General features: G+C 60.3%; 43 protein-coding genes and 1 pseudogene (2 of these 44 only partly in view). 12 read left to right on the top strand and 32 right to left on the bottom strand.

The window, feature by feature from the left end; translation table 11 throughout:
- A protein-coding gene (locus tag AC13Q5_RS16545; protein WP_488502427.1) for an O-linked N-acetylglucosamine transferase, SPINDLY family protein crosses the window boundary here: on the bottom strand, positions 1-1,389 show its 5' portion. 666 nt of this gene lie to the left of the window's left edge; only the first 1,389 of its 2,055 coding nucleotides appear in the window; its start codon is at positions 1,387-1,389; its stop codon lies beyond the left edge, outside the window.
- Between the two features lie 903 nt (positions 1,390-2,292).
- Here AC13Q5_RS16545 and AC13Q5_RS16540 point away from each other — a divergent pair.
- Together AC13Q5_RS16540 and AC13Q5_RS16535 are read left to right on the top strand one after the other, a co-directional pair.
- A pseudogene (locus AC13Q5_RS16540) lies at positions 2,293-3,396 on the top strand (beta strand repeat-containing protein); the annotation flags it as partial.
- 69 nt (positions 3,397-3,465) lie between these two features.
- Entirely contained in the window at positions 3,466-8,172 is a 4,707-nt protein-coding gene (locus AC13Q5_RS16535) for a beta strand repeat-containing protein (protein WP_488502453.1), read from the top strand.
- Between the two features lie 527 nt (positions 8,173-8,699).
- Here the strand turns inward: AC13Q5_RS16535 and AC13Q5_RS16530 are convergent.
- Positions 8,700-9,611, bottom strand: coding sequence for a LysR family transcriptional regulator (locus AC13Q5_RS16530; RefSeq protein WP_488502426.1), 912 nt, complete (start codon positions 9,609-9,611; stop codon positions 8,700-8,702).
- A gap of 69 nt (positions 9,612-9,680) precedes the next feature.
- On the opposite strand from AC13Q5_RS16530, the gene AC13Q5_RS16525 reads away from it, so the two are divergent.
- A complete protein-coding gene (locus AC13Q5_RS16525) occupies positions 9,681-10,652 on the top strand; it encodes a quinone oxidoreductase family protein (RefSeq protein ID WP_488502425.1) in 972 nt (323 codons plus the stop codon).
- A 361-nt stretch (positions 10,653-11,013) separates the two neighbouring features.
- Here AC13Q5_RS16525 and AC13Q5_RS16520 read toward each other — a convergent pair whose 3' ends face one another.
- Both AC13Q5_RS16520 and AC13Q5_RS16515 read right to left on the bottom strand, forming a co-directional pair.
- Positions 11,014-14,136 (bottom strand): multidrug efflux RND transporter permease subunit, encoded by a 3,123-nt coding sequence (locus tag AC13Q5_RS16520; RefSeq protein ID WP_488502424.1) that lies wholly within the window; start codon positions 14,134-14,136, stop codon positions 11,014-11,016.
- Positions 14,137-14,143: 7 nt separating this feature from the next.
- Positions 14,144-15,280, bottom strand: a complete 1,137-nt coding sequence (locus AC13Q5_RS16515) for an efflux RND transporter periplasmic adaptor subunit (protein WP_488502452.1) — start codon at positions 15,278-15,280, stop codon at positions 14,144-14,146.
- 284 nt (positions 15,281-15,564) lie between these two features.
- On the opposite strand from AC13Q5_RS16515, the gene AC13Q5_RS16510 reads away from it, so the two are divergent.
- Positions 15,565-16,257: a response regulator gene (locus tag AC13Q5_RS16510; RefSeq protein WP_075854860.1), complete on the top strand. Its 693-nt coding sequence runs from the start codon at positions 15,565-15,567 to the stop codon at positions 16,255-16,257.
- Positions 16,241-17,299 carry an ATP-binding protein gene (locus AC13Q5_RS16505; protein ID WP_488502423.1) on the top strand — a complete coding sequence of 353 codons (1,059 nt, stop codon included), beginning with the start codon at positions 16,241-16,243 and terminating at the stop codon, positions 17,297-17,299. The genes AC13Q5_RS16510 and AC13Q5_RS16505 overlap by 17 nt, the downstream gene beginning before the upstream one ends.
- 48 nt (positions 17,300-17,347) lie before the next feature.
- On the opposite strand, the gene AC13Q5_RS16500 is transcribed toward AC13Q5_RS16505, so the two are convergent.
- From AC13Q5_RS16500 to AC13Q5_RS16480, 5 genes are all read right to left on the bottom strand, one after another.
- Positions 17,348-18,220: an NmrA family NAD(P)-binding protein gene (locus tag AC13Q5_RS16500; protein ID WP_488502422.1), complete on the bottom strand. Its 873-nt coding sequence runs from the start codon at positions 18,218-18,220 to the stop codon at positions 17,348-17,350.
- 99 nt (positions 18,221-18,319) lie between these two features.
- Complete coding sequence (locus AC13Q5_RS16495) at positions 18,320-19,177, bottom strand: helix-turn-helix domain-containing protein (RefSeq protein WP_488502421.1); 858 nt, start codon at positions 19,175-19,177, stop codon at positions 18,320-18,322.
- Between the two features lie 161 nt (positions 19,178-19,338).
- Positions 19,339-19,614, bottom strand: a complete 276-nt coding sequence (locus AC13Q5_RS16490; protein WP_092713194.1) for a type II toxin-antitoxin system RelE/ParE family toxin — start codon at positions 19,612-19,614, stop codon at positions 19,339-19,341.
- Complete coding sequence (locus tag AC13Q5_RS16485; protein ID WP_488502451.1) at positions 19,614-19,925, bottom strand: CopG family ribbon-helix-helix protein; 312 nt, start codon at positions 19,923-19,925, stop codon at positions 19,614-19,616. Before AC13Q5_RS16485 ends, AC13Q5_RS16490 begins: the two co-directional genes overlap by 1 nt.
- Before the next feature lie 161 nt (positions 19,926-20,086).
- A complete protein-coding gene (locus tag AC13Q5_RS16480; RefSeq protein WP_488502420.1) occupies positions 20,087-21,181 on the bottom strand; it encodes a hypothetical protein in 1,095 nt (364 codons plus the stop codon).
- Positions 21,182-21,471: 290 nt separating this feature from the next.
- Here AC13Q5_RS16480 and AC13Q5_RS16475 point away from each other — a divergent pair, with 290 nt between their 5' ends.
- Positions 21,472-22,032 (top strand): DsbA family protein, encoded by a 561-nt coding sequence (locus tag AC13Q5_RS16475; protein ID WP_488502419.1) that lies wholly within the window; start codon positions 21,472-21,474, stop codon positions 22,030-22,032.
- 61 nt (positions 22,033-22,093) lie between these two features.
- On the opposite strand, the gene AC13Q5_RS16470 is transcribed toward AC13Q5_RS16475, so the two are convergent.
- A complete protein-coding gene (locus tag AC13Q5_RS16470) occupies positions 22,094-23,290 on the bottom strand; it encodes an MFS transporter (protein ID WP_488502418.1) in 1,197 nt (398 codons plus the stop codon).
- Positions 23,291-23,384: 94 nt separating this feature from the next.
- Here AC13Q5_RS16470 and AC13Q5_RS16465 point away from each other — a divergent pair, with 94 nt between their 5' ends.
- Positions 23,385-24,194 carry an AraC family transcriptional regulator gene (locus AC13Q5_RS16465; protein ID WP_488502417.1) on the top strand — a complete coding sequence of 270 codons (810 nt, stop codon included), beginning with the start codon at positions 23,385-23,387 and terminating at the stop codon, positions 24,192-24,194.
- 41 nt (positions 24,195-24,235) lie between these two features.
- Here the strand turns inward: AC13Q5_RS16465 and AC13Q5_RS16460 are convergent, their stop codons facing one another.
- The 8 genes from AC13Q5_RS16460 to gcl all read right to left on the bottom strand — a co-directional run bounded on the left by AC13Q5_RS16460 (position 24,236) and on the right by gcl (position 35,624).
- A complete protein-coding gene (locus AC13Q5_RS16460) occupies positions 24,236-25,864 on the bottom strand; it encodes an MFS transporter (protein ID WP_075854850.1) in 1,629 nt (542 codons plus the stop codon).
- A gap of 201 nt (positions 25,865-26,065) precedes the next feature.
- Positions 26,066-26,890, bottom strand: coding sequence for a signal peptidase I (lepB, locus tag AC13Q5_RS16455; RefSeq protein WP_488502416.1), 825 nt, complete (start codon positions 26,888-26,890; stop codon positions 26,066-26,068).
- A gap of 445 nt (positions 26,891-27,335) precedes the next feature.
- A complete protein-coding gene (locus AC13Q5_RS16450; protein ID WP_488502415.1) occupies positions 27,336-29,666 on the bottom strand; it encodes a putative bifunctional diguanylate cyclase/phosphodiesterase in 2,331 nt (776 codons plus the stop codon).
- A gap of 89 nt (positions 29,667-29,755) precedes the next feature.
- Complete coding sequence (locus tag AC13Q5_RS16445) at positions 29,756-30,223, bottom strand: putative pterin-binding protein (protein ID WP_075854847.1); 468 nt, start codon at positions 30,221-30,223, stop codon at positions 29,756-29,758.
- Between the two features lie 551 nt (positions 30,224-30,774).
- Complete coding sequence (locus AC13Q5_RS16440; RefSeq protein WP_457879988.1) at positions 30,775-32,043, bottom strand: glycerate kinase type-2 family protein; 1,269 nt, start codon at positions 32,041-32,043, stop codon at positions 30,775-30,777.
- A gap of 78 nt (positions 32,044-32,121) precedes the next feature.
- Entirely contained in the window at positions 32,122-33,006 is an 885-nt protein-coding gene (gene glxR, locus AC13Q5_RS16435) for a 2-hydroxy-3-oxopropionate reductase (RefSeq protein WP_075854845.1), read from the bottom strand.
- Between the two features lie 5 nt (positions 33,007-33,011).
- Entirely contained in the window at positions 33,012-33,827 is an 816-nt protein-coding gene (hyi, locus tag AC13Q5_RS16430) for a hydroxypyruvate isomerase (protein ID WP_488502414.1), read from the bottom strand.
- Between the two features lie 12 nt (positions 33,828-33,839).
- The gene (gcl, locus tag AC13Q5_RS16425; protein ID WP_488502413.1) at positions 33,840-35,624 is read right to left on the bottom strand and encodes a glyoxylate carboligase; all 1,785 of its coding nucleotides are present in this window, start codon (positions 35,622-35,624) and stop codon (positions 33,840-33,842) included.
- Between the two features lie 194 nt (positions 35,625-35,818).
- On the opposite strand from gcl, the gene bhcR reads away from it, so the two are divergent.
- Complete coding sequence (gene bhcR / locus AC13Q5_RS16420) at positions 35,819-36,646, top strand: HTH-type transcriptional regulator BhcR (protein WP_488502450.1); 828 nt, start codon at positions 35,819-35,821, stop codon at positions 36,644-36,646.
- Between the two features lie 61 nt (positions 36,647-36,707).
- Here the strand turns inward: bhcR and guaD are convergent, their stop codons facing one another.
- Together guaD and AC13Q5_RS16410 are read right to left on the bottom strand one after the other, a co-directional pair.
- Entirely contained in the window at positions 36,708-38,051 is a 1,344-nt protein-coding gene (gene guaD / locus AC13Q5_RS16415; protein WP_488502412.1) for a guanine deaminase, read from the bottom strand.
- On the bottom strand, positions 38,048-39,286 hold the full coding sequence (locus AC13Q5_RS16410; RefSeq protein WP_488502411.1) for a urate hydroxylase PuuD: 1,239 nt from the start codon (positions 39,284-39,286) through the stop codon (positions 38,048-38,050). The genes guaD and AC13Q5_RS16410 overlap by 4 nt, the downstream gene beginning before the upstream one ends.
- Before the next feature lie 142 nt (positions 39,287-39,428).
- Here AC13Q5_RS16410 and AC13Q5_RS16405 point away from each other — a divergent pair, with 142 nt between their 5' ends.
- Positions 39,429-40,373, top strand: a complete 945-nt coding sequence (locus tag AC13Q5_RS16405) for a LysR family transcriptional regulator (RefSeq protein ID WP_488502410.1) — start codon at positions 39,429-39,431, stop codon at positions 40,371-40,373.
- Here AC13Q5_RS16405 and xdhC read toward each other — a convergent pair.
- Genes xdhC through uraH form a run of 4 tightly spaced genes read right to left on the bottom strand, consistent with a single transcriptional unit; the run spans position 40,363 to position 45,427 of the window.
- On the bottom strand, positions 40,363-41,211 hold the full coding sequence (gene xdhC / locus AC13Q5_RS16400; protein ID WP_488502409.1) for a xanthine dehydrogenase accessory protein XdhC: 849 nt from the start codon (positions 41,209-41,211) through the stop codon (positions 40,363-40,365). The two genes, AC13Q5_RS16405 and xdhC, sit on opposite strands and share 11 nt — an antisense overlap.
- 4 nt (positions 41,212-41,215) lie before the next feature.
- Complete coding sequence (gene xdhB / locus AC13Q5_RS16395) at positions 41,216-43,570, bottom strand: xanthine dehydrogenase molybdopterin binding subunit (RefSeq protein WP_488502408.1); 2,355 nt, start codon at positions 43,568-43,570, stop codon at positions 41,216-41,218.
- A 3-nt stretch (positions 43,571-43,573) separates the two neighbouring features.
- Positions 43,574-45,058 (bottom strand): xanthine dehydrogenase small subunit, encoded by a 1,485-nt coding sequence (xdhA, locus tag AC13Q5_RS16390; protein WP_488502407.1) that lies wholly within the window; start codon positions 45,056-45,058, stop codon positions 43,574-43,576.
- Between the two features lie 3 nt (positions 45,059-45,061).
- A complete protein-coding gene (gene uraH / locus AC13Q5_RS16385) occupies positions 45,062-45,427 on the bottom strand; it encodes a hydroxyisourate hydrolase (protein ID WP_488502406.1) in 366 nt (121 codons plus the stop codon).
- A 548-nt stretch (positions 45,428-45,975) separates the two neighbouring features.
- On the opposite strand from uraH, the gene AC13Q5_RS16380 reads away from it, so the two are divergent.
- The gene (locus AC13Q5_RS16380; RefSeq protein WP_488502405.1) at positions 45,976-46,461 is read left to right on the top strand and encodes an ureidoglycolate lyase; all 486 of its coding nucleotides are present in this window, start codon (positions 45,976-45,978) and stop codon (positions 46,459-46,461) included.
- 153 nt (positions 46,462-46,614) lie between these two features.
- Here AC13Q5_RS16380 and AC13Q5_RS16375 read toward each other — a convergent pair whose 3' ends face one another.
- From AC13Q5_RS16375 to AC13Q5_RS16345, 7 genes are all read right to left on the bottom strand, one after another.
- Positions 46,615-47,907 carry an NCS2 family permease gene (locus tag AC13Q5_RS16375; RefSeq protein WP_075854834.1) on the bottom strand — a complete coding sequence of 431 codons (1,293 nt, stop codon included), beginning with the start codon at positions 47,905-47,907 and terminating at the stop codon, positions 46,615-46,617.
- Between the two features lie 446 nt (positions 47,908-48,353).
- A complete protein-coding gene (locus AC13Q5_RS16370) occupies positions 48,354-50,006 on the bottom strand; it encodes a GMC oxidoreductase (protein WP_488502404.1) in 1,653 nt (550 codons plus the stop codon).
- A 17-nt stretch (positions 50,007-50,023) separates the two neighbouring features.
- Positions 50,024-51,106, bottom strand: a complete 1,083-nt coding sequence (locus AC13Q5_RS16365; protein WP_075854832.1) for an ABC transporter ATP-binding protein — start codon at positions 51,104-51,106, stop codon at positions 50,024-50,026.
- A gap of 4 nt (positions 51,107-51,110) precedes the next feature.
- Positions 51,111-51,995, bottom strand: coding sequence for a carbohydrate ABC transporter permease (locus AC13Q5_RS16360; protein WP_488502403.1), 885 nt, complete (start codon positions 51,993-51,995; stop codon positions 51,111-51,113).
- On the bottom strand, positions 51,995-52,882 hold the full coding sequence (locus tag AC13Q5_RS16355; RefSeq protein WP_075854830.1) for a carbohydrate ABC transporter permease: 888 nt from the start codon (positions 52,880-52,882) through the stop codon (positions 51,995-51,997). The genes AC13Q5_RS16360 and AC13Q5_RS16355 overlap by 1 nt, the downstream gene beginning before the upstream one ends.
- 70 nt (positions 52,883-52,952) lie before the next feature.
- On the bottom strand, positions 52,953-54,185 hold the full coding sequence (locus tag AC13Q5_RS16350) for an ABC transporter substrate-binding protein (protein ID WP_488502402.1): 1,233 nt from the start codon (positions 54,183-54,185) through the stop codon (positions 52,953-52,955).
- A gap of 59 nt (positions 54,186-54,244) precedes the next feature.
- Positions 54,245-55,198: a sugar phosphate isomerase/epimerase family protein gene (locus AC13Q5_RS16345; protein WP_488502401.1), complete on the bottom strand. Its 954-nt coding sequence runs from the start codon at positions 55,196-55,198 to the stop codon at positions 54,245-54,247.
- Positions 55,199-55,418: 220 nt separating this feature from the next.
- On the opposite strand from AC13Q5_RS16345, the gene AC13Q5_RS16340 reads away from it, so the two are divergent.
- Complete coding sequence (locus tag AC13Q5_RS16340; RefSeq protein WP_488502400.1) at positions 55,419-56,525, top strand: LacI family DNA-binding transcriptional regulator; 1,107 nt, start codon at positions 55,419-55,421, stop codon at positions 56,523-56,525.
- A 79-nt stretch (positions 56,526-56,604) separates the two neighbouring features.
- On the opposite strand, the gene AC13Q5_RS16335 is transcribed toward AC13Q5_RS16340, so the two are convergent.
- Complete coding sequence (locus AC13Q5_RS16335; RefSeq protein WP_488502399.1) at positions 56,605-57,498, bottom strand: helix-turn-helix domain-containing protein; 894 nt, start codon at positions 57,496-57,498, stop codon at positions 56,605-56,607.
- A gap of 109 nt (positions 57,499-57,607) precedes the next feature.
- Between AC13Q5_RS16335 and melA the strand changes: the two genes are divergently transcribed.
- A protein-coding gene (gene melA, locus AC13Q5_RS16330) for an alpha-galactosidase (RefSeq protein ID WP_488502398.1) crosses the window boundary here: on the top strand, positions 57,608-57,671 show its start. 1,253 nt of this gene lie beyond the right edge of the window; the window shows 64 of its 1,317 coding nt (coding positions 1-64); the start codon lies at positions 57,608-57,610; its stop codon lies beyond the right edge, outside the window.

Genomic DNA, 57,671 nt, shown 5'->3' with positions numbered 1-57,671 from the left:
CCAAAGAACACTATCTGGCACGGCGGCAAGAATTGTCATCCACCGAGCAAACGATGCTTTGGTGATCTTCTGCATGCCGTTGAAGCAGGCGAATACGAACGCCTCCTCCGGCAAGCCGGCGTCTGAGCGGCTGGACGCAGAACTGATCAGACGCTTGCGGTCGACCGGCTGATTGCAGCCGATCCGCAGTACTTTTTCCGTAAAATAGATTTCATTGCCGGGTGGGATGATATGTTCATCGGCGATGATATAGTGATGGTACGGGCTTCCCATGGAGCCGGGATAGCCGCAAAAATTGACGATGACCGGGGCAGGCCGGTAGGCGAAGATCTTGGTTCTTGCGTGCTTTGTATATCCATTGACATCGATGAGGATATCGATCTCGTCCGCGGCGATCAGTAAGGCTGCATCCATATCGCTTAAGTCGGCAATATCGCGCCAGGAATCGATGGCTGCCTTTATTCGTTCCTGTGTCGCATCGTTTGCTCGCGGCTCGCCACAGTAGTAAGCGAAAATCTCGACATTGCTTTTGTCGTGTAATTCAAAAACCTCGCTCAACGCAAAACCGACCGCATGATCGCGCAGATCCGAGGAGACATAGCCGACACGGAGCCGTCGTTCGGTTCCTGTCTTCATGCACGGCTGCTTGCGTGCGAAATTCGTCAGGTCGGGCTGGCCGACGAGTTGCTTGTTGTAGCGATAGGCTTTGGCAAGTTGAAAGAGTGGGTCGTCGGCGTGGCAGGAAAGTGTCAGGGGGGACATCGCATCGAGAAGCTGGCGCGCAGAAACGTGTTCTGACCCAACAAGCGTTGGCCATTTGCATTGGCGTTGCCGCAGCGCCGTCCAATGCTGGGCAGATTCAGGCTTGTCCGGCCGCAATTCGATAGCCTGCCACAACGCAGTCTCCGCCTCTTCAAAACGCCCGGCATTCTCCAGCACGCGGCCAACATGCTGCAACATCATCAAGCGATGGCCGGCCCGGTCCGCGGTGATATCGTTTGTTGCCTCCAGATAGCCGCGCCATTGCTGGACCGCCTGGCCTATGAGGCCATAATCTTCAAGCGCGCGGCCGAGATTGACATATGCTTGTCCGAAGCGCGGATCGATCTTGAGACAGGCGCGCAGCGCATTGATCGCGCCGGCGATATCCCCCAGCTGTCGAAGCGTGACCGAGTAGTTGAAGTAAATGATGTGCAGTAGGGCATGCGTGTCGTTGAACGCGATCCAGGTCTTGTAGAGCTCAGCCGCGCCGGCGGTCTGACCGGTCGCGCTAAGAGTCTCGGCGGTTTGCAAGAGTTCGTTCAGAGGCAGCTGTTGATTTCGAGCCTTGATGTTGATCTCTGCGAGTGAGGACAGGGTATCCAAGGTAACTGCATTGTCAAAAGGCATAGGCATCCCGCTGCGAATGATGTTTTGGTGGTCCTGAGGCTAAACATGACCGTCACCACTCGTTTATCGATGCTAGCTTGCTTTGGGCTTGTCAGTCTTCTGGGAGGCAAAAGTAATTTATTCAATTTCTGATAATCGTATTGCGGAGATAGTAGATACAAATGGTTGTTTGTCGGCGTTATTCAAAATAATTCTTGATAAGTTTACAAACAAAAAGTTGTAAAGATCGAAAATATCATATGTTTTATTTTCGGATGTCGATATGCGGCAAAATGCTGTTTTTAGGATACGCAGGTGATCGAGAAACGTGACGAAAATTTCGATTCCATCGGATGTATAAGATGCGACTTATGTACAGCTTATATAATTTGAGAACGCAACATTTGATTGAATACAAATAATAGTATGAATGATTTCTTTGATAAAGACATATATTCGCGCGTGTGCGATATATAAAATATATTTACAGTTGTTTTCCGAATTTTTTATTTGGAAATAATGCTTCGTTAACCTGAAATTAAAGAGGCGCCGTTTAGTCCTTTCGTTAAGACACGAGCTGATGGCGCAATATCAGCCTGTGCTGAAGTCCGGTTTTGATCGAGCGGCTCGATAACAGCGAGACGCTTGTAAGGCAGGCGTTGGAATCAGGGTCGTTGCGGACCCTGCATGCATGAAGCCCTCCCAACGCTTCGGCTCCTGAGAGCCATGTTTCTCTCACAACATTCTTTCCGTTCGGCGGGATGCCAAGTCGCATGGGCTGCAACAGCGCCCGGCCATGTCGGTGTCACGGTCTCGGCGCGTCGTGCGTCTGAAGCTGTGTCCAAGAGATGGTGCGCTCTTTTCATACTGTCGGCGTTTGAGAAATGACGTCTGCTATAGGTTAACATTAGGGGCCCCCGACCAATGACCTCAATCATTTCTTCCTTGACCGTCAATCAAATCAAATCCCTTTCCACCACCACCATCGCATCCTTGACGACCAATGACGTGGCCGCGTTGAGCACCACACAGATCAAGGCGCTCTCCTCCTCGCAGATCAAGGCACTCAGCACAGCTGATGTCGCTGCGCTGACGACGGATCAGATGAGCGCGGTGTCCGCAAGCGCGATGAAGGGTTTAAGCCTCGGCCAATTGGCTGTCCTCGACACGTCAAAAATAGAGAACTTGAGCACCGACCAGGTCGCTGCTCTCGGTGCGGATCAAATTGGTGGATTCGACTCTTCGCAAGCTGGTGCTTTGACGACGTCGCAGGTTCGCGTCCTCACGTCAGCCCAGATCGGCGCTTTGTCGACGGACGATATTGCCAGCTTCTCGACAGGCGATGTTTCCGCCATCACGACGGCAGCGCTCGCGGGCCTGTCTACGGCGAATGTCGCCGCACTTTCGTCCGATCAGGCAGCCGTGCTCACCACGGCTCAAATTGCTGCGCTGAAGACCGGGCAGGTCAACGCGCTGACCTCGACGCAAGTTGGCGCTCTCAGCGCCTCGCAGGTCGGCACACTCAGCTCGACACAGGTTGCGTCCCTCAGCACCGCAAACATTGCCGGTCTTTCGACAGGTCAGGTCGCAGCGCTCTCCGCCAAGTCGGTGGCCGGGTTAACTACAGCCCAGATCGGAGCGCTCGGCTCTGACAATATCGCTGCACTGACAACGGCCCAGGTCGGAGCTCTGAATTCCATCCAGATCGGTGCGCTCAGCAGTGCTGAGATTGCCGGTCTTTCCACGGCAGATATCGCTGCAATCAACACCACAGCTCTTGGAGGTCTTTCGACCGCAAATATCGCGATCCTGTCCTCCGATCAGACGGCTGCGCTGCGGAATGAGCAGATTGCCGCACTCAAGACGACCCAGATCCATGCGCTTTCGTCCACGCAGGTTGGTGCACTGAGCACTGCGCAGGTCGCAAGTCTCAATTCGACCCAGGTTGCCGCGTTGACCACCGACAATGTCGCGGGCCTTTCGACCGCGCAGATTGGCGCTCTTACATCGAAGTCCGTAACTGGCCTTTCGACCGCGCAGGTCGGTGCCTTGAGCTCCACCCAGGTCGAGGCGTTGAGCCCGGTCCTCATCAGCTCCTTGAACTCGGCGCAGATCGGCGCCCTGTCGAGCGATGACATTGCCAGCTTCTCAACCGCAGACATCGCCGCCATCACGACCACGGCGCTTGCTGGTCTCTCGACTGCGAACGTCGCGGCGCTGTCGTCCGATCAGGCCGCGGTCCTGACGACGGCACAGGTTGCCGCCCTGAAGACCACTCAGATCCATGCTCTCACCTCGACGCAAGTTGGCGCGTTGAGCGCCTCGCAGGTCGGCACCCTCAGCTCGGCCCAGGTCACTGCGTTGACGACCGATAGTGTCGCCAACCTCTCGACCACGCAAATTGGTGCCCTGACGTCGAAGTCCGTCGTCGGCCTCTCGACCGCGCAAGTCGGTGCGTTGAGCTCCACTCAGGTCGAGGCATTGAGCCCCGCTCTTGTCGGTGCATTGAACTCGGCGCAGATCGGCGCCCTGTCGAGCGATGACATCGCCAGCTTCTCGACCGCTGACATCGCCGCCATCACAACGACAGCATTGGCAGGCCTGTCGACGGCCAATGTCGCTGCGCTCTCGTCCGATCAGGCTGCCGCTCTGACGACAGGTCAGGTCGCTGCCTTGAAGACGACGCAGGTTCATGCACTCACCTCGACCCAGGTCGGTGCGCTGAATGCCTCGCAAGTCGGTACCCTGAGCGCGGCTCAGGTGACTGCGCTCACCACTGATAACGTCGCCGGCCTTTCGACCAGCCAGGTCGCCGCGCTCTCCGCCAAATCGGTCACCGGTCTCACCACTGCGCAGGTCGGTGCGCTGGGTTCTGGCAATGTCGCCGCGCTTTCGACCGCTCAGGTCGGCGCGTTGAACTCAACCCAGATCGGAGCCTTGAGCAGCGCAGAGATCGCCGGTCTGTCGACCGCCGATATAGCGGCCATCAACACGGCGGCTCTCGGTGGCCTGTCGACCGCCAATGTCGCAAACCTGTCGTCTGATCAGGCCGCCGCGTTGAGGACCGAGCAGGTGGCGGCGCTCAAGACCGGGCAGATCAATGCCCTTACATCCACGCAGCTTGGAGCTCTTAACACGGCTCAGGTCGGTGTACTCAGTGCGACGCAGGTGACCGCGCTGACGACCGACAATATCGCCGGTCTTTCAACCACTCAGGTTGCAGCGCTTTCCGCCAAATCGGTTACCGGCCTCACCACCGCGCAGGTTGGTGCGCTCGGTTCGGGCAATGTCGCGGCCCTTACCACAGCCCAGATCGGGGCGCTCAACTCCACTCAGATCGGCGCATTGAGCAGTTCTGAAGTTGCCGGTCTGTCGACCGCCGATATCGCGGCTATCAATACCGCCGCTCTTGCGGGCCTTTCGGAGGCAAATGTCGCGGCGCTCTCGTCTGATCAGGCCGCAGCGCTGACAACGGCTCAGGTCTCAGTCCTCAAGACCTCGCAGGTCCATGCACTCACCTCGACCCAGGTCGGCGCTTTGAGCACCTCTCAGGTTGGTGCGCTCAGTGCAGCTCAGCTGGGCTCGCTGACCACCGACAATGTCGCCGGACTGTCGACCACACAGGCGGCGGCACTGTCTGCCAAATCGGTTACCGGTCTTACCACGGCTCAGGTCGGCGTACTCGGTTCCGACAACGTCGCCGTGCTCACGACCGCTCAGGTCGGCGCGCTCAACTCAACGCAGATCGGTGCCCTGAACAGCGCGGAGATCGCCGGCCTCTCGACCGCCGACATCGCCGCCATCAACACGGCGGCCCTAGCGGGCCTTTCGACTGCAAACGTCGCGGCCCTGTCGTCGGATCAGGCCGCTGCACTCACCACGGCTCAGGTTGCGGCGCTCAAGACAACGCAGGTCCATTCGCTGACCTCGACACAGGTCGGTGCGCTGAATACCTCGCAAGTCGCTACTCTGAGCGCTGCTCAGGTTGCCTCGTTGACGACTGACAACGTCGCCGGCCTGTCGACAACGCAGATCGGCGCTCTGACATCGAAGGCGGTGGTGGGTCTATCGACGGCTCAGGTCGGGGCTCTGGGCTCGACGCAGGTCGCAGCCCTCAGCCCGGCCCTTGTCGGCGCGCTGAACTCGGCCCAGATCGGCGCCCTTTCGACGGCCGATATCGCCAGCTTCTCAACCGCCGATATCGCCGCGATCAGCACGGCAGCTCTTGCAGGTCTTTCGACCGCAAACGTTGCCGCGCTGTCGTCCGATCAGGCAGCAGCACTCACCACTGCCCAGGTTGGCGCTCTGAAAACGACGCAGGTCAATGCACTGACATCGACCCAGGTTAGCGCGCTCAATACGTCGCAGGTAGGTGCGCTGAGCGCGGCTCAGTTGGGTGCGATCACCACCGACAATGTCGCCGGCCTTTCAACCACTCAGGTCGCGGCGCTCTCGGCCAAATCGGTTACCGGTCTCACTTCGGCTCAGGTCGGTGCTCTTGGCTCGGACAACGTTGCGGCCCTTAACACGGCCCAGATCGGGGCGCTCAACTCCACTCAGATCGGTGCGCTGAGCAGCACGGAGCTTGCGGGTCTATCGACTGCCGATATCGCCGCGATCAATACGGCCGCTCTCGCAGGTCTCTCGGAGGCGAATGTCGCAGCGCTCTCGTCCGATCAAGCAGCCGCACTGACGACAAGTCAGGTCGCTGCCTTGAAGACGACGCAGGTCCATGCACTCACCTCGACCCAGGTTGGCGCTCTGAGCACCTCCCAGGTTGGTACGCTCAGTGCAGCTCAGCTGGGCTCGCTGACCACCGACAATGTCGCCGGACTGTCGACAACCCAGATTGGTGCGTTGACATCGAAGGCGGTGGTGGGTCTATCGACGGCTCAGGTCGGGGCTCTGGGCTCGGCGCAGGTCGCAGCCCTCAGCCCGGCCCTTGTCGGCGCGCTGAACTCGGCACAGGTCGGCGCCCTTTCGACGGCCGATATCGCCAGCTTCTCAACCGCCGATATCGCCGCGATCAGCACGGCGGCCCTGGCAGGGCTGTCAACGGCAAACGTCGCGGCGCTGTCGTCCGACCAGGCAGCAGCACTCACCACTGCCCAGGTCGGTGCTCTGAAAACGACGCAGGTCAATGCCCTTACATCCACGCAGCTTGGCGCTCTGAACACGGCTCAGGTCGGTGTGCTCAGTGCGACGCAGGTGACCGCGCTGACGACCGACAACGTGGCTGGTCTGTCGACCGCTCAGGTCGCAGCGCTTTCCGCCAAATCGGTTACCGGCCTCACCACGGCCCAGGTCGGCGCCCTCGGTTCTGACAATGTCGCAGCCCTTACCACCGCTCAGGTCGGGGCGCTCAACTCCACTCAGATCGGCGCCCTGAGCAGCTCTGAAGTTGCCGGTCTGTCGACCGCTGATATCGCGGCTATCAGCACGGCGGCACTTAGCGGGCTGTCGGAGGCAAATGTTGCGGCCCTGTCTTCGGACCAGGCCGCGGCTCTTACAACGGCTCAGGTCTCGGTCCTCAAGACCTCGCAGGTCCATGCACTCACCTCGACCCAGGTCGGCGCTCTGAGTGCCTCACAAGTGGGTACGCTCAGTGCAGCTCAGCTGGGATCGTTGACCACCGACAATGTCGCCGGTCTGTCGACCACACAGGCGGCGGCACTGTCTGCCAAGTCGATTACCGGTCTTACCACGGCGCAGGTTGGCGTGCTCGGTTCCGACAACGTCGCCGTGCTCACGACAGCTCAGGTCGGCAGCCTGAACTCCAGTCAAATCGGGGCCTTGAGCAGCGCCGAGATTGCTGGTCTGTCGACCGCTGATATCGCCGCCATCAACACGGCGGCCCTTGCGGGCCTTTCGACCGCAAACGTCGCGGCGCTATCGTCGGATCAAGCGGCTGCACTCACCACCGCTCAGGTCTCGGTCTTGAAGACCACGCAGGTCAACGCACTCACCTCGACACAGGTCGGTGCCTTGAACACTGCGCAGGTTGGGACGCTTAGCTCGGCTCAGCTTGGTGCGCTGTCGACCGATAACGTCGCCGGCCTCTCAAGCACCCAGGTTGCGGCATTGAGCACGAAGTCTCTCGCGGGCCTCACAACGGCTCAGGTCGGTGCTCTTGGGTCTGACAATGTCGCGGCACTCACGACGGCCCAGGTCGGTGGTTTGAACTCCACCCAGATAGGTGCCCTTAACAGTGCTGAAATAGCCGGTCTATCGACCGCCGATATCGCTGCGATCAACACGGCAGCACTCGGCGGCCTGTCTGAGACCAACGTTGTAGCCCTGTCATCCGACCAGGCTGCCGCCTTGACCACGGCGCAGGTGGCGAGCCTCAAGACCTCGCAGGTCCATGCTCTCACGTCGACCCAGGTCGGTGCACTGAGCACCTCGCAGGTGGGCACGCTGAGTGCAGCTCAGCTGGGTTCATTGACCACCGACAATGTCGCCGGCCTTTCGACCACCCAGATCGGCGCTCTTACGGCAAAGTCGGTTGCCGGTCTCACCACAGCCCAAGTCGGTGCTTTGAGCACGGATCAGGTTGGTGCGTTGACTTCCGCTCAAGCAGCGGCTTTGACCTCGAGCCAGGTCGGCGCCCTGTCAACGGCTGATATCGCGGCCTTCTCGACCGCCGATATTGCGGCGATCAGCACGACGGCTGTCGCCGGTCTCTCCACGGCAGACATCGGCAGCTTCTCGAGTGATCAGGTGCAAGCGGTCACGTCGAACCAGATCGCGGCAATGAACACTGATCAGGTGGCGGCCATCATTGCCGCTTATCACGCGAGCTAGTATCTGTCAGATGCCGCTCAAGATTGAGCTTCGAAAGTAACGAACTGTCCACGGCGCCCACAAGGCGCCGTGGACTTTTGTACGCAGTAGCACTCTTGCTCGGCATGTCCTCGGCCAGTTCGTCAAACGAGGTACCAAAGTCTACGCGCTAATCCGCGATCACTCGAAGGCCAAGTATGGCTTTTTTTCAGAACTGGGGTGTGAATCGGCGTCGCCGAATGACCCCGTCCATCTTTGAAATATCAATAGCTTGTGACGCCGATTTATCCCTAATCTCCGCGCCGATTCACACACCCATACTCGATGAAAACGGAGTGCAAGAAGCGGTGGCAGTCGATCCCGCTTCTCCTTCGGGCCACGATGTTGAAGCTCCTGCGGCTGCCCTTGTTCCGCTTCTTGTGCGTCGAGAATTCCCGAAATCCCGGCCTGCGGCCGGCGCCATGCTGATTTCTCCGATGCTCTTCATCGTTTCCGGATCGCGTCGCGCTCGTCTCACGTCGCGCTGGCACGATAACACGGTTCTGTCGTTACGAAGGCTTTGTCGGGGTCGGGAGAATTCCTGTACTGACTTTCCGCCTGCTAAACGCAAGTTTCAGAGCATCAGCGACGGCTCGGATAGCAGGAACGGTCGTGACTTCGGAATGTACGACGAGCCAGACCTCCCGCGTCAGGAGAGGTTTATCGTTGATGCGCTGCAACCCTACCAACGTTTCCGGTGCGAAATCGGGCAGGATGACGACTCCGCCGGCAGTTCTGGCTGCGGCTGCCTGATATTCCAGAACTGAAGACCTGATGGTGACGGGACGATCTCCCGCCACTTCCTGCAGGCGGACCTGCTGCGGCGATGATTTCATAGAGTCATCGTAGCCGATAAAAGTCCAGTCTTCGGGAGAAATGGTCCGCAGGTACTCTGGCGATGCGTAGAGGTTAAAGTTGATCGTTCCGAGCTTTGCGATCGAATAATCACCTTCCTCAGGGCGCGACATCCGAATGGCGATGTCCGCCTCTCGTCGGTTGAGGGAGGCAAAGCGCTTTTCACCGAGCAGGGTGACCTGAATTCCGGGAAATTCCCTCCTGATATCGACGATGGGCCGCACGAGAAGTGCCGTCGACAAAGCGGGCGGCGCACTGATGCGTACGTGGCCTCGCGCTTCCGTCGGGCTGCTGCGTCCCAATTGCTCGATCACCATCATCTGGCTTGCAATAGGGGCGGCGAGACTTGCGACCTGCTCTCCGTCCGGCGTGAGGACGATACGGCGCCCGCGTCGGTCAACCAGCTTCCGCCCCAGCTTCGCCTCCAGTGATGCGACCCGCCGGCTGACGGTCGCATGCTCGACGCCAAGGTTCTTTGCGGCACCGAGCAAGGTTCCGACCGTTGCAAGCGCCAGAAAATGCCTGAGATCATCCCAATCGGGCTGTGTGAATTCCTTCCCATTCATTGGGCAACAATAGGGAATTTTCAATCGATACGCCATGGGGCACGATGCTGTAAATCAGGAGATAGACCAATGACAGACCAAGTCGTAATGCTTGTCGCCCCCGGCGACGTCACCCAGTTTCGTGTCGAGGCACAGTCGATCGCACCACCGGCGGCGGGCGAAGTCAGGGTTCGCCATCAAGCGATCGGTACGAACTTCCTCGATATCTACCACCGTAAGGGCCTTTATCCGCTGCCAAGCTATCCGGCGGTGATCGGGGCTGAAGCCGCTGGTATGATCGAAAAGGTCGGACCTGGAGTCGACGGCTTCAAAGCGGGTGATCGCGTGGCTTATGCTGGTGCCCCAGTCGGAGCCTATTCTTCGGTCAGAAACATCGCTGCGGAGCGCTTGGTTCGCCTTCCGGATGGTATCTCGACCAAGACTGCAGCCGCTTCGCTTTTGAAGGGTATGACAGCGCATATGCTTCTTCAAAAGGTCTGCCAGATAGGTGGCGGCGACACCGTTCTCGTGCAGGCCGCCGCCGGCGGTCTCGGAAGCGTCCTTGTCCGCGGCGCGAAATCTTTGGGCGCGACCGTGATCGGTACAGTCAGTTCGAAGGAGAAGGCCGATCTGGCCAAGTCCTACGGGGTCGATCACCTGATCGTCGGCCGCGATGCCGATGTCGTCGCTGAGGTCAAGCGATTGACCGACAATCGTGGCGTCGATGTCGCCTATGACGGGATCGGTGGTGACATGCTGCTCAAGAGCATTCGCTCGGTCAAACCGTGGGGGATGGCGATAACGATAGGGCAGGCCGCAGGCCCGATCCCGCCCGTTGCTGTTGAGGAGCTTCGCCCCGGAAAATCGCTCTCGCATCCCAGCGTCATGGCCTGGTGCGCCGACATTGCCAGATACCAGGAGGCCGCACGGGCTGCAGTAAAATGGATGGAGGCAGGCGTCGGTTCACATATCAGCGGCGAATATGCCTTGGCCGAGATCGTCAAAGCGCATGAGGAGATTGAAACCGGTCGTTCGGCGGGAAGCATCCTTCTTCTTCCGTAGGCGTTCCTTAATTACAGCTCGGAAAACGGTCTCGGTATGACTTCGCGTGGGGAGGTATACGTGACACGATGCGTATACCGCTGCGCTACCTCAACGCATCGACGTTGTCGTACTGGATCGTTCCGAAGATGCATGAATGACCGCTGGCTCGTCACGCAATGTGCTCCCTGTCATAGGAGAAAGCGCGAACGGTGACGCTTTCTCAGCGAATATTACCAACCACGTGAGCTTATATTGGCGCTATCGAATATAATGGCGCTACGCCTTTAGCGGAATTTCGGTGGTATCCCGGTGGTATCTTAGCCCGAAACGAGCGATAAGGCAGCTTTGGGAAAATAAGTTATCTATATGATATCATTTGCTAAAGTTTATGGTTGGAACGCTCCGCCATTGCATCTCCTGTCCTCAGGAGTGACAGGACAAAGACGAAAAAGACCGGGACGAAGAAGACAGCAAGGACCGTTGCCGAGATCATGCCGCCGAGCACGCCGGTACCGATGGCGTTCTGGCTGGCGGCACTCGGTCCTGTTGCGATTGCCAACGGCACGACGCCGAGTGTGAAGGCAAGCGACGTCATCACGATCGGACGGAAGCGGACGCGGGCAGCCTCGACCGCCGAATCGAGAAGGGATTTGCCCTCTGCATAGTAATCTTTCGCGAATTCGACGATCAGGATGGCGTTCTTCGCCGACAGGCCAATGATCGCGATCAGGCCGACCTTGAAATAGAGGTCGTTCGGCATCTCGCGCAGCATTGCCGCCAGCACGCAGCCGATGATGCCGAGCGGCACGACGAGCATGACCGACAGCGGGATCGACCAGCTTTCGTAAAGGCCCGCCAGCAGCAGGAAGACGAACAGGATGCTGAAGGCGAACAGGATCGGCGCCTGATTGCCGGAGGCGATTTCCTCGCGCGACTGGCCGGACCATTCGTAACCGAAACCTTGCGGAAGTTCGGATGCGAGGCGCTCCATCTCGGCAATGGCGGCACCCGACGACTTGCCTACCCCTGCTTCCCCGGTGATGCGGATCGTCGGATAGCCGTTGTAGCCGACGATCTGCGGATCGCCCTTGCGCCAGTCGGCGGTCGCAAACGACGAGAGCGGCACCATTCCGCCGCTGGCATTGCGGACGTTCAGCTTCATCATATCCTCGACCTGCATGCGGCTGCGGCCGTCCGCCTGTACGATGACCTGCTGCATGCGCCCTGCATTGGGGTAGTCGTTGATGTAGGACGAGCCGAGGTTCGCGGTGATGGCATCGTTGATGTCGGTGAAGCTGACGCCGAAGGTGTTTGCCTTCTCGCGGTCGATCGCAAGCATGATCTGCGCGGCTTCCTGCATGCCTTCGACACGGACATTCGTCACCACGCTGCTCTTTGCCGCCTTCGCCATCAACTCGTCTCCAGCCTGCTTCAGCGCCTTCTGGCCGCGCCCGGCGCGGTCCTGCAGCCTGAAGGAGAAGCCGTTCGTCGTGCCGAAGCCGTCGATCGGCGGCGGCGAGAGTGCATAGGAGGTGGCATCCTTCAGGCTGGCGAACTGCGTATTGACGCGAGCGGCGATCTCCGGCACCGAGCTGCCGGCTGGCCGCACGCTCCAGTCCTTGAGCGTCACGAAGGCGATGGCCGAGTTCGGGCCGTTTCCGGAGAAGCTGAAGCCCTGGACGGCGAAGATGTTTTCAACGGCCGGCTCGGCCCTGAAAATTGCCTCGATCTGCTTCAGCGATGCGATCGTACGATTGGCGCTCGCCTCCGGCGGTCCTTGTATGTCGACGATCAGGATGCCTTGGTCTTCCTCCGGCACGAAGGAGCCGGGCAAGTTGACGAAGAGGTAGCCGAGGCCGACGGCGAGAGCGAGATAGACGGCCATCACGCGTCCCGAGCGGCGCGCAAGGCCGGCCGCGGTCTTGGTGTAGCCTGCCGTCATTCGGTCAAACTTGCGGTTGAACCAGCCGCCCAGACCTTTCTTCTGATGATGATTTCCGTCGATCGGCTTCAGGAAGGTGGCGCAGAGCGCCGGTGTCAGCGACAGTGCCAGGAAGGCCGAGAACATGATCGAGACGACCATGGTCAGCGAGAACTGCCGGTAGATGATGCCGGATGCGCCGGGGAAGAACGCCATCGGAATGAAGACGCAGGACAGCACCAGCGTAATGCCGAGGATGGCGCCGGTGATCTGCTTCATTGCCTTCTGTGTCGCTGCTTTCGGAGGCAGACCTTCTTCGGCCATGATGCGCTCGACGTTCTCGACCACGACGATCGCGTCGTCGACGAGAATGCCGATCGCGAGCACCATGGCAAACATGGTCAGCACGTTGATGGAGAATCCCGTCGCATACATGATGGCGCAGGTACCGAGCAGCGCGACCGGAACGACGAGCGTCGGGATGAGCGTGTAGCGGAAGTTCTGCAGGAAGACGAACATCACGATGAAGACGAGCACGATCGCCTCGACGAGCGTGTGCACGACCTTCTCGATCGAGGCGTTGACGAACGGGCTGGTGTCGTAGGGGATCGAATATTCGACGCCCTTCGGGAAGAATTTTGACAGCTCGTCCATCTTCGTTTTGATCGCCTTCGACACGGCAACGGCGTTGCCCGTCGAAGAAAGCTGGATGGCAAGGCCGGCGCTCGGGTTGCCATTGAGCCGGCTCGCCGTCGAATAGGCTTCCGCGCCATCCTCGACGCGGGCGATGTCCTTCAGGCGTACCGTCGAGCCGTCGGGGTTGGCCCGGAGGATGATGTCGCCGAATTGCTTTGCGCTGTTGAGCTGGCCCTCGACGATCACGGTCGCGGTCAGATCCTGGCTGACCGGGTTGGGCATGGCGCCGATCTGACCGGCTGCGACCTGCGCGTTTTGCGCAGCGATCGCCGCGCTGATGTCGGCGGCCGTCAAATGAAGGCCGACCATCTTGTCGGGGTCGATCCAGACGCGCAGCGCGCGCTGCGAGGCGAAGACCTGGGCGCGGCCGACACCGGGAAGGCGGCGGAGTTCTCCAAGGATGTTGCGGTTGATGTAGTCGCCAAGCGCGATCTCGTCCATCTTGCCGTCGGTCGAGGTCAGGGCCGCGATCAGCAGGAAGCCGGCGCTCGCTTCCTCGACCTGAATGCCCTGCGTGCGGACCGCCTGCGGTAGCCGCGCCTCGACGCGGCGAACGGCGTTTTGAACGTCGACCGTCGCCTTGCCGATATCGGTTCCGGAGACGAAGGTCGCGTTGATGCCGACCGAACCGGAATTGTCCGAAGTCGATTCGAAATAGGCGATGCCATGGACGCCGTTCAGCTCCTCCTCGATCAGGCGGGTAACCCCCTGATAGATTTCCTGCGGCGAAGCGCCGGGGTAAGACGCTGAAATGGAGAGCTGCGGCGGAGCGACCGCGGGATATTGCGCGACCGGCAAGATGGGGATCGTAATGATCCCCGCGATCATGATGAAGAAAGCGAAGACCCATGCGAGGACGGGCCGCTTGATAAAGAACTGTGCCATGATTTGGTTACTTTGCGGCCTGGTCTGACGTGTTCGGATCGGCGCTTCGCGGCGTCCATGGTTCGGCGACGACCTTGCCGCCGGCTATGACCTTCTGGACCCCGTCGGCAATGATGGTTTCACCGTCCTTGAGCCCGGAAAGGACGATCCATTCGGCGCCGAGTGACGCGCCGAGGACAATATTGCGCACCTGTGCTGTCTGATCAGAAGAGACGACGAAGACCTGCGGATTGCCGTCCGCATCCCGTGTCACCGCCCTTTGCGGAATGGTGATGCCGCTCTTCTGCACGGCCTGTTCGATGCGTACGCGGACATACATGCCCGGCAGAAGATCGCCCTCCGGATTGGGGAATTCCGCACGCAGCGTGACCTGCCCCGTGTTAGGGTCCACATTGGCGTTCGAAAACAGGAGCTTACCCGGCTTGGAATAGGTGTTCCCGCCATCGAATACGAGTTCGACGGCTGCCTGTCCCGGCGCCGGGCTCTGGAGCTTGCCGTCGCTGACAGCACGCTTCAGCGTCAGGAGATCCTGCGCGGATTGCGTGAAGTCGGCATAAACAGGATCGATCTGCTGTATGAGCGCGAGGTTGGAAGCGCCTTCGGCTGTGACAAGCGTGCCCTCGGTCACGAGAGCTCCGCCGATGATGCCGGTAATGGGCGCCCGCACCTGCGTATAGTCCAGATTGATCTCGGCCTCGTCGAGAGCGGCTTCCTGGGCTGCGACATCGGCGTCGGCCTGCGCGAGATTGACGGCGGCGGTGTCGTAGTCGACGGCCGTCGAGACATTGCGCTCACGAAGCGAGCGCTGGCGCTCGAGCTGCTGCCTGGCATTGGCCTGGACGGCCTTTGCCTTCTGCAAGGCCGCCTTGGCGCTGGCCACTCGCACCTGGAACAGCCTCGGGTCGATCCGGTAGAGGACGTCGCCCTGACGCACAAGGCTGCCCTGCTCGAAGACGCGTTCCAGCAGGATGCCCGAGACGCGAGCGCGCACCTCGGAGACCCTGGTCGCCGCGATGCGTCCTGGAAGCTCGCTCATGACCGGGACCGGATGAGCCTTGATTTGCAGGACGCCGACCGCGGGAGGCGGCATCTCGCCGCTCTCCTGGGCGCGCACATGGCTGGAAGCCAGCGCAAGCGTCACCATTGCCGCCAGTATTGCCTTCCAGCAAGGCAGTTCGAATGCAGATCGCATAGATGTATTCCCACTTAACCGTGACGCGACGAGATCGTCTCCGTCGTGTCGACGGCATGAACCTATTGGACGGAGCCGCCTCGACGCCCGGCGCGAGCGGCACTTCGTCCGAGCCTAAGAAGACATTGGGAATGTTGGTCTTTGGTCGACGTTTTGTGGAGGTTTCATGGACGATGGCAGAGGAATATTGACGTGCAGGCCCTGTCTGACGTTTCTTTCCGGTGAAGGAGCCCTGGATGGAAAATGCACTGATATTGATCGTCGAGGACGAGCCGGAGATCTCCGATATTCTCGAGCGCTATTTTGAGCGCGAGGGATTCCGCGTGCTGACGGCGGCGGATGGAGAGATCGCGCTTTCCCATCATCAGCGGCTGAGGCCGGATCTCGTGGTTCTCGATGTCAAGCTGCCGAAACTCGACGGCCACACCGTGCTTGCCACCATTCGCCAAAGAGGCGATACGCCAGTCATCATGGTTACTGCGCTCGCCGATGATCTCGACAAGCTGCATGGGCTGCGCTCCGGTGCCGATGATTACGTCGTCAAGCCGTTCAACCCAGTCGAAGTGGTCGCGCGGGCGCGGGCCGTTCTCAGGCGTGCTTCGGGCATTGCCGCGAACAAGGTGCTGCGGGTCGGAAGGCTTGCGATCGATCCGGTGGCGCATATGGCTGTCGTCGAGGACGGCGAGAACCGTATTCCGCTGAACCTGACACGAACCGAATTCCGTATCCTCGAATACATGGCGGGCTTTCCGAACAGGGCATTCGAGAGGGGCGAGATCGTCGATGCGTGTCTGCCCGAGGGCGACGCGCTCGACCGGACCGTGGACAGCCACATGAGCAAGCTTCGCCGCAAGCTGGATGCCGCAGGTGTCGGCGAGCTCCTCAACGGCGTCAGGGGAGTGGGTTACCGCCTTGGCGACTTCGGTTAGCAACAGCCTCAATCGGCAAATCGTCTGGTCGACGACGATCGTCGCCTTCGTCGCCCTGTCCGTCATGTTTTTCGGATTCCTGATCTACGGCTATCTCTATGATTGGCTGTTTAAGAATTCCGGCGCTTCGGATGACTGGGCAGTCAGCGACTTCGTCGTCCTGGGTATCAATGTGGCGATCGGGCAGGCCGTCGGCGCCTATGTTGGATGGCGGCTCGCCAGACGCCTCGTCAAACCCTTGACGGCGGTGACGGAGGCCGCCCGCCTGATCGCGGATGGAGATTTTGCCGGCCGGGCGACCGGCGAAGGCAATTTCGGCGAGGCCGATCGCCTGATCAATGACTTCAATCGGATGGCGGAGGAGCTGCAAAGAGCGGAAAAGGAGCTCCAATATTCGAATTCCGCGATCGCGCATGAATTGCGCACGCCGCTGACCATCCTGCGCGGCCGCATGCAGGGGCTGGCGGACGGCGTATTCGAACCGACGCAGGAGGTATTCCGCGGATTGATCGGACATATCGATGCGCTGACGCGCATCGTCGACGACCTCAGAACGCTGTCGCTGATGAATGCGGGGCGCATGGAGCTGCAGCAATCGCGCTTCGATGTCGGGGAGGAAATTGGAGACATCATCGATTCCGTGAGACCGACGCTTGCCAACCTCAGCATCAGGATCGAAACCGATCTGCAGAAGATCACAGTGTTTGCAGACCGGGCGCGTGTCCGGCAGGCGGTGCTTGCCCTCATCGACAATGTCGCACGCTACGCTCCCGGCTCGACGCTGAGGTTGGTTTCGCAGGAGGCCGATAAGCTGTGCGTTATCATGATTTCCGATGACGGTCCTGGCATGACGGCCGCGGAGAGCGAACGGGCCTTCGAGCGGTTCTGGAGAGCAGACGATGCCAGAACGCGACGCGGTGGCGGATCGGGTCTCGGTCTTGCCGTTGTCAAGGCCATAGCCGAGGCGCATGGCGGCCATGCCACAATCGACAGCCGCAAGGGCGGAGGCACGACGGTCGTTCTTGCGATCCCGCGCTGTTGAAGCCTCGCGGGATGCGGCGGCGGAGCATCGCATGCATGAGGTTCATCCTCATGCGTTGAGGATACGCCTTAACACGTCCGTCAATTCGGTCTTGCCCCGACGAAGTTCGCCGACATCCTTCTCGGCGTCTATTCGGCCCGCATTATGGGCAAGGTAAAGTTCGACCAGCAGTCGCGTATAATCCTCGGACAGGCCGGCTCGTATCAACGTGGCCTGCCACTCGGTCTCGGGAAGTGGCTGGGCGATGACCTCGCGCCCGACGAGAGAAGCGATGGCGGCCGCGACGTCGTTCGGCGTATAGCGATTTGGGCCTTCGGCATGGACGATTCTTGCCGCTGCTTCATGCTTCTCCAGAAGCAGCTCGGCAGCGATCGTCCCCACGTCGAAGGCGGAAATGGTCGGAAGAGCCTTGGTCAGCGGATGATAGAAGCTCGGCAACCGACCGCTCTCTGCCGCTACATTCGCCAGCCGTGCCCAGTTTTCCATGTGCTCGGCGGATCGCAGCAGGATAAGCCTGATCTCCAACTGCCGCAGCCGGGCCTCCAATGCGTGGAAGATCAGGGTGACGCCGGTTCCGGAACTGTGCTGTGCGCCATAGTCGGAGATCGCGAGAACGGTTTGCGGCTTGGCGACAGCCAAGGCCTCGCCAAGCGAATCGACCAGCCGTCTCATACTGGAATCGGCCTCCCGGGCGCGAATATCGACCGGACAAATGACCTGGACGGCGCTTGCCCCTTTGAATGCCGTCGTCAGTGCTTGATGGTCATGCATATCGGCGATGGCGATCTCGCAGCCGAGATCCGAAAAAGCCTGTGCTTTTGAGGCATCGCGCAGAATTGCCCGAACGGGAACACCGGTCTTGCGCAGGACGGCGATGGTCGTACGGCCAACCTTACCGCTGGCACCAAGAATTGCATGCATGAGGTTTTCTCCTGTCGATCTGCCCACAGGCTATTCGTCTCTGCTCATGGAATCGCGCAGGTTCGGACGGCCGATTGCAGGTTTGGACGACAATCGAACTTATGAATGCATTCGGCTTATCATGCCGGGGGTAAGGCCGAGGAGGCGCCTCATCCAGTGCGTCATGTGGCTCTGATGGGCAAAGCCCGACGCCAATGCGATCTCGGCGAGCGGCATCTCGGTGGACAGGATGAGCAATCGCGCGCGCTCGACGCGGCGCGTCAGGATATAATGGTGAACCGGCATGCCGAAGGTGGCACGAAAGAGCGGCTTCAAATGCGATACGCTCAGGCCGACTGTCGCGGCGAGATCGGCAAGAGACAGCGACTGATCGATATGGGCTTCGATGAAATCCGCCAGGTGTCGCTGATGGCGCCTCGTCAGGCTGGCGCCTGTCGGGATGACATCGACTGGGGCCTGTCCACTGCCTTCTACCAGGCGGATCGCCAGTGCCAGTCCCAGCGCCTCGGCATAGGTTTTGTCCGACGGAATGGGGGACTCGATTTCGGCCTTGATCGCCCAGGCGATCGATTCGATCCGGGAATCCCGAAGCTGGAATTTTGGTGCCAGAGAAACGGTATCCGGATTTCTGTCGAGTGCTTCCGCGGCAGATTGAAGGAGTCCCTGCTGGATAGTCAGACGCAGAATAGTGCAGTCCCCGTCATCCTCCCACCAGCCATCCAGCCCGGCAGGAACGATATCGATATCGCCATGCGCCTGCCGACGCCGGTACTGACGGCCGTCGCACTCACAAAAGGCGTTCACGGCCCGTCCGAAATGAATACCGAGTCGATGCGTCTGCGATCCAGGCACATGGGTGCGGCCAGCCTCAATATGAAGGAAATTCGCCTCCAAGCCTTTCCAGCCGCGATCCCTGCTGGAGAGAAGGGTCGTGGCGGCACTGTTGAGCTGATCCATGATTGCGCGCTTCCGCCAAATCCACCGGCCCGAATTGAGGGCGATCTTGATCCGGGGATTATAGGTAGGACAAGGCGTCCGGTCGAGCCGATCTTCGGGTCGGTGCCCATGCAGGCGGCTCAGCGTTTACTCAAGGTCTTCGAGGTTAGCGGGAAGGCCAGCTACCGATCTTCCCTGGTGTGCCATAGCCTCAAGATGTAGATCGTCGACTGTTGAATTTCGTAGCGTATCTCGTAGTGGCCGACGAGGAGCCGCCGGACCTCGCGTGGCTCGAATTCGAACAGCCTTTCTCCAATTCGCGGATTGGCCAGCAGAATGGTCGGCGCCTTGGTCAGAGACTGCACTGCGCGAACAGCCGCCGGCTTGTTAACAGCCGCCAGAAATTCATACAGGCGAGTGAGGTCGGATAGCGCCTTGCTGGTCCATTTTGCTTCCATCAGCGTGGAGCCGGCAATGGATCGTCAGTGCTTAAACTATCGACCCATGCCTGCACGGCCTGATGGTCGATCACATTGCCATTGTCGATGTCGGAGAGAGCTTCGCGGGTCAGCCGCTCGCGCTCTTCCTCCTGGTCGAGCCACGCGGTCAGAGCCTGTTTCATGATCCAGCCGCGGGAACGCTCGAGCCTCTCGGCCATCAAATCGAGTTTTTCGGCTAGCGAAAGCGGTACATGTGCAGTCAAGACTTTGGTCGCCGAGTTTGCCACACGATCATCCTTTCTGAGATGGTTCGATTTATTTCTAATCATAGTGATTAATTTTGAATCGATCAACGGCACGCGAGGGACACTGCATATAGCGGTGACCTGGCTTCCTTCATCGCGAGCCCCTGCCATCTCCAGGTCTTGGAATGAACGGGCAAAGGACGCGGCCTGCTTGTGAACCCGCGTCCATCGCTGCTCATCGAACGTCACTTCCAGCTAGTGTAGTCCGAAGCGGTGCATCCGAAGGGTGCTCTTTGATCGCCGAAACGCTTCTTCAACTGATCGCAACCCCAGCGGTTGAGAGGCGCCGGCATCATATTGTTGAGGTCCATGGCGGGCGAAGTGAACTGTGAGCTGGCGCTGGTCACATACCAGACCCAGTAGCCAAAAATGCCGACGATAAAGAGAAGTATGATCAGGAAAACCCTGGCGAGCCGCGCCATGATGGACGGCCCTTTCTTTCCTTGGGCTACCAGTTCCGGCGGATGACCGCCAAGCTCTGCCGTCAGCGGCGCGAGAACGCCGGTACGTTCCTCCGCCGTCATGTCTATCCGTTCCAGTCGGCTGTCCAGGAGCACGGGCAGAGCCGTATTTCCATGCCAGACGGCGAGCGCCACCGCCTTGCCGTCCTTTGCACCGACGACCAGAGGCTCCTGTCCTGGCTCGAAGTTCGTATGGGCGGCTCGTCCGGTTTTCCTGCCTGTGATCTTGTCGGCATAGGTTACCGTCAGTCGCTTGCCTCGCCGCTGGAAGGCCGTGATTTCCACCGGGACCGGCTCGAGCTGGGCAGCCCGGTGCAATTGCCCGCGGACCCGCCAGACGCGCAGGATCTGGAAGATCATGGCGATGCAGGCGCCGCCAAGAAGGGCGACGAAGACGGCAAGCGTTATGATCCGGTTCCAGAGCATATCGAGCCCGAGGCTGAGCGTCGCCAAGTCCGGATGGTCGCCGGAGATGACGAGATCCGTGTCGTAGTCACCGGCATGGATATCGACGAACATGATCTCGACATCCTTATCGTAAGTTTGGCCATTGTAGGCGTAGTTGAGATGCGCCTCGCAGGTGGTGAAGAAGCCCTTTCGGGTGGAGCATTTTCCATCACGGATATCGCCGCTGACGACCTTGACGGGATTTTGGCTGATCGTCCAATCCCGCAATATGCCCGGCGCTTCGGAGACCGCCATGAAAACAGTTAGGCCGATCAGGATCGGAAGGGAGAAATAGACGGCCTTCGGCATTGAAATAAGGTTCCGAGCAAGTGTCAGGGCTCTCTCGGGAAGTTTGATCGTCGGGAATGTCATTGTCTGCCTGAAACTCCGAATGGTTGTGTAGCATCCGCAAAGCAAGAAGCGAGACGGGAGCCTCGCAAAATGCTTGGGGGCCGACTTTGCGCCCACATCTGCAGCGCGAGCAAATAGGCACTCTGCCTGACAGCTCAATACCTGGTTGTAGGCCATCCGACGATTTCATGGTGATGTCAGCAGCAAACTCGCACGGGTGTGACCTTTTTGTACCGCAACGTTGACCTGCCGAGCCAGGCTCATCTAGTTTTCGTTCCGTTACGGGATTCGAGATCGTTGAGGAGACCAGCATGACCAATGCCGCCTGGCATGCAGATCCGTTAAGCTGGGGCCACGGGCCGCGCATCTTTGAAATCTTTCTGGAGCCGACCTGCCCCTTTTCGGTCAGGGCATTCAACAAGCTCGATGCCCTTCTGGCGCAAGCCGGCGAGGATAAGGTGACCGTCAAGATCCGCCTGCAATCGCAGCCCTGGCATATGTATTCCGGCGTTCTCGTGCGTTGCATCCTTGCCGCCTCGACACTTCTAGGTGGCAGGGAGACGGCAAGGAAGGTGATGGCCGCGATCGGCGCGCACCGAGAGGAGTTCGAATTCGCCCATCACGCGGGCGGGCCGAATATGGACGTGACGCCCAACGCATTGATCGAGCGGCTGGAACGCTACAGCGGCATCGCGTTGAAGGAGGCTTTTGCCATTCCGGATCTCGACCGCGAGATCAAGTGGCACTGCAAATACGCCCGCCAGAACGGCATCCACGTTTCTCCAACCTTCATGATCGACGGACTGGTACAGGCCGACATGAGCAGCGGAGATGAAGTCGAAGCCTGGGTGAAGAAAATCTCCGCCTCGTGAGAGGTAGGCGGGCAAGGCGTCGGTGTTTCCATCTCGACGCCTTGCCTTTTCCGGAATGCCCTCAGTCTTCCACGTTCGGCAGCAGGATTGTCAAAAGCCCGATCAGCGGAAGGAATGCGCAAAGCTCGAAGACGAACTCGATGCTCGTGTGGTCGGCGAGCACGCCGAGCGCTGCAGCACCGATGCCGGCCATACCGAAGGCGAAGCCAAAGAACAGGCCGGAGACCATGCCGACGCGCCCGGGCAACAATTCCTGTGCGTAGACGACGATCGCTGAAAAGGCCGAGGCAATGACCGTGCCGATAATCGCGCTGAGGACGATGGTAGTTCCAAGATTGGCATGAGGCAGGACGACTGTGAAGGGCAGAATGCCGAGGATGGAGCCCCAGATGACCTTCTTGCGGCCGATGCGGTCACCGACGGGGCCTCCGACCATTGTGCCGACGGCAACGGCGGCAAAGAACACGAATTGGCAGAGCTGCGCCGTCCGTTCGGTCACGCCGAAGCGGGCCATCAGGTAGAAATTATAGTAGCTGGTGAAGCTCGCGAGGTAGAAATATTTCGAGAAGATCAAGGCGATCAGAACGGCAATGGCAAGACCGACACGGGCGCGGGACAGGCTCAGGGCCTTGTGGACCTTGCCGGATTTTGCCGGCGCGCGCAGGTGGCTGCCATTGACCTGATACCAGCGGCCCAGCCCTCCGAGAATGAGAATGCCGACGAATGCCAGGCTTGCAAGCATTGCCATTCCATGCTGACCATGCGGAAGAATGAAGAAGGCGGCCAGCAGCGGTCCAAGCGAGCTGCCGAAGTTGCCGCCGACCTGGAACACCGATTGCGCGAAGCCGTGTTTCCCGCCCGATGCCAGACGGGCAATTCGCGATGCTTCCGGGTGGAAGATCGAGGAGCCGAGGCCGAGCAACATCGCGCCCATTAGCAGCATAGGGTAGTTCGAAGCCATTCCGAGCGTGATCATGCCGACGCAGCTGCAGGTCATGCCGAACGGCAATGAATAGGGCTGCGGGCGTCCATCCGTGTACCAGCCAACGAAGGGCTGAAGGATCGATGCGGTAATCTGGTAGACGAAGGTCAGCACGCCGAGCTGGGTGAAGCTCAGGTCAAAGCCTGTCTTCAGCACCGGATAGCTTGCCGGCAGCAGGGCCTGCGTGACATCGTTAATGAAATGGCCAAGACTGGCGACCATCAGGACTGGATATATCGTAGTGGCCGCGCGGGGCGCGTTGATGGCCTGGCTCATGGCTCTCACTTTTCAATGATCTACCGTGCTGATATTGGAAAACACTATCGCCCGCTACCGCGACAAGGCGCAATTCTTACGAGACTGGGCCAGAATGGTCAGGAACAGCCGCATAGATCCATTCATCGATGTCGACCGGCCCCTCATTGCCCTCGGCAACGACTATGGTGACGGCCACCGCGTCGAACCGCACCAGCATCGCCGCGCACAATTGCTGTACGGCTTTTCCGGCGTGGTGGTCGTGACCACGCCTGATGGCACGCTGGTCATGCCGCCGGAGCGCGGCATGTGGATCCCTCCGGGCGTGATCCATAGCGTGCGCATGCTCGGCAAAGTCAGCATGCGCAGTCTCTACATTGAGCCAGAGGCGATTAAGACGATGCCGGATCACTGTCAGGTGGTCGAAATCTCACCCTTGCTGCGCACGCTCATTGCCGAGGCCGTTGACATTCCGGTCGACTATGACGTCAGCGATCGGGCCGGCGCCTTGATGGCATTGCTTCTGCACGAACTGGCGAGGTTGAGACCATTGCCCTTGTCCCTGCCGATCCCGCGCAACAGGCTGCTTGCTGAGAAGTGCCAGGATTTCCTCCGGCAGCCGACCACGCATGATACGATCGATCTATGGGCCAGCCACATGCGCATGAGCCGCCGCGCATTTACACGAATGTTTCGTCTGGAAACCGGGCTCAGCTTCGTCAAATGGCGGGAACAGGCCTGCCTGCATGCAGCACTTCCGCGCCTTGTCGCCGGCGTGCCGGTGACGACGATCGCGATCGACCTCGGCTACAAGAACCCGGCCGCCTTCACGACCATGTTCAAACGCGCCTTCGGTTATTCGCCACGCGAAATGGCACGCCAGCATGCGGGAAGCGATTCCGCCAGCGCTGGTCTGCAGCCGTGAGGGTCATGCCGGATGATCGGGAAGAGGGCGGCGCGGCTTTCTCATGTCGCGTCGAGATAAGGCTTCAACGGCATGTCGTCGTGCCGGGGAACCGTCTGTCGTTCGATCATGTGGTGGATGACCGGCGGCTGGTCGCCGCGATGCAATCTGTCCAGATGTTCGGCGACCTCGACATCGGCGTGCGTCTGGCGCTGGCTGTGGCGGACATAGTCGATCCAGGTCGGCAGATGGTAGCTTTCCGTCCAGGTGTTCGGCTTTTCCAGATCGCGTAACAGCGACCATTGCTTTGCGCCATCGCGGATTCTCATGCGGCGGCGCTGGGCCATGACGGCCAGAAACTCCTGTACGTCCTCCTGCTCGATGTCATAATCCACCATGACCAGGATCGGGCCGCTTCTGGAACGCAGATCGAGCTGCAGTTGCGGTTCGCTGAAGGTATTTGTCGGATCGAGATTGAGGGATTCGAAGTCCGGCTGGCGCAACACGAGACCAAGCAGGCCGCCGATGCCAAGGGCGACGCTTGCGATGAAGAGGGCGCCAGTGACGCCATGCGCGTCCGCCAGTTCGCCCCAGAGCCAGCTGCCCACAGCCATGCCGCCGAACGTGGCGGTCTGATAGAGCGACAAGGCGCGGCCGACGACCCAGCGTGGCGTCGAAAGCTGAACCGTGACGTTGAAGAGCGAGAAGGCCTGCACCCAGGCGACGCCGGCCGGCATGAGGAGAAGACAGCTCAGCCATACCTGATTGCTGAGTGCCAGGAAGAAGCAACTGACCGCCAGCGTGAAGAAGGCGCCGCGGATCACCCATTCATTGCTCAAGACATCGCGAATGCGGCCGATCAGCATCGCGCCGCAGATGGCACCGAAGCCGAAGAAGCCGAGCATGATGCCATAGGTGATCGCCGTGCCATGGACATGGTCGCGTGCAACGAGAGGCAGCAGCGCCAGAATGACGATCGCCGTCAGGCCGAAGACAAAGCTGCGGCACATCACCTTGAGCAGGTTCGGCGACATCTGGACGTAACGAAATCCGGCCGACATCGCGCTGCCGAAGGGCTCGCGCGGCAGCGTATTGTAGACGGGGGCTTTCTTCCAGCGCCATAGGGTGAAGATGAGAGCAAAATAACAAAAGACGTTGAAGAGAAATGCAAAGGCCGCGCCCGCAGCTGCGACGATAACACCGCCGATCGCTGGCCCGATGCTGCGCATGAGGTTGTAGCTCATGCTGTTAAGCGCCACGGCGCCCGGCAGATGCTCGCGTGGCACGACATCGCCCATCGAGGCCTGCCATGAGGGATTGTGCAGCGCACCGCCGCAGCCAATCAGGAAGGTGAAGCAAAGCAGCAGCCAAGGCGTCAGGGCATTGGTGTAGGACAGCACTGCCAGCGTTGCCGATACGCTAAGCATCAGCGTCTGCGCGATCAGCATGATCCGTCTTCGATCGTAATTGTCGGCAAGTGCGCCGGCGGCGAGCGAAAAGATCATGACAGGCAGCGTCGTGGAGGACTGGACCAGTGCCACCATGCCGTGGGATGTGGCAAGGCTGGTCATGAGCCAGGCAGCACCGACGCCTTCGACCAAACCGCCGAGATTTGAGATGAGCGTTGCCGACCAGAGAGAGCGGAATGTCTTGGACTGAAACGCGACGAGCGGGGAGGTTCTATTGGGCATGTCGGCTTTTCTTCGCAGGATTATCTTGCTCGATGGCGCAGCGAAATTGCTCGAAGCATATGCGCAGCCGAGTCGAAATCGAGCCTATAGTGATTTGCTAATTTCCGAAACGATTTTGGAATAATATTCTCGCCAATAAAGGCGGAATTCGGCAGGCGCGTACGTCAAGCTCTGAACGGCCAAAGCTGCAAAGAACGCCTTTCACTCGAGCAACGTGCCAATGCGATCTGGGTGGGGAGAAACGAAGATGACCACGGCCTCGCCGGAAACATCCTTGGCGGAGATGAACCCGTTTTCGCTGAACTGAGCCGGAAAGCGGCTGTCGACCGAATTGTGCCTGTTGTCGCCGAGTACGAAATAATGACCGGCAGGCACCTCGAACGGGCCTGCTTCATCCTGGCCGGCGATTGCTCGATCAGTCATGGCGGTCTCATAGCGTCGTCCCTCCGGCGTCGTCTCTTCGAGAATTCTAGCGGCATTGCCGAAGAGGTCCGTCATCGTGTGGTCCGTCGGCACAGCTGCAAACGCCTTGCCGTCGACGAAAACCGTACCATCGTGCAATTCCACCTTTTCACCGGGAAGGCCGATCAGTCGCTTGACGTACAAGACGGGCTTGTCCGGGGAGGCGTAGTACTTGCTGGAAAAGACGATGATGTCGCCGCGCTTTGGGGTCGCCCCGCTGTAGGGTCTTGTCATCAGGACTTCCCCCTCCTGGAGGCTCGGCGCCATGGAGGATGCGGGCATTGTTTGCATGGTCATGCCGCAAAAATCGCGCTGGAAGCGGGCAGCATCGCAACCAGCGGGGGCCACGGCCGATAGCGCCTTGGCTGCCTTGCCTGCCAGCTCCTGCATCTCGGCCGGATTTGTCTTCCATAGCCCCGCCTTCGCAAGAAAAAGCGGATAGGCCGGCCCGATAAATCGTACGAACTCTTGCTCGCGCGCATCATTGCCCGCCGTAGCCTCTCCCGCAAAGAGGAGGACCGACAATCCCGCTACCAGCACTCTACTGTGGAAAGAGAAACTCACATTGCCCTCGCACGTCACGAACCGAACATGAAGCGTCAAGATTGCGCGTGGGGCGGCAAAGGCAAGTGCGAAATGATGTCGGCGCGCGGTCGTTAACGCGGCCTCGAAAATAACTATCCGCTCGAAGGCCATGAAGGCGCTGCTGGCTCCGCCAGACCTGCAACCGATTGCTGCTACATGATCAACACAGAGGGGTTGCTGCGGTCCCACCTACCTACCTTCCAATCCAATCGGGTAGCTCACCTAGATCTACGGTAGATGCTAATATTCTAAATACCGGCCTGTATGCCACCCTCGGGTCGGACAGTGCAGCGTCCGACGACTGCCCCCCATCCTTTGTCGTCGGACGCACCTCTCTGCATTGGTATCGTTTTGAACGGCGGACCGCTTTCCGCGGGAACTTGCGGCTCACCCATCAGGTCAATGCCGTGCAGTCGGGAATGGGCTAGTATTGTCCGTCCGCAGAATCAGCGTCCGCAGCCTTCCCCAAACCTTTGTCTCTGCCAGGTTTGGGGCTCCGAACGTTTAAGGCTCCGCCGACATCGCTGGTCTTCCGGCCGATCATGGTGCGGAATTCGGTTTCCGGGACAGGTGGGCTGAAGTAATAGCCCTGACTCTCCGAGCAACCGGCCTTGATGACCAGGTCGAGCTGGGTCTGCGTCTCAACGCCCTCCGCCGTGGTCAGCATCTTGAGATTGCGGCCGAGGGTGGCGATGGACTGGACGATGGCAAAGCTGTCAGGCCGGTTTTCCAGGTCGCGCACGAAACTGCGATCGATCTTCAGCTTGTCGAAGGGGAAGCGCTGCAGATAGTTCAGCGAAGAATAGCCGGTGCCGAAATCGTCAAGTGCGATGGTCAAGCCGAGCGAACGGAGCCGGTTCAATACCTCTAAATTAGCGGCATTGTCTTGCAGGAGTACCGACTCGGTGATTTCCAGTTCCAGCCGCCGCGCATCGAACTCAGTCAGTTCCAGTACGGTCTTGACCGTATCGACCAGGTCCGTCTGGCGGAACTGGACCGGAGAGAGGTTGACTGAAACGCGCACATCCTCGGGCCAGTTAAGAGCATCTTGGCATGCCTGCTGCAGCACCCATTTGCCGAGCGCATCGATGAAGCCGGTTTCCTCTGCCAGTGGAATGAATTCGGCCGGCGGGATGAGACCGCGCTCTGGATGGCGCCAGCGTACCAGCGCCTCGCTGGCTACGATCTTGCGGGTCTTGAGTGAAATCTGCGGCTGATAATGAACCTCGAATTGCCCGAGCTTGATGCCATGGCGCATATCTGCCTCCAGATTGCGTCGATTCTGGAGATCCTCTTCCATTTGCGGGGAAAAGATGCGGTAGACCCCCTTGCCATCAGCTTTGGCCTGGTAAAGCGCCAGGTCGGCATTCTTCATCAGTTGGCCCGTATCTCCGCCAGTGCGCGGCGCCACTGAGATACCGATACAGGTGCTGACAACAATCTCGTTGCCGCCGATACGGTAAGGCCGGCTGATGCTGGCAATGAGGCGCTCCGACAGGTCGCGGGCGCTGTCGAGTGTGGAATCCATGCATGTATGCAGGACGGCGAATTCGTCACCACCCAATCGCGCGACGATGTCATGTTGTGACGCGGTGTTGCGCAGCCGTCTGGCAACCTTGCGCAGCAACACGTCGCCGACAGGGTGGCCCAGCGTGTCGTTGACTTCTTTGAAACGGTCGAGATCGAGATAGAGTATGGTAAATAATTGACCGCCGGCCGCCAATCCGCGCAGCGCGTGGCCGACGCTCTCCCAGAATAGCAACCGATTGGGCATGTCGGTCAGCGCGTCATGATGGGCCATATGCACTACACGATCCTGCGCGCGGTGACGTTCGCTGACATCCTCGAAGGTGCAAACCCAGCCGCCTTCACCCGTCGGTTCGTGCGATACGGCCAGCACTATGCCATTTGCGAGATGATGGATATGGTCGCTGAGCACGGCGATGTCGTTCCGGACACGGGTCTTATCGCCAGCAAGGCCGCGCGACCCGCCAGTTGACAATCCAGGGGGCAGCAATTCGGGTGCGATGAGATCAGCCAAGGGGGTGCCCAGCCTCGCCCGGACTTCGTCCAGGCCGAACAGGGTCAGGAAACGGGGATTGTGAACGATGACTCGATATTGGTCGTCGAGCAGGCAGAGACCGAGCGACATGGCCTCCATCGCCGCATCGAACCGGGCATTCTGGATCGCCAGGGTCTGCTCCTTGGCCTGCAGGATCTTCTGGGCTCGGCCCAGAAGGCCGTTGTGAATGAGCAGCAGCAGAATCAGCAGGCAACCGCCGATGAGCATGCCAACCGTGACCCAGGTTAGAGCCAATTGGAGCCCGAGGAGGCCGCGCCGGTCCTCGGCAATGCGTGCCGAATACCACATGTTGCTGTCGCTGGAGAGCCGCGCCAGCTTCGGGTATATCGGTTCCAGGATCGCGAGGATACGCGCCGGTGTGCCGGGCACTGAAAGCTGCCTAAGGAGCGGCCGGGTCTGGTTGAGGGCTTCTTCGAGGTCGTCGAGGGTCTCGCCGATATGCGGATTGGATTGTACGAACTTCTCGACCCCATTGGACCGCAGGGTCTTGAGGCGATTGACGACGATATCGAAGCGCAGCCTGACTTCGTGGGCATCGACGCTGCCGTCGTTCATGCCCATGGCGCTGACGCGCTGTTCGAGCCTGGTGAACTCACTCGGAGCTTGGGCTATCGTCCAGGTGATATTGCCCAAGCCGACATCTTGTAGTGCGGTCTGGCGCTGGAAGACCAAGGCGGAAATATAGATCGCCGAGGTGATGAAACCCAGGATCACAATTATCAGCGCTGTGCGGAGGTAGCGCATGCGGTCCGATGGGGTTGCTATTTGACGGAGATTGCCTTGACCTGCCAGACGGCACGGCCGTGATAGGGCTGTCCCTGCAGGATGGGGTTACTGTCGAATGGATACATCACAAAGAACGGGCCTTGATCGTCGATGGGCATGTATGCGCCATTGCGCTTGACGGCGAGGATCGTGCCGAACTTGGTGAAATCGCTAGTCGGGATATCGACGCTATAATCATTGAGGGCAATGACTGTGGCCGTTGCACCTTGGGCCTTGGCCTTTTCGAGCAATAGCGCCATTGGCACGCCTTCGAAGTTGACGACACCTTCGTTCCAGGGCGTCGACGTCTTGATCGACACGAGGCCCATGGCCTCAAGCTGATTGCGATCGAACGTCACCGAGCCCGACGAACTGGTAATCGTCACTGACGGCACGTCCTGCGCCAGGGCGGGCGCGGCGAACGCAGCAAGGACTGCAAAAATAATTGAGGCGAGAAGACGCATTGAGGGTCCGATGCTTTCGGGGTATGGGCCTTGCCCGTTCTATCTCCAGCCTGCACAACTGGCTGTTAAAGATCGGTTAAGTTCCACAGGGCAATGGAAACAAACTTAACAGCTCAAGATTGGGCGTAGCATTTGTCGGAACTCGCTGATCTATTTCCAGGTCGGTAAGTTCCGGCTTGCATGCCGCTGATCTGCACCTTTGCTATGAAGTCGACGGGTGCCGATATGGACTTTCTCGGCAGCTTCGGCACTTGTAAGGATACTGCGATTTCATCTCCCCATCAATCATACCTAAGAAGCGCGGTGACCGGATCAAAAAGTGACTGGCGCGACAGCGCTTTCTCCTTGCTACTCCTCGATAATGAGGAAGTGCAACAAATTCATGATAGACATGATAGCCGACTTGCCCGCAACGGTTGGCCCTACCCGCAAGAAAATAGTTCAGCTTTTTAATGAGTTCATACGCTTTCCAACCGCGCCGCTCAATACAGAATGCGTCACGCCATCGGCAGCGTATTCTCCAACTCGCTCGATTAGCAGGCAGCGATGATCTATTGCAGCAGGATCGCGCGGAAGTCGTTGACGTTCGTGCCGGTCGGGCCGCTGATGAAAAGGTCGCCGAGAGCGGCGAAGGCCGACCAGCTGTCGTTGCGCTGCAGGAATTCGGCCGCATCTTTTTCCAGCTCGGCAAGCCGCGAAATTGTGGCGCCGTCGGCAAAGGCACCGGCATTGTCCTCGGAGCCGTCGATGCCGTCCGTGTCGGCGGCAAGCGCTGAAATACCTTTCTGGCCGGAAATGGCGCAGGCGAAGGATAGCAGGAACTCGCTGTTGCGGCCGCCTTTGCCCTTGCCCTTGATCGTTACCGTGGTTTCCCCGCCAGACAGAAGGAGCATGGGGCCTTGCGACGCCAGACCTCGCTGCAGGATCTTGGCTACGATCGCCGCATGCTGGCGACCGACCTCCGATGCTTCGCCCTCGATAGCATCGGATAGCACGATAGTCTCGACGCCGGCCTTGCGGGCGACGTCGGCAGCAGCATCCAGTGCGATGGCGGCCGAAGCAACGAGCTTCACCTCGTTGCGGGCGAAACGAGGGTCCGAGGGTTGCGGCGGCTCGTCCCTGCCATCTTCGAGATGACGCATCACCGCTTCCGGCAATTCGAGACCATAATGTTCTATGATCGCAAGTGCATTGGCGCGGGTCGTCTCGTCGGCAATGGTCGGGCCGGAGGCGACGAGGGCAGGGTTGTCGCCGGGAATATCGGAGACGACGAGGGAGACCACGCGAGCCGGATGGGCCAATGCCGCCAGGCGGCCTCCCTTGATGTGCGAGACCTGCTTGCGCACCGCATTCATGGCACTGATCGGCGCACCGGAGGCAAGCAAGGCCCGATTGACAGCGATTTCGTCGGCAAGTGTCAGATCGCCGGCAGGGGCTGGCAGCAATGCGGAGCCACCACCACAGATGAGGGCGACAACCAGATCGTCCTCCGTGAGATCGCTTACCACTGTCATCAACCGATCGGCAGCGCGAAGGCCACTTTCATCCGGCACGGGATGAGCGGCCTCGAGAACCTCGATGCGCTCGCAAGGAGCCGCATAACCGTAACGCGTGACGACGACACCGGATAGCGGTGCATCCCACAGGCGCTCGAAAGCGCGCGCCATCTGCGCGGCTCCCTTGCCGGCGCCGACCACGACTGTCCGGCCCTTCGGCTTTTCCGGCAGGTGGGCGGCGAGCGCCTTGTCCGGATCGGCAGCAGCGACGGCCGCATAGAAGAGCTTTTCCAGGAAGGCACGCGGATCGGCAATGCTCGGCATCGGGTTTCTCACATCTTGGGGCGTGTCCGCGTTTCCTCGGAAACGCGAAACCGCTTGCTTTCTGTTTCTCTACGCATCCTAGGCAACGGGATGGTTCGCCATGCGCTCCAGCGCCTTGACGAGGCCGGAGTGATCGAGCCCGCTATCCCCATTGGCGGCACACTGGTTGAAGAGCTCCTGCGTCGAGGCCGTGTTCGGCAGCGAGATGCCGAGCGCCTTGGCGCCTTGCAGTGCGAGGTTCAAATCCTTCTGATGCAGCGAGATGCGGAAGCCGGGCTCAAACGTGCGCTTGACCATGCGCTCGCCGTGGACTTCGAGGATGCGCGAGGAGGCAAAGCCGCCCATCAGGGCCGAGCGCACGCGCGCCGGATCGGCGCCCGCCTTCGACGCGAAGACGAGAGCCTCTGACACCGCCTCGATCGTCAGCGCGACGATGATCTGGTTGGCGACCTTGGTGACCTGGCCGTCGCCGCAATCGCCAACGAGCGTGATGTTCTTGCCCATCAGCTGGAAAAGCGGCAGCGCGCGTTCGAAGCTTGCCTCCGAGCCGCCGGCCATGATCGAGAGCGAGGCGTTCTTGGCACCGACCTCGCCGCCGGAAACCGGAGCGTCGACATACTCGGCACCGGTTTCGCGAACTTTCTTGGCGAATTCCTTGGTCTCGATCGGCGAGATCGAGCTCATGTCGATGACGAGCTTGCCTTTCGAAAGGCCGTAGGCAACGCCGTTCTCACCGAAGAGAACGTCCTTGACCTCGGGCGTATCCGGCAGCATCAGGATGATCGTGTCGACGGTCTCGGCGAGCGCCTTCGGCGTTTCGACGAATTGCAGGCCGTTGTCGAGCAGTTCCTGGCGCGGCGGAATGGAAAACTTTGATGTGACGACGATGTGGCCGGCATTCTGCAGATGACGCGCCATGGGGGTTCCCATGATGCCGAGGCCGATAAATCCGATATGTGCCATGCTATTTAGCTCCTGATATTGAGAATGGCTGCGCCTTCGGCGTGACGGCCGGCTGCGGCGAACCAGCCGAGCCCCGCCGCGGTCGTGGTGCGCGGCTTGTATTCGCAGCCGATCCAGCCGTCGTAGCCGAGCGCATCGAGCGCATCGAAGATGGAGGGATAGGCGATCTCGCCGGTGCCCGGTTCGTTGCGTCCGGGATTATCGGCAAGCTGTATATGCGCAATCTGCGCCTGGTGCTTCTTGAACGTCCCGATCAGCTCGCCCTCGGTGCGCTGTTGGTGGTAGAGATCATATTGAATGAACAGGTTGTCGCTGCCGACCTCGGCAATGATCGAAGCCGCCTGATCCGGTGTGTTGAGGTAAAATCCCGGAATGTCGAAGTGGTTGATCGGCTCGATCAGCAGGCGCATCCCGTGCTTGCGTAGTTCTGTCGCGGCATATCCGAGATTGGCAACGAAAGTGGTCCGCAGCACGTCGTCGGACACGCCGGCTGGCGCGATACCTGAGAGGCAATTGATCTGCGTGCAGCCGAGTGTCGTTGCATAGTCGATCGCGGAGGCGACGCCGCGGCGGAATTCGTCGATACGATCAGGCAGGATCGCGATCCCACGCTCGCCGCCGGCCCAGTCGCCGGCGGGCAGATTGTGCAGCACCTGTGTCAGGCCATGACGATCGAGCTCGGCGCGTAGCGCCTCCTTCGCGAAATCATAGGGGAACAGGTATTCGACCCCTTCAAAGCCTGCCTTGGCGGCGAGCGCGAAACGATCAAGGAAGGGCGCTTCGGTGAAAAGCATGGTCAGATTGGCCGCAAATTTCGGCATTTGATTTCTCCTTCAGTCCAGCAAGGCGAGGATCGCGGTCGGGGCATCCTCGCCGCGTTCGGCAAGCTCCTCGAACTCGACGACGGCATTGATGTCGGCGCCCATGGCGATATTGGTGACACGCTCCAGAATGAACTCGATGACGACGGGAACCTGGTGTTCCCTCATGAGCTGCTGCGCCGTCGTGAAAGCCTCCTGGAACTCATTTGGGCTGCGCACACGGATCGCCTTGCAGCCAAGGCCTTCGGCAACTGCGACGTGATCGACGCCGTAGCCTGGTTCGGCATTATCCGTGGCGTTGATATTGTCGAAGGCGAGGCTGACCTCGAAATCCATGTTGAAGCCGCGCTGGGCCTGACGGATGAGGCCGAGATAGGAATTGTTCACGACCACATGCAGGTACGGAAGCTTGTGCTGCGCGCCGACCGCGAGCTCCTCGATGAGGAACTGGAAGTCGTAGTCGCCGGACAGGGCGACGATCGGGCGATCCGGATCTGCGGCGCGCGCGCCAAGGGCTGCCGGCAGGGTCCAGCCGAGTGGGCCGGCCTGGCCGCAATTGATCCAGTTGCGCGGCTTGTAGACATGCAGGAACTGCGCGCCGGCGATCTGGCTGAGTCCGATGGTCGAGACATAGCAGGTGTCGCGATCGAAGGCCTTGTTCATCTCCTCGTAGACGCGCTGCGGCTTCAACGGCGTCTGGTCGAAATGCGTCTTGCGCAGCATGGTGCGCTTGCGCTCGCGGCATTCCTCCGCCCAGGCCGACCAGTCGCGCAGCTTACCTGCGGTTTTCCATTCCGTCGCAACGTCGAGGAAGAGCTTCAGCGCAGCGCCGGCGTCAGAGACGATGCCGAAATCCGGGGCGAAGACGCGCCCGATCTGGGTCGGTTCGATATCGACATGCACGAAAGTCCGACCCTCGGTATAGGTCGAGACGTTGCCGGTATGGCGATTGGCCCAGCGATTGCCGATGCCGAGAACGAAGTCGGAGGCGAGCAGCGTGGCATTGCCGTAGCGATGCGAGGTCTGCAGCCCGCACATGCCGGCCATCAGCGGATGGTCGTCCGGGATCGTGCCCCAGCCCATCAGCGTCGGGATGACCGGAACGCCGGTGATCTCTGCGAATTCGACCAACAGGTCAGAAGCGTCGGCGTTGATGATGCCGCCGCCCGCGACGATCAGCGGCCGCTCGGCCGCGTTCAGCATGGCGAGCGCCTTTTCCGCCTGCGCACGGGTTGCCGAAGGCTTGTAGGGCTCGAGCGAAGCGTAGGTTTCGATGTCGAACTCGATTTCGGCGACCTGGACGTCAACGGGCAGATCGATGAGGACCGGACCGGGGCGGCCGGAGCGCATCGTATGAAATGCCTTCTGGAAGACGTAAGGCACGAGCGCCGGCTCCATGACGGTGACGGCCCACTTGGTGACGGGTGCCGCGATCTTGGCGATATCGACGGCCTGGAAGTCTTCCTTGTCGAGACGGGCGCGCGGCGCCTGGCCGGTAATGCAGAGGATCGGGATCGAGTCGGCGGAAGCGGAATAGAGGCCAGTGATCATGTCGGTGCCGGCCGGGCCTGACGTTCCGATGCAAACACCGATATTGCCGGCGCGAGCCCGGGTATAGCCTTCCGCCATATGGCTTGCACCCTCGACATGGCGGGCCAGCACATGGCGGATCGAGCCGCGCGCTTTCATTGCCGAGTAGAAGGGGTTGATCGCAGCGCCGGGAACGCCGAAGGCGCAATTGACGCCTTCCTTTTCCAGAACCAGCACTGCGGCATCGACTGCGCGCATCTTCGCCATGGGATTTCCTCCGTTTCTGTATCGAAGGTACCGCATGGGTCAGTGAGTGCAATCATAAAATGGAAATCAATCCCATCATATGGAAATAAACATTTTCAACAAATCTGGAACAATCGAAGCGAAGCGGATATGTCATGAAGCCCAATCATGGCGCGCCCAAATGCGTGGCGCGCCTTCAGTCAGAAGTGAGCGTCATGGCGGAAAATCGGGAAAAGGCGAGGGGTAGGCCGGGCCGGAAGCCGGCTGAGAATGCGGCCGCCTCGTCCGTGCAGGTGCTCGATCGCAGCCTGAAGCTCCTGGAGTTGGTGGCCGAAGCCGACGGCGCTGTCCTCACCGACCTCGCCGACAGATCGGCGATGGCGCCCTCCACCGTCCACCGACTGCTGACCTCTCTCGCCCAGCACGGCATGGTCGCCCATGACGATGAAACCGGCGCCTGGACGATCGGGGTGAAAGCCTTCGAGATCGGAACGGCCTACTTACGCTTCCGCAAGCTTGGCACGATCAGTCGGCCCTTCCTCAAGCAGCTGATGGAGGCGTCTGGCGAGACCGCCAATATCGCCATCGAGGAAGACGGCGATGTCGTCTTCATCTCCCAAGCGGAAAGTCACGCGCCGATGCGCGCCTTCTTCCGCCCCGGCAGACGTGGGCCGATCCATGCTTCGGGTATCGGCAAGGCGATCATTTCCACCTGGGCGGACAGCCAGATCGAAGCGTTGCTCAAAGGGCGGTCATTGCAGCATTTCACCGATAAAACCCGCGACACGCTGCCCATGCTGCTCAATGATATGGCTGAGATCCGGTCACGCGGCTGGTCGATCGATGATGAGGAGCACACGCTCGGCATGCGATGTGTGGCGGCGCCGATCTTCGACGAATATGGCGAGGCCATTGCCGGCATCTCGATTTCAGGGCCGGCCGTGCGGCTGCCGGATGAAAGGGTCGCAGCACTTGGCCCGGTTGTGCGGGCGGCAGCGGAAGAATTGACGAAGGCGATGGGTGGCCGATCGAGGCGAGCCTGAACGCCTTCGCCGCCGTCCCCTATCCAGAGACGACGGCGTTTTCGGTCCGCCACTTGACTGGTCAGGCGAGCTGCAATTGCTCGCGCGCGATCGTGTCCGCCTTCTTGCCCTTGCTCTTCATCGCCTTGCCGGCGACGTAGACTTCCGTAACGCAGCGATCGTCACCCATGGTCTGCAGAATGAAGAGTTCTTCAGCCAGGGAGGTCGCGGTGCGCATACGGAATTCCATGGCCGACTTGGCGCTGGAATCAAGCACGACGATATCGGCATCCGCACCCGCCTGCAGCGAGCCGATGTGGCTTTCGAGGCCGAGCGCCAGCGCGTTGCCGCGTGTCATGCGATAGAAAGAATTGAACGGCGTCAACCGCTGTCCCTGCAGGTGCAGCACCTTGTAGGCCTCGTCCATCGTTTCCAGCATGGAGAAGCTCGTGCCGGCGCCGACGTCAGTCGCAACCGACCAGCGCGCGCCGAGCCTGTCGAATTCCGCGGCGTTGAAAAGCCCGGAGCCGAGGAAGAGGTTCGAGGTCGGGCAGAAGACGCCGACCGCGCCGGTTTCGGCGAGCACCGCAACTTCCCGTTCGCTCATATGGATACAGTGGCCGAGCAGCATGCGGTCATTGAGCAGACCGTAGCGGGCATAGATATCCGTATAGTCTTTGGCCTCGGGATAGAGAGAGGTGGCAAAGGCGATCTCGTCCCGGTTTTCGGAGAGGTGCGTCTGGACGTAGCAGTCGGGATGCTCGGCGACGAGCATCTTGCTCATCTCCATCTGCTCCGGCGTCGAGGTGATGGCAAAGCGCGGGCTGATCGCATAGTGCGCGCGGCCGCGGCCGTGCCATTTCGCAATCAGTCGCTTCGTCTCGTCATAGCCGCGCTGCGGCGTATCGCGCAGCGCGTCCGGCGCATTGCGATCCATCATCACCTTGCCGCCGATCATGCACATGCCGCGTGCTTCGGCCGCCGCAAAATACGCGTCGACGCTTTCCGGATGCACCGAGCAATAGGCAACCGCCGTTGTCGTGCCGTTCGACAGGAGTTCGTCCATGAAGCGGTCCGCCACTTCGGCCGCATGGGCGGCGCGGGCGAACTTCTGCTCCTCGACGAAAATATAGGTGTTCAGCCACTCGAGCAGCTGGGCGCCATAGGAGGCGATCGCCTGCGTCTGCGGGAAATGCAGATGGGTGTCGATAAAGCCCGGCAGGATGAGGTTCGGGCGATGATCTGCGATCCGGATGCCGGCATCCGCCAGCTTGCGAATGTCATTATACAAGCCGATATCGACGATCTTTCCGTCGCGAACATAGATCGCGCCATCCTCGATATAGCGATAGGATGCGGTATCATCGATGCCTTGCGGCTCGGCAAGGAAGGTGAGTACGCGGCCACGGATCAGGACTTCATTCATTGGGTCTTCTCCCCATTGATGGCACTTTCGTACCAGGAGACGAGCAGTCGGCGCTCCTCGTCGGTAATGTGCGAGGCATTAGCCGGAGGCATGGCGTGACTGCGGCCTGCCTGCAGATAGATTTCGCGGGCATGGGCGGCGATGTCGCGGTCGGTCTCGAAGACGACGCCCTTCGGCGGCGCGATAATGCCCTCCCAGCTCGGCTCCTTCGCATGACACATGGAGCAGCGTCCCATGATCGTGTCGCGAACCTTGGGGAAAGCCTCGGCCGTAACGAAGGGCTGCTGGATTGCGGAGACCTTGGTGGTCGGTTCTCCCGTCAGGATCTTCGGCACCGTGGAAAGCCACATGATGATGATGAAGAGGATGACGGTGATCAGCCAGGTCCAGGTCGGGTTGCCGGCATTGGCGTGGCGGGTATTGAACCAGTGGCGGATCGTGACGCCCATCAGGAAGACGAGCGAGGCGATGATCCAATTGAACTGCGTGCCGAACGCCAGCGGATAGTGGTTCGACAGCATCAGGAACAGCACCGGCAGCGTCAGGTAGTTGTTGTGCGTCGAGCGCTGCTTGGCGATGCGGCCATACTTGGGATCTGGCTTGCGGCCGGCGATCAGGTCGGCAACGACGATCTTCTGGTTCGGGATGATGATGAAGAACACGTTGGCCGACATGATCGTCGCGGTAAAGGCGCCGAGATGCAGGAAGGCTGCACGGCCCGTAAACAGGTGCGTATAACCCCAGGCGACCGCCACCAGAATGAAATAGAGCGCCACCATCAGCCGCGTGTTGTCGTTGCCGAAGGGCGATTTGCAGATGAGATCGTACATGATCCAGCCGCCCGCGATCGTGCCGAGCGAAATGGCGATCGCCACCGGTTTTGAAACGTCGAGGACGGCGGGGTCGATCATGTAGAGATCGGCACCGGCATAATAGACGAGACAGAGCATGCCGAAGCCCGAAAGCCAGGTAACGTAGCTTTCCCATTTGAACCAGACGAGGTGCTCCGGCATGTTGGCGGGCGCCACCAGATATTTCTGGATATGGTAGAAGCCGCCGCCATGGACCTGCCATTCCTCGCCATAGGCGCCGGGCGGCAGTTGCGGATGTTTCTTCAGGCCCAGGTCGAGCGCGACGAAATAGAATGAGGAACCGATCCAGGCGATCGCCGTGATCACGTGCAGCCAGCGGACAGCAAAGGTTATCCAGTCCCAGGCGATGGCATATTCATACATGGGAACTCCCTCCTGATCTTCATCCGACTGTTTGCCATCGCTCGATTTTCTCGAAAATCCCGGTTAATCCACCAACACTTTCAAAAAAATCTATAAGATGACCCCTGCTTTGTTCCGCACGCCGATGTGGTAGAAAGGGACCATGTCCTATCTCGATAATGTCCGTGTCTTCGTTCGCGTGGTCGAACTCGGTACCCTTTCGGCAGCGGGGCGCGATCAGCGCGTCACGCCGGCGGTTGCGAGCAATCGCATCAAGGAGCTCGAGCGTCATCTTGGCGTGCGCCTCTTCAACCGCACGACGCGCAAGCTCTCGCCGACAGAACATGGCCGTGTCTTCTATGAAAAGGCCGTGAAGATCATCGAGGCCGTAAACGAGGCGGAGGGGGCGATCGCCGATCTCTCGCGCAATCCGAAAGGGTCGCTCAGAATTACCGCGCCGCTCGGCATCGGCCGGCGGTTGATCGCGTCTGGCATTCCGGAATTTCATGACAAGTATCCGGATATCGAGGTACGGGTGCGCCTGTCGGACCACAATGTCGATATCCTGGCCGAGGGCGTCGACGTCGCCTTCAAGCTCGGCGTCTTGGAGGATTCGAACCTGCGCATGCGCGGCATCCTCAATTGCGAGCGGGTGCTGTGCGCCTCGCCGGCCTATCTTGCAAGCCGCGGCGTGCCTGCCACCGCGGACGCCTTGATTGCCGACAAACATGACTGTCTTCTGCTGCGCTATCCCGGATCGAAGGAGTATTACTGGACCCTGACGACGGCGGAAGGCGTTCGCAAGTTCGAAGTTGCAGGCCCTTACGATAGCGACGACGGCGACGTGCTCACCCAATGGGCGCTGGAAGACCGCGGCATCATCAACAAGCCGCTATTCGAGGTGAAGGCCTATCTGAAGGAAGGGCGGCTGGTGGAGATCCTGAAGGAGAGCCCACCGGCGCCGGTTCAGCTCGCCGCCATCTACCCCCACAAGCGTTTCCAGGATCCGAAGGTGCGGCTGATGATCGATTTCATGGCGGAGCGCTGTCAACGGCTCATCGGCAAGCTGCTCGAAGATGAGCCTGCGGCCGCGGCTTCTAGCGGCTGACGGTTCCAGCAAGCCTTGCGTGGTCGGCCACCCAGGTCAGCGCCGCCGTCATGATCTCGGCGGCGGCCAGTGTCGCGATGACGGAGGGCCGCTTGTCCTTGACCGCCGTACCGCCGATCGGGCAGGTGAGGCGATCGAAAAGCTCCGCATGGCCGGTTTCGCGCGATAGCCAGTTGCGGAAGGTGGCGCGCTTGGTCTTCGAGCCGATCATGCCGACATAGGCGGCATCCGAGCGCTTGAGTGCCTCCGCCGCAATCAGGAAATCGAGTGCGTGGTCATGGGTGAGGATCACGAAGCTGCTGCCTGACGGCGCATCGCGCACCACGGCTTCCGGCATGGCTGTCAGGCAGGTTTCAATACCCGGCACGTTGGAGGCAATCAGCTCTTCTTCCCGCGTATCCACAAGGACGACGCGCAGCGGCGCGAGCGACAGCGCCATGGCAAGCGCATCGCCGACATGGCCCGCGCCGAAAACATAAACATGCGGCCGCGCGGCCATCTCCCGGTCGCTGCGGGCGACGAGGTCGTTGGCGAGCGCAGGATTGAGCGCCGTGAAGGCCAGGCCTACTCGGCCGCCGCAGCATTGGCCGATTTCCGGGCCGAGCGGCACGTTCATCGGCTCGGCGGCAAGACCGGAGCGCAAGGCTCGGCGCGCCTGGTCGATTGCCATATATTCGAGGGTTCCGCCGCCGATCGTTGCGAAGATCGCCCGTTCCGAAACCAGCATCCAGGCGTCGGTATCGCGCGGCGCGGAACCCGCGACCCCGGTGACCTCGACAAGCATCGACACCGGCTCGCGGCGCAGAAAGTCCCGGATATCTTCACGGGCGGCAGACATGACCTCACTCCTTCTGTGCGGCCTTGAGGCGTTCGATTGCCATCAGCACCCGTTCGGGCGTTGCCGGCGCGTCGAGACGCGGGCAGATCTTGTGGTCGGCCACGCTCGCCACCGCATCCGAAAGAGCGTGCAGCACGGCAAGGCCGAGCGGCAGCGGTGGTTCGCCGACCGCCTTGGAGCGATGGATCGTCGGCTCGTAGGCTTCCGACCAGTCGGTCAGCGCCACATTGAAAATCTTTGGCCGGTCGGATGCAAGCGGGATCTTGTAGGTGGAGGGCGCGTGCGTTCTGAGCCGCCCCTTGCCATCCCACCAGAGCTCCTCCGTCGTCAGCCAGCCCATGCCCTGGATGAAGCCGCCCTCGATCTGGCCGATATCGATGGCCTTGTTCAGGGAACGGCCGGTGTCGTGCAGGATATCCGTGCGCTCGACGACATATTCGCCGGTCAGCGTGTCAATCGACACTTCCGAGCAGGCCGCGCCATAAGCGTAATAGTAGAAGGCATGGCCGCGGCCGGCCTTCCGATCCCAATGGATCTTCGGCGTCTTGTAGAAACCGGCGGCCGAGAGCTGGACGCGGGCCATATAGGCCTTCTTGATGAGATCGGAAAAGGACATCTCGATATCGCCGATCCGCACGCGGTTGGGCAGGAACACCACCTGTTCGCGCGGCACCTGATGGCTTTCCGCTGCAAAGGCGATCAGCCGGTCCTTGATCTGGCGTGCGGCATTCTGCGCCGCCATGCCGTTCAGGTCCGCGCCAGAAGATGCCGCGGTCGGCGAGGTGTTCGGCACCTTGGCCGTCGTCGTCGCGGTGATCTTCACCCGGTCGAGATCGATCTGGAATTCCTCCGCCACGACCTGCGCCACCTTCAGGTGCAGACCTTGCCCCATTTCGGTACCGCCATGGTTCATGTGCACGGAGCCATCGCTGTAGACATGTACCAGGGCGCCGGCCCGGTTCGATTCCGTCTTGGTGAAGGAGATGCCGAATTTCACCGGCGTGAGCGCGATACCGCGCTTGACGATACGGCTCTTGGCATTGAACTCGGCGATGGCCTTGCGGCGCCCGGCGTATTCGGCGCTTTCCTCCAGCTCGGCGACGATGCGCTGGATGATGCAGTCCTCGACCTTCTGGTGATAAGGCGTGAGATTGCGTTCACCATCGACGCCCATCGCGTCGTAGAAATTCAGCTTGCGGATCTCGAGCGGGTCCTTGCCGACGGCAAAGGCTACCTCGTCGATGACGCGCTCGGCTCCCACCATGCCCTGCGGGCCGCCAAAGCCGCGGAAGGCCGTGTTGGAAACCGTATTGGTGTAGAGCGGCGCCGATTTCGCATGAACATGCGGGAAGAAATAGGCATTATCGCAATGAAACAGCGCACGATCGCCGACCGGGCCGGAAAGATCGGCCGAGAAGCCGGCGCGAAGCGCGAAGGTATAGTCGATCCCGAGGATACGGCCTTCATCGTCGAAGCCGACATCATAGTCGATGGCAAAATCATGCCGCTTGCCCGTCGCAACCATGTCTTCGTCGCGGTCGAGCCGGATCTTGACGGCACGCTTCAGCTTCTTGGCGGCAATGGCTGCGATCGCCGCACATTGGTTCGCTTGCGTTTCCTTGCCGCCGAAGCCACCACCCATGCGGCGCACTTCGATCGTGACAGCATTGCTCGGCACGCCGAGTGCATGGGCGACCATATGCTGCGTCTCGCTCGGCCCCTGCGTGGAGCAATAGACGACGACCTCGTCGTCTTCGCCGGGCACGGCAAGCGAAACCTGGCCTTCGAGATAGAAGTGGTCCTGGCCGCCGAGTCGCATACGGCCCTTCACGCGCCGTGGCGCATTTGCAAGGGCGGCCGCCGTATCGCCGCGCTTCAGCGTCAGCGGCGTAACCACCTGGCGATGGGTCGAAACGTCGAGATCCCAGATGTCGATATCGGCCGGCAGTTCCTCATAATCGATCTTTGCCAGTCTTGCCGCGCGTCGCGCCTGTTCGCGCGTTTCGGCGATCACGCAGAAGATCGGCTGGCCATGAAACTCGACCTTGCCGGCGGCAAGCACCGGGTCGTCGTGCATATAGGAAGGCGAGATATCGTTGACGCCGGGCACATCCTCATGAGTCAGCACGGCGACGACGCCGGGGGCTGCGCGGACGGCGTCGAGATCGACGGATTTCAGGATGCCGTGCGCGACGGAGGACAGGCCAAGACCGGCATGCAGCGTGCCTGTGGGTTCGGTAATGTCGTCGATATAGACCGCCGTACCGGAAACATGCTTGTGCGCGGAGTCATGACGCGGGCTGGTATGAACCCCGCCGACGATGGTTTCGGCCTTGATGTCGGAAGCGTGCTTATTCATGGCCTATGCAGCCTCATATCTGGACACCTGAGCGGGTGCCGCACTGGACGTCGTTTCCAGGTAGAAACGCAATAGAAGATTCTTCGCCGCGAGCGAACGGTATTCGGCGGTGGCGCGCATGTCGGTCAGCGGTGCGTAATCCTCGGCGTATCTTTCCATCGCCGTTTCCACCGTCGCCTCGTTCCAGGGCTGACCGAGCAGCGCCTTTTCGACGGCGAAGGCCCGTTTCGGCGTCGCGGCCATGCCGCCATAGGCGATCCGGATTTCTGCGACCGTGCCATCGGCGGCAAGCGCGAGACGGAAGGCGCCGAGCGTTGCCGTGATGTCCTCGTCGCGGCGCTTGGTCACCTTGTAGACCGCGAATTTTTCCGCCGCCCCTGGAACCGGAATATGCACGGCTTCGACGAATTCGCCGGGCTGGCGGTCCTGTTTGCCATAGGCGATGAAGAAGTCTTCAAGCGCGATGGTGCGCCGGACGGCGCCCTTGCGCAAGGTCAGCGACGCGTTGAGCGCGATCAGCGCCGGCGGCGTATCGCCGATCGGCGAGCCGTTGGCGATATTGCCGCCGATCGTGCCCATGTTGCGCACCTGCTGGCCGCCGATACGGGTAATCAGCGGTCCGAGCGCCGGGATATGCTGCGACAGTGTCTCGATCGCCTCCGAATAGGTGACGCCGGCGCCGATCGTGATGAGCTTGTCTTTCACCGTGATCGACTTCAATTCCTGCAGGCCGGCGATGAACACGACCGGCGTGATGTCGCGCATGTGCTTGGTGACCCAGAGGCCGACATCGGTGGAGCCGGCGATCACGGTTGCCGTCGGCGAGGTCTCGAGAACGGTGGCGAAATCATCAAGGTTCGCCGGCACGATCAGTCGATTTCGACCTTCGCCGATTTCCACGCGGGCGCCGTCGCGAAGGGCTTGCAGGCGCGCGATCATCGTTTCGCGCTCGACCAGCAAGGGATCATTTTGCGTCCCGCCATAGCTGGAGATGGAACGGGCGGCGCGCAGGATCGGCTCGTAGCCGGTGCAGCGACAGAGATTGCCCTGAAGTGCCGTCTCGATCTGCTGATCCGTCGGGTTCGGCGTCTGCATCCAAAGCCCGTAGAGAGACATGACGAAGCCTGGCGTGCAGAAGCCGCATTGCGAGCCGTGAAAGTCGATCATGGCTTGCTGCACCGGATGGAGATGGTCGTCGCTGGGGGCAAGATGCTCGACAGTGACCACATGACAGGCGTCGAGCGAGCCGAGGAAGCGAATGCAGGCATTGACGCCTTCATAGACGAGGCCCTCAGCAGGCGACAGCCGTCCCACGAGCACCGTGCAGGCACCGCAGTCGCCTTCGGCGCAGCCCTCCTTCGTACCCTTCAAGGAGCGGCAGAGACGCAGCCAGTCGAGCAACGTCTGGTCGGGTGCGACGTCGCTCAGAACGACGTCCTCTCCGTTGAGAATGAAACGAAGTTCCGAGCGGATTGTCATGGGCGCCATGGTTCAGCTCCCGCGATAGGTGGAATAGCTGTAGGGCGAGAGGAGGAGCGGCACATGGTAATGCGCACCTTCATCGGCGAGACCGAAACGGATCGGGATGATGTCGAGAAACATCGGGCCTTCCGATGTGCGGCCGAGATAATCACCGGCATGAAAGCGCAGCTCGTAGGTGCCGGCCTTCATGGTTTCGCCCGACAGCAGCGGCGCATCGCAGCGGCCGTCGTCGTTGGTCCTGGTAGACTTCAGGAGATGCAGTCCATCGCCCTCGATCCGATAGAGTTCGATGTGCAGGCCGTGGGCAGGCTTACCGAGCGCCGTATCCAACACGTGGGTCGTGAGCCGTCCGGCTCCTGGCGAATGAGACTGCATGCTTTTCTCCCGAACGTAGCGCTCCTGTTTTCACTATCCGCCAAGCCGGTACCACTGAAAAGCAGCGGTATCGTTCGAGACTTTCAAATTTTCCAAGGGGAATAGTGCGCGCGATTTGCGGTTAGAAATTGATGATCGGATACGTTTGGAGGGACGTTTCGTGCGCTGTCGGTGCGACATGCTTGGACATGATCGACAGCCTTTGGCAGTTCGCTGAAAAGGTGAAACAGGCTTCGGAATAGAAATCTGCCCTGAATGATGAAGAAGCCGGCGACGGCTGCCGGCTCTGGCGAGCACTGGCCGCAACGCCCCACTTGCCCGTCGACCATGCACTGACAGGCTTACCAGGAATAGACTTTACGGCTCCTGGGATCAGTGTCCGTAACGACTGTCTTACGGAAATAACGCGGCCGCGCTGGTCGAACGGAGTGCGATTGGCACTCCGCGCGAACTCGGCTGCCCTGCCGCAGGCCACGCATCGAACTTCACAACACCTATCGCCAATCGAGACTGAGGTGACTTCGAGGAATGAAAACGGGAGACAATGGATGAAAGTAATCGAAATTCAGCCGCTGACCAGAGCCGCATTCGCCCCTTTTGGCGACGTGATCGAGATGGAAGGTGCACACAGCTATCCCATCAATGCGGGCAAATGCACCCGTTATCACGACCTCGCGAAGATCGAAGCGATCGGAGAAGAGGCACGAACGATGATCAGCTGGCTGCGTGGCGAACCCTATGCGTTGCCGCTGGAGCTAAGGATGGTGGAGCGGCATCCTCTCGGCAGCCAGGCCTTCGTTCCGCTGTCCAGCCATCCGTTTCTCGTCGTTGCGGCTCACCAGACGGACAATGGGCCAAGCGAGCCCGTCGTCTTCCGCACCAGCCCCGGGCAGGGCGTCAACATCTGGCGCAACGTCTGGCATGGCATTCTGACACCCCTCGATGGCGTCTCCGACTTCATCGTCGTCGATCGCGGCGGCCAGGGCGTCAATCTCGAGGAACATTTCTATGAAGAGACGTTCCTGATCCGCTAACCCGGTAAAGAACGATCCGAATGTCAATAAGGGGCGCTGCCATCGCAGCGCCCCTTATTTTGTTAGCGCGAGTTCCCGTTTTCCATAGTCCTGCGAAACGTCAAAAGGCCGGGTCATTCGAGCGAATGACCCGGCCTTGAATTTAGACCGCTGCTAGTCTGCGAAGAAGGCGAAGCGCACGACGAACAGGGCGGCGACGATCTGCGTTGCCGGATGCAGCATCGACCAGCGGCCGGTGAAGACCTTCACGGCGACATAGGTGATGAAGCCGAAGGCAAGGCCGTTGGCGATCGAGTAGGTGAAGGGCATTGCGAGCGCCGTAATTGCCGCCGGCGCTGCCTCGGTCAGGTCATCCCATTCGATCTCGGTCAGCTCGCGCATCATCAGGCCGGCGACGTAGAGCAGCGCCGGAGCGGTTGCATAGGCGGGAACGGAGGCTGCAAGCGGCGAGAAGAAGAGGGCTGCGATGAAGAGTACGGCGATGGTAATTGCCGTCAGGCCCGTCCGGCCGCCAGCCTGGACGCCCGATGCGCTTTCGACGAAGGCCGTCGTGCTGCTGGTGCCCATCAGCGAGCCGGCGACGATCGCGGCACTGTCGGCAAGCAGAGCTCTGCTCAAGCGGTTCGGCTTTCCTTCCTGGATCAGGTTCGCACGCTTGGCGATGCCGATCAGCGTCCCGGTGGCGTCGAAGACTTCGACCAGCACGAAGACCAGGATGATGTGGACCAGGCCGCCATGCAGAGCGCCGACGATATCGAGTTGCAGGAAGGTCGGCATGATGGATGGCGGCGCCGAAACGATGCCGTGGAACTGGCTGACGCCGAAGATCCAGGAGAGAATGGTGACGGCGAGAATGCCAATGAGGATCGAACCTCTTACCTTCAGCGCATCCAGAACGGCGATGATGAAGAAACCGAGAATTGCGAGAAGAGGGCCGGTCTGCTTCAGGTCTCCGAGACCGACAAGCGTTGCCTTGTTGGCAACGACGATGCCGGCGCTTTTTAGCGCGATGATCGCCAGGAAGAGGCCGATACCAGCCGCGATCGCGCTTCTCAGCGAATGCGGGATGCCGGCAATCAGCCAGCTGCGTACGCCGGTGACCGTCAAGAGGACGAAAATGCAGCCGGAAATGAAGACGGCGCCGAGCGCCTGCTGCCAGGTAAAGCCGAGGGCTGCGACCACAGTGAAGGCGAAGAAGGCATTGAGCCCCATGCCCGGCGCCATGCCGATCGGCCAATTGGCGACAAGGCCCATAACGATCGAGCCCAATGCGGCTGCGAGACAGGTCGCGACAAAGACGGCATTGCGATCCATGCCCGTCGTCGACAGAATGTCCGGATTGACGAAGATGATGTAGGACATCGTCAGGAATGTCGTCACGCCTGCGATGAGCTCGGTGCGCACGGACGTGCCGTGCTCACTCAGTTTGAAAAGTCGTTCAAGCATTATTCCTCCCTAAGCGTTCCCGACGCTCGTCAAATCATGGGGCTTGCCCGCATCTCCTCCGGATGCGGGCCGCGAGAAGCGGTTTTCAACGCTTCATGGCGAGGGGGGATTGTGCGCTTTTAATGGCTTTACGCGCTAGAGCCGGATTTCCCTGCAATTCGCGAAAGACATTCTAGTTTTTCAAGCTATTTCCGCGGGAGTTTTTTCGGTTCTCGGAGCCGCGAACTCATGGCCGAAGCTGTCGCGCCGTATTGCACAGTCATCCGACGCAGCCGACCATACAAGAAGATATGCACGACTTTTATAGCGGCAAGGTGACAAAGCCAATCTATTTCTGGCGGGTGGCGAAACTGCGAAGGTCGTGCAGGAGGCGGATATGATGGATCGCGGCAAGCCCCCAATATCCAGACAGGTGACATGAGTGTGCTCAATCCGAACGGGCGCAATCATAGCTGCCCGGCGCGATATTGGTCGGCAATGTTCCTGCAGGCGCGGATGGTCAGGGCCATTACCGTCAGCGTGGTACCGGCAATGCCGCTGCCCGGAAAGGCGGAGGCATCCGCCACGATGAGGTTGGGAATATCCCAGCTTTGATTATAGGCATTGAGGACGGAGTCCTTGTTCGATGTCCCCATGCGCGCGCCGCCGGTTTCATGGATGGCGGCGCCCATGCACATGGTCTTGCGGAACCACGTGCGGAACATGAAGCGGCTGAACGGATCGGCATCGGGGAAAGCGCCGCGGCCCATTTCTCTGAGGCCAGTGGGGGAGCCGATGAATTCCAGCTCGCCGCCGACACCACGCACCATGTCGATCAGCACTTCTTCCTGCCGGCGTAAGAGGACATGTTCCTCCTCGCCCATGACACAACGGATATGAGGTACGGGGATCCCCCAGGCATCCTTGCGCCTTGCATCGAGCGTGATGCGATTGTCGGCATAGGGCAGCATGCGGCCGAAGCCGAAGAAGGCGAGCCTTGAGGGCTCGTCATCCGGCGTCGGCGCCCGGCCGATGCTTCCCTGATAGTCGAAATCGTCGCGGCCCGCGTCGCCTTCTCCAAAGCGCGGGACGAAGATGCCGCCGGATGGATTGTAGAAAGGATCCGTCGGCGCGGAATCGTCGACTGCCCAGCCGCTTGCCTTCGCAAACGAGCCGAAGGCCAGGCAAGGCAGCTGGTCCATGAAATAGCGCCCGAGCGCGCCCGAGCTGTTGGCGAGCCCGTGGGGATGGCGATTGCTGGCGGAGTTGAGAAGCAGCCGCACGCTTTCGATCGGCGATGCCGAGAGCACGACGAGGGCCGCATGCGCGGTCTCGACCTTGCCGGTGATGCGATCGATGAACTCCGCTCCCGTCGCTCGGCCGCCGGCATCGTCGGTGGTGATGCGGCGCACGATGGCATCATGGCGGATCGTCAGCCGCCCGGTCGCCAACGCCTCACGCAGGGGTTTCGGCGTGCGCTCCGCATCGGGGGCGATATAGCGCCAGGAAACGACGTGCCGCTTCGGCCAGCGTCCTTCGACTTCGCTCTTGAAAACCTCTTCCGCAGGGGTGAGCTTTGCCGGATGCGCATAGACGCCGTCGGGCAATGTCTCCACGCCATCCTCATTGCCATAGAGCCCGAGGCTGGATTCGACTTCGGCATAGTAGGGAGCGAGGTCATCGTAGGAAACCGGCCAGTCCTCGCCCTTGCCGGTCTTCGAGCGGATCTTGAAATCATCGTCCGTCCAGCGCAGCAGCACCCGGCCGAAGCTGTGCAGGCGGCCGCCGCCCTGCCGGCCGCGTATCCACAGGAAAGGTGCATCCTTGGGGGTCGTATAGGGGCTCTTGCGATCATTGACGAAGAAATGGCTGAAGCGCTCGGTAAAGAAGGCGGCGCGGGCCTGGATGGGCTGGCCCTTGAGCGTGGCACGCGCGCGTTCCCAGATATTGATGCTGCTTGCTGGCGCCTTCTTGCGGTTCGGATCGAAATCCTTCTGCGTCACCGCGGGACCGGCTTCGAGGAGCAATACCGACAGTCCTTGGGCGGTCAATTCCCTGGCGGCAAAGGAGCCGGCGGCGCCGGAGCCGATCACCAGCGCGTCGTAGGTAGTCTGAGACATAGATTTTTCCGTATATTTCAGAGACGGACGCCGTCGGCGCCGAAGAGGGAGGCCTTGGTGATATCGATGCCGGGCGAGATTCTTGCGCCTGGCAGAAGCGTGGTATCGCCCATGATGCGGTAGGAAAGACTTTGTCCGGCCCAGTCGAACCAGACGACGGTGTCAGCGCCCATCGGCTCGATCACGGAAACGAGGCCCGCAATGGTTGGCAAAGATCCCACCTCCCGATCCGGAACGATATGTTCGGGGCGAATGCCGAGGGTGACCGAGCCTGGCTTGATGGCTGCCAGAAAAGGATAGCCGGCGAGATCGATGGAAAGCCCGTTGCTTTCGAAGACGGGTGCGTCCGCTTTCAAGACAATCTCGCCCTTGATGAAATTCATCGCCGGCGCCCCGATGAAGCCGGCGACGAAGAGATTGGCCGGGCGATGGTAGATCTCGGATGGGCTGGCAAGCTGCTGGATCACGCCGTCTTTCATGATGGCGATGCGATCGGCAAGGGTAAGCGCCTCTACCTGATCATGCGTGACATAGATCATCGTGTTGCCGAGGCTCTGATGCAGCTTCTTGATCTCGACGCGCAGCTCATTGCGCAGCTTGGCGTCGAGATTGGAGAGCGGTTCGTCGAACAGGAAGACGTTGACCTCGCGCACCAGGGCGCGGCCGATGGCGACGCGCTGGCGCTGGCCACCCGACAGTTCCGAAGGGCGGCGATCAAGCAGCTTGTCGAGATGGAGAAGCGAAGCGGTGCGGGCGATGCGCGCCTCGATCTCGGCCTTGGGAAGACCCGCCACGCGCAGCCCGAAGGACAGGTTCTTGCGCACGGACATGCGGGGATAGAGCGCATAGGATTGGAAGACCATGCCGATGCCGCGATCCTTCGGTTCGGCCCAGGTGACGTTCTTGTCCGATATCCAGATTTCGCCGTCGCTGATGTCCTGCAGGCCGGCAATGGAGTTGAGCAGGGTTGATTTCCCGCAGCCGGAAGGTCCGAGCAGCACGAGGAATTCGCGCGGGGCGATATCGATCGACATCTTGTCGATGACGGTGTGATCGCCATAGGCGATCTTGAGATCCTTGACCGAGACGGCAGGCTGCATGGCGTTACCCCTTGACGGCGCCGGCGGCGACACCACGCAGGAACCAGCGGCCGGAGAAGAAATAGATGGCGAGCGGAACGACGGCTGTCAGGATGGTGGCAGCCATGTTCACATTATAGGCGCGCTCGCCCATGGTGGTGTTGACGATGTTGTTGAGCTGCACCGTCATCGGCAGATTGTCCCGTCCGGCAAAGACCAGACCGATCAGGAAGTCGTTCCAGATGCCGGTAAACTGGAAAATGGAGGCAACGACGATCATGGGCACAGACATGGGCAGCATGATCTCGAGGAAGATTCGCCAGAAACCGGCGCCGTCGACGCGCGCTGCCTTGCAGAGCTCCTCGGGAATGGCGACGAAGTAGTTGCGGAACAGCAGCGTCACCAGCGGCAGGCCGAAGATCACGTGAACGAGAACCACGCCTGCGACCGAATTATAAAGGCTCAGATTGGCGAGCAGCCGCACCAGCGGATAGAGGAAAATCTGGTAGGGGATGAGACCGCCTGCCATCAGAAGCCCGAACAGCAGGTTCGAGCCTCTCTGCCGCCAGAAGGAGAGGGCATAGCCGTTGATCGCGCCGATGAAGACGGAAATCGCTACGGCCGGCACGGTGATCTTGACCGAATTCCAGAAGCCGACGCGCACGCCCAGGCACTGCGTGCCCATGCAGGCTCCCGACCAGGCGGTCTTCCAGGCTTCGAAATCGATGGTATCGGGCCAGGCAAAGATGCGGCCCTGACGGATCTCTTCCATTGTCTTCAGCGATGTGACGAGCATCGTATAGAGCGGCAGCAGGAAGAACAGCGCTGACAGGATGAGGAAGGCATAGAGCCCGATCTGGCCTGCCGTCAGCCGCGATGGCTTGGGGCCGCGGGGATGAAGAGCCGCCATCAATGTGCTCCCCTTCTTCTGGCGCGCATGTGGAGCGCATAGCGAAACGGCGCGACGGCCATGACTACCGAGAGCACGAGCACGGTGGCGCCGGCGCTCGCAAGGCCGAGGTTCTGGCGCTCGAAGAGATTGTCCATGATGAATTTTGCCGGCACTTCGGTCGCATAGCCGGGGCCGCCACCGGTCTGTGCGACGATGAGGTCATAGGTCTTGATCACGCCCATGGAGAGCAGCATGCCCGATGCTGCAAGCGCCGGCCCGAGTTGCGGCAGGATGATCGAGGTATAGATGCGCCAGATCGGAATACCGTCGATCTGCGCCGCCTTCCATTGCTCCTCGCCGATCCCGCGCATGCCGGAGAGAGCAATGACCATGACGAGGCCAGCACCCTGCCAGACACCGGCAAAGACCACCGTGTAGATCGCCATGTCGCGATTGACGATCCAGTCGAAGACGAAGCTCTGCCAGCCGAGCGCCCTGACCGTCGCCTGAATGCCGAAGGTCGGATTCAGCATCCACTGCCAGATGAGGCCGGTGACCACGAAGGACATGGCATAGGGATAGAGGAAGATGGTGCGAAACACGCTTTCGAAGCGAACCTTGCGATCGAGCGCTGCGGCGAGCACGAAGCCCAGCGCCAGGCAGCCGGCAACGTAAAGTACGCCGAAGATCAGCACGTTTTCCAGGGATGCGAGCCATCGCGACGTCCGGAACAGTTTGGCATATTGGGCAAAGCCGACATAGTTGGACGACGGGAAGATGGTCGAATCCGTGAAAGACAGGCGCACCGACCAGACCATGGTGCCGATATAGACGAAGATCGCGGCAATCCAGGTCGGCAACAGGGCGAAGGTCGCAGCAAGGGGACGTCTGCGCTTGGCTTGCATCAGCAAACTTTCTCGAGAAAATGGGCGGAGCCGATCGACAAGGAGCTCGGCGATCGGCTCGCTCGAAGGCCTATTCGAAGATCGCGAAGAACTTCTCCGCACCGGAGGCGCTATCCTCGGACGGATTGGTCCAGAACTCGTCGACGAAGTCGTTGAGGGCGCCGGCCTGTTGCGGCGAGAGGATCAAGGCCTGATCCGGCACGATCTTGCCGGCGCTCATCAGCTCGAGGCCCTTTTGCGCGCAGATGTCGAGCTTCGATTTGTCGACGTCGGTGCGCATCGGCACCGAGCCCTTCTTCAGCGAGAACTCGACCTGCACGGTCGGGTCCATGGCGACCTCCGCAAGCAGGGTCTGGCCCTTTTGCGCGGCTGCATCGGCGATCTTCGGGAAGGAGAAGGAGTCGGCGACATAGACCATTCCGGGCGATTGCGGCGCTAGCATGCAGCCATAATCCTTGCCCAGTTCCTTGCCGGCGGCAACGAATTCGCCCTTGGCCCAATCACCCATGAATTGCACGCCGGCCTTTCCGGTGATGACCATGGCGGTCGCGTCGTTCCAGTTGCGGCCCGCGGCACCTTCGTCGACATAGGCTCGCAGCTTGCCGAGAATATCCAGCGTCTTCTTCACGCCTTCCGTCGATGCGTCACCCTTGTCTTTGTCGACATAGATCTTGAGGAAACCGTCAATGCCGACCTGGGTCAGCAGGATCATGTTGAAGACCTTGGACTCCTGCCAGGATTGGCCACCCCAGGCGACGGGCTGAATGCCGGCGGCTTTCAGCTTGTCCAGTGCCGCGAAGAATTCGTCCCAGCTCTTCGGCTCGTCGCCGACACCGGCCTTGGCGAAGGCATCCTTGGAGTAAAAGACCCAGCTCTCACCATGGGCGCCGGTCGGAGAGAGGTAGACCTTGCCGTTATAGGAGATGAGGTCGTAGATCGATTTCGGCAGGACATCGGCCCATTTGCCGGCTTTCGCCACATCATCGATCGGGTTCATAAGTCCCTGACTGACGAAATCAGTATTGGCAAGGCCGAGCACGGCCTGCTTGGCGGTCGGCGGGTCGCCCGCAACCAGACGGTTCTGAAAGGCCGCATCAGCTGCTCCGAAACCGGCAATGGAAGAGTCTTTCCAGACGCCACCGCGTTTTTCGAATTCCTGTTTGACGACGCCGAGGGCGGCGGCCTCGCTGCCGGAGGTCCAGGAGGTCATAACCTCGGCCTGCGGCTTGTCTTCCGCATGGGCAGAGATGGAGGCCGCAACGAATGTGGCTCCCATCAATAGCATTTTCACTGTGTCTTTCATTGTTCCACCTCTTCAAGAAAGCCCTCTTGGCGGGGCTATTCGTTTTCGGATCGTTGGTATCAGCGGTAAATCGGCAAAAGCGCCTGTCTGACGAGGGTCAGTCCGTTGGCGATATCGCCGACCGGATCGGGTGCGGCGTCGAGCTCGAGGATGGCCCAGCCTTCATAGCCCCGGTCACGCAGCAGCCTGGCCCAGCCCGGCCAATCGACCCGGCCAAGGCCGAAACCGCAGAAATAGGGGCGATGGCGGTCATGAATATGCTCGTCGATCAAGGTATCAGCCGGCATCTGTCCCAGCGCATCCTTCCAATGGGCGATGATGACGCGCTCGTGGTGCCGGTCGACGAGCTGCAGCGGATCGGAGCCGGCAACGATGATGTGCGCCGTATCCGGGCACATATGCACATAGGCGGGATCGGTCAGCAGCATCAGCAGATCGACATCGCGCGCCGCCGCGAAGATCGAATGCGCTTCGGTATGGAGAGCGAGCCGCACACTCTTGGTATGGAGGGCAGCACCGAGGCGGTTGAGGAAATCGGCAATCTTGCGTGCCTGCTCGAAATCGAAGAAGCGGGTCGGCTGAGCGCCGAGCGTCTGGCGAAGCGGCGCTCCGATGACCATGATGTCGCTACCGCAGGCCTTGAGGAATTCGGCGTATTTTTCGGCCTTGTCGATGATGGCGGCCTGAGCGGATGCCTCGGTGAAATCGCCGGCGGCCTCGAGCTCGGCAAAGAAGCCGCTCGCCAGGGTCAGTCCGCGCCTGGAAAGTTCATCGGCAAACTTCTCGACCGAACCATAGGTTTTCGTCGCATCCTGCCAGTTGAAGGGCGAGAAGGTCAGCTCCACGCCGGTGACGCCGGAGGCCTGCACGGCATCGAGCATCTTGTCCCAGAAGGCGCGCGGCTCACTGCGTGATAGCGCGATGATGCCGTCATAATCCTTTACGCCCCAAAATCCGGGGTGGAAAAAGGTGACAAGATCGACACCAAAACGCAGCCGTTCCGTAGAGGTCATGAGACTATCCGTTCCTAAGACATGGAGGATCGATCGCGGAACCATGTGCCGCGGCAAATAATCCATAATGATTTCAATGCACTGCAAGTGGCAAACGTTTGCCGTGCCTGAATAGTAGACAAGTCGTTTTTATATGCAAGCGATTTTTGGCAAACGTTTGCTAAACGGCTGGGATTGCCGTAGCATCCCGCGCAGCAGGCATTGGGAAGGACGCCAAAAATTGAAGATTAACAAGGATATGCCGGCAGAAGAGCATTCCGGTCCTCTGATGGCGGATGTCGCTCGGCTGGCAGGCGTCGCGATTTCCACGGTGAGCCGGGCACTGGCCAATCCCGGTCGCGTGAACGAGAAGACCCGCGCCAAGATCGATGCCGCCGCCAAGCAGCTCGGCTATACGCCCAATGCCATGGCGAGGGGGCTCCGTGTCGGCAAGTCTAATGTCGTCATGATCATTCTGCCTGGCTCGCTCTATTACGGCGTCTCGCAGGTCATTCCCCTGGTCCTGCAGGGAATAAACCGGTCGTTGAGGCAGAATGGCTATCATCTGATGATTGCCAACCTCGATCGCGACGAGGCTTCCGAGCGCCACATCCTCGATCTGGCTTTCGGCGGCACGGTGCGTGGCGCCATCATTCTCTCCTCGGATCTACCGGTCGATGGCGGCCGGTCGCTCAAGGATTCGGCCCTGCCGATCGTCTCCCTTTTGTTCGATATGAGCCACGCGGCCCTGCCGAGTGTCGTGACCAATGATCGGCAAGCCGTTCGCGATGCCACGGCCGAATTGGTTGCCCTAGGCCATCGGCGTTTCCTGTATCTTGCCGGTCCGCAGGGTAATTATCACGACAATGAACGCTATCTGGGTGCGGTTGAAGCGCTTGCAGCCGCGGGGCTGCCGGAGACGGCGATCGTCAGGTCCGGCGGCAGCCTCGATTATCAGCATGGTTTCCAGATCGGCGTTGCCGCGGCGACTGAATTTGCCGATCTCCCGCTAAGGCCGACGGCCGTCATCGCCACCAGCGATGACATGGCAATTTCCTTCATGAGCTGCGTTCAGCGGATGGGCTGGAAAATTCCGGCAGATCTTTCCATCGTGTCCTTCGACGGCGCTCCGGTCTGCGAATATTCGCTACCGCCTTTGTCGACCATCGAACAGCCTGTCGAGGAAATGGGGCAGATGGCCGTGAACCTTCTGATGGAACGGATCGATGCGCCGGAGAAAGGGGCGGCCATTCGTCATGTCATCGCGAGCAAGCTTATTCGGCGCGAAAGCTTCGGTCCGGCGCCACTAGAGCCGGATGATTTTAGGTCTGTTCGACCTAAAATCTGAATCCGCTCTAGAATCAAAGAAGTAGAGCGTGATGTCGTCCGAAAACCGCATACACTTTTCGGCATCACGCTCTAAATGCTTAGGGCGGCGCGGCGTCACCCTCATTGGTGATTCCATTCCGTCCGAGCGATGAACGGAACAGTCGCGGCGTCGTCCCCGTCCGTCGCTTGAAGATGTCGTAGAACCGGCTGGCGGAGCCGAAGCCGCAATCATAAGCGATCTGCAGAATGGGGCTGCTGGTTTCGGCAAGCTGCTGCATTGCCCGCGCCAGGCGATAACGCGTCAGATATTCGTTGACCGAGATGCCCAATACGCTGCGGAAGATCTTGTTGGCCGTGCTTGGATGGATGCCGGCGAGCCCCGCCAGCATCGGCAGGCTTACCGGTTCGCAATAGCGGGTATGGATAAGGTCGGTCAATGTTTCGGTGCGCTGCACGGCGATGCTGGCGGTCGGTGCCGAGCGCCGCCGGGCAAAGTCATGATTGTCGTCGGGAGCATCGAGAACGAAACGCCGAATTCTGAGCTTGACTTCGTCGAGGATCAGCCGACGCCGAGCCATGTCGCCGTGCTCCCAGTCGGCCACCCATTGCGGCAGGAGCACAGTGTCGGCGGGGTAGGGGCGGGTATCGGCCGAAAATCGTCCCTGCAAGATCGACTGCCGCACGTTGCGATCGATCGGCAAGCTCAGGAAATCGACGAGCGGAAGATAGATGCAGATGAGCGGAACATCGGGGGTGACCGCAATCGTCCTGTGCGGAATGGCAGCCCAGAATAGCACCAGTCGCCCCGCGTCCACCTGCTCCTGCCTTCCGTTGAAAATATAGGTCATCTGCCCTTCCATGAGGAAGTTCAGCTCGACATGGTCGTGCCAATGCGCGGCACTCATGGCATTGGCTATGTGCCGCTCGATCAGAAAGCCGCCGGCGGATGCGATGAGAGCTTCATGCTCGACGGAATTGCTGGGTTTCGGCATGGGTCTGTCTGGTGGCGCGAATCCGGGAATAATTTCATTGATAGCAGGAGGAAATTCCGAATTGAAAGAAGCATTGAGGTTCAAAGCCATTCCATGCGGAGATCCCTTCATGCCAAAGATCTGTCTGATCGGTGCCGGCAGCACCGTCTTTGCCCAGAATATTCTGGGCGACG

The sequence above is a fragment of the Martinezella sp. CNPSo 3964 genome (assembly GCF_057784375.1).
The sequence above is the reverse complement of the archived record's forward strand: the minus strand, read 5'-3'. Positions and strand labels throughout refer to the sequence as shown.

What these genes read in the sequence shown, in the direction of transcription:
- hyi (WP_488502414.1), bottom strand. Translation starts at nt 33,827, where the DNA reads ATGCCGAAATTTGCGGCCAATCTGACCATGCTTTTCACCGAAGCGCCC.
- AC13Q5_RS16485 (WP_488502451.1), bottom strand. Translation starts at nt 19,925, where the DNA reads ATGATTAGAAATAAATCGAACCATCTCAGAAAGGATGATCGTGTGGCA.
- xdhB (WP_488502408.1), bottom strand. Translation starts at nt 43,570, where the DNA reads ATGAATAAGCACGCTTCCGACATCAAGGCCGAAACCATCGTCGGCGGG.
- AC13Q5_RS16530 (WP_488502426.1), bottom strand. Translation starts at nt 9,611, where the DNA reads ATGAATGGGAAGGAATTCACACAGCCCGATTGGGATGATCTCAGGCAT.
- AC13Q5_RS16510 (WP_075854860.1), top strand. Translation starts at nt 15,565, where the DNA reads ATGGAAAATGCACTGATATTGATCGTCGAGGACGAGCCGGAGATCTCC.
- AC13Q5_RS16470 (WP_488502418.1), bottom strand. Translation starts at nt 23,290, where the DNA reads ATGAGCCAGGCCATCAACGCGCCCCGCGCGGCCACTACGATATATCCA.
- xdhC (WP_488502409.1), bottom strand. Translation starts at nt 41,211, where the DNA reads ATGTCTGCCGCCCGTGAAGATATCCGGGACTTTCTGCGCCGCGAGCCG.
- xdhA (WP_488502407.1), bottom strand. Translation starts at nt 45,058, where the DNA reads ATGGCGCCCATGACAATCCGCTCGGAACTTCGTTTCATTCTCAACGGA.
- AC13Q5_RS16445 (WP_075854847.1), bottom strand. Translation starts at nt 30,223, where the DNA reads ATGCGTCTTCTCGCCTCAATTATTTTTGCAGTCCTTGCTGCGTTCGCC.
- AC13Q5_RS16475 (WP_488502419.1), top strand. Translation starts at nt 21,472, where the DNA reads ATGACCAATGCCGCCTGGCATGCAGATCCGTTAAGCTGGGGCCACGGG.
- AC13Q5_RS16370 (WP_488502404.1), bottom strand. Translation starts at nt 50,006, where the DNA reads ATGTCTCAGACTACCTACGACGCGCTGGTGATCGGCTCCGGCGCCGCC.
- AC13Q5_RS16525 (WP_488502425.1), top strand. Translation starts at nt 9,681, where the DNA reads ATGACAGACCAAGTCGTAATGCTTGTCGCCCCCGGCGACGTCACCCAG.
- gcl (WP_488502413.1), bottom strand. Translation starts at nt 35,624, where the DNA reads ATGGCGAAGATGCGCGCAGTCGATGCCGCAGTGCTGGTTCTGGAAAAG.
- AC13Q5_RS16515 (WP_488502452.1), bottom strand. Translation starts at nt 15,280, where the DNA reads ATGGTGACGCTTGCGCTGGCTTCCAGCCATGTGCGCGCCCAGGAGAGC.
- AC13Q5_RS16380 (WP_488502405.1), top strand. Translation starts at nt 45,976, where the DNA reads ATGAAAGTAATCGAAATTCAGCCGCTGACCAGAGCCGCATTCGCCCCT.
- AC13Q5_RS16345 (WP_488502401.1), bottom strand. Translation starts at nt 55,198, where the DNA reads ATGACCTCTACGGAACGGCTGCGTTTTGGTGTCGATCTTGTCACCTTT.
- AC13Q5_RS16335 (WP_488502399.1), bottom strand. Translation starts at nt 57,498, where the DNA reads ATGCCGAAACCCAGCAATTCCGTCGAGCATGAAGCTCTCATCGCATCC.
- guaD (WP_488502412.1), bottom strand. Translation starts at nt 38,051, where the DNA reads ATGAATGAAGTCCTGATCCGTGGCCGCGTACTCACCTTCCTTGCCGAG.
- AC13Q5_RS16520 (WP_488502424.1), bottom strand. Translation starts at nt 14,136, where the DNA reads ATGGCACAGTTCTTTATCAAGCGGCCCGTCCTCGCATGGGTCTTCGCT.
- AC13Q5_RS16440 (WP_457879988.1), bottom strand. Translation starts at nt 32,043, where the DNA reads ATGCCGAGCATTGCCGATCCGCGTGCCTTCCTGGAAAAGCTCTTCTAT.
- bhcR (WP_488502450.1), top strand. Translation starts at nt 35,819, where the DNA reads ATGGCGGAAAATCGGGAAAAGGCGAGGGGTAGGCCGGGCCGGAAGCCG.
- AC13Q5_RS16410 (WP_488502411.1), bottom strand. Translation starts at nt 39,286, where the DNA reads ATGTATGAATATGCCATCGCCTGGGACTGGATAACCTTTGCTGTCCGC.
- AC13Q5_RS16495 (WP_488502421.1), bottom strand. Translation starts at nt 19,177, where the DNA reads ATGGATCAGCTCAACAGTGCCGCCACGACCCTTCTCTCCAGCAGGGAT.
- AC13Q5_RS16405 (WP_488502410.1), top strand. Translation starts at nt 39,429, where the DNA reads ATGTCCTATCTCGATAATGTCCGTGTCTTCGTTCGCGTGGTCGAACTC.
- glxR (WP_075854845.1), bottom strand. Translation starts at nt 33,006, where the DNA reads ATGGCACATATCGGATTTATCGGCCTCGGCATCATGGGAACCCCCATG.
- AC13Q5_RS16375 (WP_075854834.1), bottom strand. Translation starts at nt 47,907, where the DNA reads ATGCTTGAACGACTTTTCAAACTGAGTGAGCACGGCACGTCCGTGCGC.
- AC13Q5_RS16360 (WP_488502403.1), bottom strand. Translation starts at nt 51,995, where the DNA reads ATGGCGGCTCTTCATCCCCGCGGCCCCAAGCCATCGCGGCTGACGGCA.
- AC13Q5_RS16500 (WP_488502422.1), bottom strand. Translation starts at nt 18,220, where the DNA reads ATGCATGCAATTCTTGGTGCCAGCGGTAAGGTTGGCCGTACGACCATC.
- uraH (WP_488502406.1), bottom strand. Translation starts at nt 45,427, where the DNA reads ATGCAGTCTCATTCGCCAGGAGCCGGACGGCTCACGACCCACGTGTTG.
- AC13Q5_RS16350 (WP_488502402.1), bottom strand. Translation starts at nt 54,185, where the DNA reads ATGAAAGACACAGTGAAAATGCTATTGATGGGAGCCACATTCGTTGCG.
- AC13Q5_RS16465 (WP_488502417.1), top strand. Translation starts at nt 23,385, where the DNA reads ATGGTCAGGAACAGCCGCATAGATCCATTCATCGATGTCGACCGGCCC.
- AC13Q5_RS16490 (WP_092713194.1), bottom strand. Translation starts at nt 19,614, where the DNA reads ATGGAAGCAAAATGGACCAGCAAGGCGCTATCCGACCTCACTCGCCTG.
- AC13Q5_RS16365 (WP_075854832.1), bottom strand. Translation starts at nt 51,106, where the DNA reads ATGCAGCCTGCCGTCTCGGTCAAGGATCTCAAGATCGCCTATGGCGAT.
- AC13Q5_RS16480 (WP_488502420.1), bottom strand. Translation starts at nt 21,181, where the DNA reads ATGACATTCCCGACGATCAAACTTCCCGAGAGAGCCCTGACACTTGCT.
- AC13Q5_RS16460 (WP_075854850.1), bottom strand. Translation starts at nt 25,864, where the DNA reads ATGCCCAATAGAACCTCCCCGCTCGTCGCGTTTCAGTCCAAGACATTC.
- AC13Q5_RS16355 (WP_075854830.1), bottom strand. Translation starts at nt 52,882, where the DNA reads ATGCAAGCCAAGCGCAGACGTCCCCTTGCTGCGACCTTCGCCCTGTTG.